Origin of the sequence: Streptomyces cacaoi, from assembly GCF_006539165.1 — a bacterium.
Lineage (GTDB): Bacteria > Actinomycetota > Actinomycetes > Streptomycetales > Streptomycetaceae > Streptomyces > Streptomyces cacaoi.
Map to the genome: position 1 here is coordinate 115344 of NZ_BJMM01000014.1, position 57671 is coordinate 173014.

Annotated in this window: 47 protein-coding genes and 2 tRNA genes (2 of these 49 cut by a window edge); 21 read left to right on the forward strand and 28 right to left on the reverse strand. The window is 71.7% G+C overall.

Translation table 11 applies throughout. The annotated features are described in order from the left end of the window. A protein-coding gene (locus tag SCA03_RS16070; protein ID WP_030886056.1) for a peptidylprolyl isomerase crosses the window boundary here: on the reverse strand, positions 1-91 show its 5' end (the start). Its footprint begins 437 nt before the window's first position; only the first 91 of its 528 coding nucleotides appear in the window; its start codon is at positions 89-91; its stop codon lies beyond the left edge, outside the window. 206 nt (positions 92-297) lie between these two features. On the opposite strand from SCA03_RS16070, the gene SCA03_RS16075 reads away from it, so the two are divergent. Further along, on the forward strand, positions 298-1098 hold the full coding sequence (locus SCA03_RS16075; protein WP_158102355.1) for a DUF5324 family protein: 801 nt from the start codon (positions 298-300) through the stop codon (positions 1096-1098). A 104-nt stretch (positions 1099-1202) separates the two neighbouring features. Here SCA03_RS16075 and SCA03_RS36810 read toward each other — a convergent pair whose 3' ends face one another. Continuing rightward, positions 1203-1949 (reverse strand): STAS domain-containing protein, encoded by a 747-nt coding sequence (locus SCA03_RS36810; RefSeq protein ID WP_268932869.1) that lies wholly within the window; start codon positions 1947-1949, stop codon positions 1203-1205. A 297-nt stretch (positions 1950-2246) separates the two neighbouring features. Here SCA03_RS36810 and SCA03_RS16085 point away from each other — a divergent pair, with 297 nt between their 5' ends. Continuing rightward, entirely contained in the window at positions 2247-3818 is a 1572-nt protein-coding gene (locus SCA03_RS16085) for a hypothetical protein (protein WP_086818032.1), read from the forward strand. 122 nt (positions 3819-3940) lie between these two features. On the opposite strand, the gene SCA03_RS16090 is transcribed toward SCA03_RS16085, so the two are convergent. Next, positions 3941-4013 (reverse strand) — tRNA-Ala (locus SCA03_RS16090). 130 nt (positions 4014-4143) lie between these two features. On the opposite strand from SCA03_RS16090, the gene SCA03_RS16095 reads away from it, so the two are divergent. Both SCA03_RS16095 and SCA03_RS16100 read left to right on the forward strand, forming a co-directional pair. Continuing rightward, the gene (locus SCA03_RS16095; protein ID WP_030886045.1) at positions 4144-4695 is read left to right on the forward strand and encodes a DNA-binding protein; all 552 of its coding nucleotides are present in this window, start codon (positions 4144-4146) and stop codon (positions 4693-4695) included. 237 nt (positions 4696-4932) lie between these two features. Then, on the forward strand, positions 4933-6372 hold the full coding sequence (locus SCA03_RS16100) for a serine/threonine-protein kinase (protein ID WP_086818065.1): 1440 nt from the start codon (positions 4933-4935) through the stop codon (positions 6370-6372). Between the two features lie 12 nt (positions 6373-6384). On the opposite strand, the gene SCA03_RS16105 is transcribed toward SCA03_RS16100, so the two are convergent. The 11 genes from SCA03_RS16105 to dnaA all read right to left on the reverse strand — a co-directional run bounded on the left by SCA03_RS16105 (position 6385) and on the right by dnaA (position 21381). After that, the gene (locus tag SCA03_RS16105; protein ID WP_141275462.1) at positions 6385-7704 is read right to left on the reverse strand and encodes a hypothetical protein; all 1320 of its coding nucleotides are present in this window, start codon (positions 7702-7704) and stop codon (positions 6385-6387) included. A gap of 242 nt (positions 7705-7946) precedes the next feature. Continuing rightward, positions 7947-8081, reverse strand: a complete 135-nt coding sequence (locus SCA03_RS16110; protein WP_019356762.1) for a DLW-39 family protein — start codon at positions 8079-8081, stop codon at positions 7947-7949. A 248-nt stretch (positions 8082-8329) separates the two neighbouring features. Beyond that, positions 8330-8403, reverse strand: a tRNA-Ile gene (locus SCA03_RS16115). Between the two features lie 105 nt (positions 8404-8508). After that, positions 8509-9108, reverse strand: a complete 600-nt coding sequence (locus tag SCA03_RS16120; RefSeq protein ID WP_078873879.1) for a DUF3566 domain-containing protein — start codon at positions 9106-9108, stop codon at positions 8509-8511. An 18-nt stretch (positions 9109-9126) separates the two neighbouring features. Continuing rightward, positions 9127-11760: a DNA gyrase subunit A gene (gene gyrA / locus SCA03_RS16125; protein ID WP_030886032.1), complete on the reverse strand. Its 2634-nt coding sequence runs from the start codon at positions 11758-11760 to the stop codon at positions 9127-9129. Between the two features lie 110 nt (positions 11761-11870). Continuing rightward, on the reverse strand, positions 11871-13988 hold the full coding sequence (gene gyrB, locus SCA03_RS16130; protein WP_030886029.1) for a DNA topoisomerase (ATP-hydrolyzing) subunit B: 2118 nt from the start codon (positions 13986-13988) through the stop codon (positions 11871-11873). A gap of 311 nt (positions 13989-14299) precedes the next feature. Beyond that, entirely contained in the window at positions 14300-14884 is a 585-nt protein-coding gene (locus tag SCA03_RS16135; protein WP_030887968.1) for a DciA family protein, read from the reverse strand. Beyond that, entirely contained in the window at positions 14881-15996 is a 1116-nt protein-coding gene (gene recF, locus SCA03_RS16140) for a DNA replication/repair protein RecF (protein WP_030886024.1), read from the reverse strand. Before recF ends, SCA03_RS16135 begins: the two co-directional genes overlap by 4 nt. A 75-nt stretch (positions 15997-16071) precedes the next feature. Further along, on the reverse strand, positions 16072-16950 hold the full coding sequence (gene gnd / locus SCA03_RS16145) for a phosphogluconate dehydrogenase (NAD(+)-dependent, decarboxylating) (protein ID WP_030887960.1): 879 nt from the start codon (positions 16948-16950) through the stop codon (positions 16072-16074). Positions 16951-17123: 173 nt separating this feature from the next. Further along, the gene (gene dnaN / locus SCA03_RS16150; protein ID WP_030886019.1) at positions 17124-18254 is read right to left on the reverse strand and encodes a DNA polymerase III subunit beta; all 1131 of its coding nucleotides are present in this window, start codon (positions 18252-18254) and stop codon (positions 17124-17126) included. A gap of 1018 nt (positions 18255-19272) precedes the next feature. Further along, entirely contained in the window at positions 19273-21381 is a 2109-nt protein-coding gene (gene dnaA, locus SCA03_RS16160; protein ID WP_141275463.1) for a chromosomal replication initiator protein DnaA, read from the reverse strand. A 492-nt stretch (positions 21382-21873) separates the two neighbouring features. Between dnaA and rpmH the strand changes: the two genes are divergently transcribed. From rpmH to SCA03_RS16205, 9 genes are all read left to right on the forward strand, one after another. Then, entirely contained in the window at positions 21874-22011 is a 138-nt protein-coding gene (gene rpmH, locus SCA03_RS16165; RefSeq protein WP_016906158.1) for a 50S ribosomal protein L34, read from the forward strand. 24 nt (positions 22012-22035) lie between these two features. After that, positions 22036-22464, forward strand: a complete 429-nt coding sequence (gene rnpA / locus SCA03_RS16170; RefSeq protein ID WP_078873878.1) for a ribonuclease P protein component — start codon at positions 22036-22038, stop codon at positions 22462-22464. Beyond that, a complete protein-coding gene (gene yidD / locus SCA03_RS16175; RefSeq protein ID WP_030886010.1) occupies positions 22461-22751 on the forward strand; it encodes a membrane protein insertion efficiency factor YidD in 291 nt (96 codons plus the stop codon). Before rnpA ends, yidD begins: the two co-directional genes overlap by 4 nt. Before the next feature lie 3 nt (positions 22752-22754). After that, complete coding sequence (gene yidC, locus SCA03_RS16180; RefSeq protein ID WP_086815499.1) at positions 22755-23954, forward strand: membrane protein insertase YidC; 1200 nt, start codon at positions 22755-22757, stop codon at positions 23952-23954. A 20-nt stretch (positions 23955-23974) separates the two neighbouring features. Then, positions 23975-24478, forward strand: a complete 504-nt coding sequence (locus SCA03_RS16185) for a Jag family protein (protein WP_030886004.1) — start codon at positions 23975-23977, stop codon at positions 24476-24478. Continuing rightward, the gene (gene rsmG, locus SCA03_RS16190) at positions 24475-25239 is read left to right on the forward strand and encodes a 16S rRNA (guanine(527)-N(7))-methyltransferase RsmG (protein WP_030886000.1); all 765 of its coding nucleotides are present in this window, start codon (positions 24475-24477) and stop codon (positions 25237-25239) included. Before SCA03_RS16185 ends, rsmG begins: the two co-directional genes overlap by 4 nt. Positions 25240-25508: 269 nt before the next feature. Next, positions 25509-26630, forward strand: coding sequence for a ParA family protein (locus SCA03_RS16195; protein WP_078873882.1), 1122 nt, complete (start codon positions 25509-25511; stop codon positions 26628-26630). Continuing rightward, on the forward strand, positions 26627-27814 hold the full coding sequence (locus tag SCA03_RS16200; protein WP_086815498.1) for a ParB/RepB/Spo0J family partition protein: 1188 nt from the start codon (positions 26627-26629) through the stop codon (positions 27812-27814). The genes SCA03_RS16195 and SCA03_RS16200 overlap by 4 nt, the downstream gene beginning before the upstream one ends. A gap of 50 nt (positions 27815-27864) precedes the next feature. Continuing rightward, the gene (locus SCA03_RS16205) at positions 27865-28482 is read left to right on the forward strand and encodes a GNAT family N-acetyltransferase (protein ID WP_030885993.1); all 618 of its coding nucleotides are present in this window, start codon (positions 27865-27867) and stop codon (positions 28480-28482) included. A 112-nt stretch (positions 28483-28594) separates the two neighbouring features. Here SCA03_RS16205 and trxA read toward each other — a convergent pair whose 3' ends face one another. The 7 genes from trxA to SCA03_RS16240 all read right to left on the reverse strand — a co-directional run bounded on the left by trxA (position 28595) and on the right by SCA03_RS16240 (position 40550). Continuing rightward, complete coding sequence (gene trxA / locus SCA03_RS16210) at positions 28595-28924, reverse strand: thioredoxin (RefSeq protein ID WP_030885992.1); 330 nt, start codon at positions 28922-28924, stop codon at positions 28595-28597. Between the two features lie 77 nt (positions 28925-29001). Next, positions 29002-29994: a thioredoxin-disulfide reductase gene (gene trxB / locus SCA03_RS16215; RefSeq protein WP_030885988.1), complete on the reverse strand. Its 993-nt coding sequence runs from the start codon at positions 29992-29994 to the stop codon at positions 29002-29004. Between the two features lie 106 nt (positions 29995-30100). Continuing rightward, on the reverse strand, positions 30101-31267 hold the full coding sequence (locus SCA03_RS16220; protein ID WP_086815497.1) for an anti-sigma factor family protein: 1167 nt from the start codon (positions 31265-31267) through the stop codon (positions 30101-30103). Next, positions 31264-32154, reverse strand: a complete 891-nt coding sequence (sigM, locus tag SCA03_RS16225) for an RNA polymerase sigma factor SigM (RefSeq protein ID WP_086815496.1) — start codon at positions 32152-32154, stop codon at positions 31264-31266. The genes SCA03_RS16220 and sigM overlap by 4 nt, the downstream gene beginning before the upstream one ends. Positions 32155-32201: 47 nt before the next feature. Further along, positions 32202-34178 (reverse strand): protein kinase family protein, encoded by a 1977-nt coding sequence (locus SCA03_RS16230; protein WP_371863951.1) that lies wholly within the window; start codon positions 34176-34178, stop codon positions 32202-32204. A 467-nt stretch (positions 34179-34645) separates the two neighbouring features. Further along, entirely contained in the window at positions 34646-36898 is a 2253-nt protein-coding gene (gene murJ, locus SCA03_RS16235; RefSeq protein ID WP_371863952.1) for a murein biosynthesis integral membrane protein MurJ, read from the reverse strand. Between the two features lie 841 nt (positions 36899-37739). Further along, a complete protein-coding gene (locus SCA03_RS16240; protein WP_174864498.1) occupies positions 37740-40550 on the reverse strand; it encodes a DUF6049 family protein in 2811 nt (936 codons plus the stop codon). 398 nt (positions 40551-40948) lie between these two features. On the opposite strand from SCA03_RS16240, the gene SCA03_RS16245 reads away from it, so the two are divergent. Then, on the forward strand, positions 40949-42421 hold the full coding sequence (locus SCA03_RS16245) for a CCA tRNA nucleotidyltransferase (RefSeq protein ID WP_030880906.1): 1473 nt from the start codon (positions 40949-40951) through the stop codon (positions 42419-42421). Positions 42422-42547: 126 nt separating this feature from the next. Here the strand turns inward: SCA03_RS16245 and SCA03_RS16250 are convergent, their stop codons facing one another. The 3 genes from SCA03_RS16250 to SCA03_RS16260 all read right to left on the reverse strand — a co-directional run bounded on the left by SCA03_RS16250 (position 42548) and on the right by SCA03_RS16260 (position 48423). Next, on the reverse strand, positions 42548-43894 hold the full coding sequence (locus SCA03_RS16250) for an MFS transporter (protein ID WP_051856470.1): 1347 nt from the start codon (positions 43892-43894) through the stop codon (positions 42548-42550). Between the two features lie 126 nt (positions 43895-44020). Then, entirely contained in the window at positions 44021-45568 is a 1548-nt protein-coding gene (locus tag SCA03_RS16255; RefSeq protein ID WP_086817748.1) for a glycosyltransferase family 87 protein, read from the reverse strand. A 194-nt stretch (positions 45569-45762) separates the two neighbouring features. Continuing rightward, positions 45763-48423 (reverse strand): transglycosylase domain-containing protein, encoded by a 2661-nt coding sequence (locus SCA03_RS16260; protein WP_030880899.1) that lies wholly within the window; start codon positions 48421-48423, stop codon positions 45763-45765. 383 nt (positions 48424-48806) lie between these two features. Here SCA03_RS16260 and SCA03_RS16265 point away from each other — a divergent pair, with 383 nt between their 5' ends. Then, complete coding sequence (locus SCA03_RS16265; protein ID WP_030880897.1) at positions 48807-49460, forward strand: PadR family transcriptional regulator; 654 nt, start codon at positions 48807-48809, stop codon at positions 49458-49460. A gap of 49 nt (positions 49461-49509) precedes the next feature. Further along, positions 49510-50592, forward strand: coding sequence for an inositol-3-phosphate synthase (locus SCA03_RS16270; protein ID WP_030880896.1), 1083 nt, complete (start codon positions 49510-49512; stop codon positions 50590-50592). 147 nt (positions 50593-50739) lie between these two features. On the opposite strand, the gene SCA03_RS16275 is transcribed toward SCA03_RS16270, so the two are convergent. From SCA03_RS16275 to SCA03_RS16285, 3 genes are all read right to left on the reverse strand, one after another. Further along, the gene (locus SCA03_RS16275) at positions 50740-51771 is read right to left on the reverse strand and encodes an alanine racemase (RefSeq protein ID WP_030880893.1); all 1032 of its coding nucleotides are present in this window, start codon (positions 51769-51771) and stop codon (positions 50740-50742) included. Between the two features lie 127 nt (positions 51772-51898). Next, positions 51899-53029: a lipid II:glycine glycyltransferase FemX gene (locus tag SCA03_RS16280; protein ID WP_030880890.1), complete on the reverse strand. Its 1131-nt coding sequence runs from the start codon at positions 53027-53029 to the stop codon at positions 51899-51901. A gap of 180 nt (positions 53030-53209) precedes the next feature. Then, a complete protein-coding gene (locus SCA03_RS16285) occupies positions 53210-53518 on the reverse strand; it encodes a hypothetical protein (protein WP_030880888.1) in 309 nt (102 codons plus the stop codon). Positions 53519-53763: 245 nt separating this feature from the next. On the opposite strand from SCA03_RS16285, the gene rpsF reads away from it, so the two are divergent. From rpsF to rplI, 4 genes are all read left to right on the forward strand, one after another. After that, positions 53764-54054 (forward strand): 30S ribosomal protein S6, encoded by a 291-nt coding sequence (rpsF, locus tag SCA03_RS16290; RefSeq protein ID WP_030880886.1) that lies wholly within the window; start codon positions 53764-53766, stop codon positions 54052-54054. Between the two features lie 93 nt (positions 54055-54147). After that, entirely contained in the window at positions 54148-54714 is a 567-nt protein-coding gene (locus SCA03_RS16295; protein ID WP_030880882.1) for a single-stranded DNA-binding protein, read from the forward strand. Between the two features lie 36 nt (positions 54715-54750). Beyond that, the gene (rpsR, locus tag SCA03_RS16300; RefSeq protein ID WP_003978893.1) at positions 54751-54987 is read left to right on the forward strand and encodes a 30S ribosomal protein S18; all 237 of its coding nucleotides are present in this window, start codon (positions 54751-54753) and stop codon (positions 54985-54987) included. An 18-nt stretch (positions 54988-55005) separates the two neighbouring features. Next, entirely contained in the window at positions 55006-55452 is a 447-nt protein-coding gene (gene rplI / locus SCA03_RS16305; RefSeq protein WP_030880880.1) for a 50S ribosomal protein L9, read from the forward strand. A gap of 248 nt (positions 55453-55700) precedes the next feature. Here rplI and SCA03_RS16310 read toward each other — a convergent pair whose 3' ends face one another. Then, complete coding sequence (locus SCA03_RS16310) at positions 55701-57044, reverse strand: MATE family efflux transporter (protein ID WP_086814065.1); 1344 nt, start codon at positions 57042-57044, stop codon at positions 55701-55703. A gap of 512 nt (positions 57045-57556) precedes the next feature. Between SCA03_RS16310 and dnaB the strand changes: the two genes are divergently transcribed. Next, positions 57557-57671 carry the 5' portion of a replicative DNA helicase gene (dnaB, locus tag SCA03_RS16315; RefSeq protein WP_030885961.1) on the forward strand. The gene runs 1400 nt beyond the window's last position, so 115 of the gene's 1515 nt are visible here — the first part of the coding sequence; it begins with the start codon at positions 57557-57559; its stop codon lies beyond the right edge, outside the window.

The following is a 57671-nucleotide window of genomic DNA, read 5'->3' on the forward strand; positions in this document are numbered from 1 at the left end:
TCTTGACCGTCTTCGGCGCGTGGTTGGGGAAGAGCTGAACCAGGATGTCGCCTTGGTTGGTCTTCAGGGTGGCGTAGAGCTGCTCGGCCACGATCTACCTTCCGTCTGTCTGCCTGGACTCCCCCGATCCTCCCACGGACGCAGGAGAAGCCGGGCGGGCCTGTGGATAACCCGGATGAGCACCCTCACATGCCAGGCGGGCCACATCTAGGCATGATCTTCAAATCGGGTGGAAAACGACTTCTGTCCTCCGTTCTCCGGAGAGACGCCCAGGGACCCACCGAGGAGGAGGAACCCGTGACCCGCATGGACAGCGTGCGCGCCGCGACCTGCACAGCGAAGGACAGTGTGCGTCACGCCGCCGAGAAGGCGGCGCCCCACGCGGGCAACGCCAAGGACACGGCAGCGCGTTACGCGCTGGAAGCACAGGCGCGGCTGGGGCCCAAGGTCTCGAAGGCCGCCCGGCAGGCCCGCTGGTCGGCCCGGGAAGGCTACGACCAGTACCTCGGCCCCCGGGTGGAGCGCGCCCGCGAGGCGCTGCCCGCCGAGGTCGACCGCGCCGCCTCCCGCGCGGCCCACGAGGCCCGCCGCGCCGCCGAGCGCGCCGCCGCGTACGCGGGCCCCCGCCTGGAGAGCGCCGTGGAGGACGTCCGAGCCGCGGCCGGGCCCGCCCGCGAGGAGGCCGGGCGGCGCGGTGCGGCCGCCGTCGCGGCGCTGCGCGGCGAGGTGACCGTCGAGGAGATCGAGAAGCTGGCCCGGCGCCGCCGGCGGCGCGCCCGCACCGGCCGCTTCGTGCTGCGGATGGGCCTGGCCGGGCTGCTGGCCGGCGGGGCCTACGCAGCCTGGCGCTGGTGGGACCGGCAGGCGAACCCGGACTGGCTGGTCGAGCCACCGCCCGCCACGGAGGTCGGTGACCCCTCGCGGCTGACCTCCGTCAACGGCTCGGCGGCCGACACCGCAGCGGCCGAGGCCGGACGGCCCGACCCCGCAGCGAACGCGCCGGCGCCCGCCGGCTCCGAGGACGACACCGCCGTCCTCGGCACGGACGCCCACGCCGAGCAGACCGGTGCGGAGGCGGAGAAGCGCCGCGAGAAGTGAGCACGGCGCCGCCGTCCGGCCGGTGAGCGGACGGGCCGGCGCGGAGTGCACGCGCGCCGGATTCCGCGACCGGCGGGAGGCCGTACGTCGAAGGGGCGGGAGACTCAGGTCTCCCGCCCCTTCGACGCGTCCGGCGGGCCCACCGCCGCCGCACCCGGCATGCCGCCCCCACCGCCGCTGCCGACGCGACCCTCCGTGCCGTCCGCCCGGACGTCCACCGGAGCGCTCTCCCGGACGTCCGCGCGGCCTCCGTCGGCACCGGCACCTCCGGCTCCGTCCCCGTCTCCGGCGGCCTGCGTACCGGCGGCGGAGACGGCGTCGGAACCGGAATCGGAATCGGAGTCGGAGTCGGCGCCGTCCTCAGCGGCAGCGTCCTCGATGGCCGCGTCCTCGATGGCCGCGCTCTCGATGGCCGCGTCCTCGGTGGCGGCCTCGTCCTGCACGTCCTCGATGCGGGCGACCGGCGCCAGCACCGTCGCCAGGCCGGTGATGCGCAGCAGCCGCAGGATCCGCCGGTCGTCGCAGACCAGCGTGAACCGGCCGCCGCCCGCCAGCACCCGGTCCCGGACGTCGACGAGCAGGGCCAGGCCGCTGCAATCGATGAACGTGACCTGGCGCAGGTCGGCGACGAGATGACCGCGGGAAGCGCCGCCGGCCGGGCCGGTGAGCGCCCGCAGCCGGGGCTCGGCAGCGACGACCACCGCCAGGTCGATCTCCCCGTGCAGCTCGACGAGCACGCGGCCCCGTTCCGTGCGCGAGCTCACCGTGCCGCCCGGTCCGTGGTCGAGCAGGGGTGTGCTCGGGCACGGCGCGGAGCCGTAGGCGGTGAGGTGGCCTGTCATCGGTGCCATTCGTCTGACCTTGTGTCCCTCGGGGTTCCGGAAGGCCGACGGCGCACGGCCGGTGCCCGTCAGGGGCTGGAGCCCGGGATTCCGCGGGCGGAGCCCGGGATGCGGAAGTCGGCGGTGCCGGCGCGCCCGAAGTCGGCGAGCAGTGCGCTCAGGGGTTCGGAAAGCGGCCCGTAAGCATAGGCAGCGTCAGCGGGGGTGGCGCTGCGCCACCCTTTCCCCGTCATCCGATCGAGTGGAAAGCCAGCCTTTCGCTTGCGCGCAGCGGCCCGTCCGTAACCACAACTCGTTACCGAGACCATGAGCACCGAGTACGACGGAACGACGGCACCGTCCCCGCACGCCGGCGCCGTCGAGCCGGCAGCGGACCCGGGCTGGCCGCTGGTGGATCCCGACCGCGATGTGCGTCTGCTGCCGGACGGGACGGGGCACGGCCGCGACGCGGCGGCGGTGCGCGCCGTGCGGGCGGGGTTCGAGGAGGTCAAGGCCCGGGTCGTCGCCGAAGGCGTGTGGAAGGCGGAACCGGCGCGGGGCCGCGTACGCGAACCCCTCCATGCGCTTCCCGCACTGGCCGCCCTGCACCCGCTGGCGGAACCGGTGCTGCGCTACCGGGTGGAGACCCTCGTCAGCTGTCTGCAAACCCTCGTCCGCCGCTACCCGTACGACGCGGAACTGCGCGACTTCCTGGGCGTTCCCGCCGCCATGGACGCCGTCGTACACGCGTACCGGGAAGCCGCGGCGAGCGCGGGGAAAGCCGAGGGCGCCGCCGCGCACCGGGAAACCACCGCAGCCGACCGGGAGAACACGACAGCTGACGGAGAAAACGCCGCAGCTGACGGAGAAGACGCCGCGGGGCCCGCCGTGGACCTGTGCCGCCTCGATCTGCTCGGCAGCACCCTCGGCACGGTGCGCGTCCTGGAGTTCAACCCCAGCTGTCCCGGCGGACTCCTCTCCGCCGGGATGCTCGGCCGCTTCTGGCGCGAATCCGCCGCGGCACCGGCACTGGAGCACTGGCAGGTGCCCCCGGCCCCGATCGAGTACCCGGCCTGGTTCGCGGACTGGCTGCTCGCGCACGGCCGGCGGCATGGTCTGGAGCCACCGCATCTGCGCAAGGTCGGCCTCTTCCGGCCGCCGGAGGGCACATCGTTCGAGTTCGGGCTGATGGCGGCACAGCTGCGGGCGCGCGGCAGCGAACCCGTCGAGGCCGACCCGGCGGACGCCGCCGCCGTGACCGCGCTCCGCCTCGGCTACCTCAAACATCTGCCCGTCGAGGGCGGGCCCGCCGACACCTGGCACACCTTCCACGCACAGCTGCGCCGGTTCGCCGGACGCCCCCCGGTTCCCGCGCTGGTGGTGCCCAACCTGCCGGCCGAACGCTGGGTCGCCGAGAACAAACTGTGCATGGCCGTCCTCTCCGACCCGCGCTTCCGCCGGCTGTTCCCCGCCGCGTGGCGGTGGTCGCTGGACGCGCTCGTCCCCTGGAGCCGCAAGCTCGGCGACGGGATCACCCCCGCCGAGGCGGTCGCCGAACGCGCCCGGCTGGTGCTCAAAGCGCCCTACAGCTGCCGGGGCCGCGCCGTCGTCATCGGCGCCGACACCCCGGCCGACGAGTGGGAGCGCACCGTGCGGTCCCTCGGGCACCGGGGCTGGCTGGTGCAGGAGCAGGTGAGCGCGGAACGCCTCACCTCGGACGAGGAGCCGTGCCACCGCGATCTCGTGGTGCCCGTCCTGGAGGGGCGCGTCATCGGCTACGGCAGCCGCATGAGCCAGGGCCACCTCCTCAACACCGCACGCGGCGGCGGCACCCCGGTCCTCTACCCGCCCCATCCGCTGCCCTTCCCACCGCACGACGAGGGCCGGGAGAGCGCGTAACAGCACACGGCTGCGGCAGCTGCTCCGCCGCGCACGTCGAGGCCGCCCGTCCGCGTCGGCCGGGCGGACGCAAAGAGCCCCTCCGGGCCGCGTATACGCAGGCCGGAGGGGCTCTGTCGACGTGGAGCCAAGGGGAGTCGAACCCCTGACATCTGCCATGCAAAGACAGCGCTCTACCAACTGAGCTATGGCCCCGTCGCGCACCAGGGTACCGGCTCCCGGAGCGGAATTCCGACCGGGTATCGCCCCGCCCCTGTCGGCCTCCGTAGGATGCTCGGGAAGTTCGCTCAAGCGAAGACCTCCAGGGGAGCCCACGGGAGTCGGGATGGACGCAGCAGCACAGGACGCCACCGCGAAAGCGCGAGAGCTCCAGAGCCAGTGGTACGGCGAGCCGTTGGGGGTTCTCTTCCGTCGGCTGATCGACGATCTGGGACTCAACCAGGCACGCCTCGCGGGCGTGCTCGGACTGTCCGCTCCTATGCTTTCGCAGCTCATGAGCGGGCAGCGCGCAAAGATCGGAAATCCGGCCGTCGTGCAGCGGGTGCAGGCGCTCCAGGAGCTGGCCGCCGAGGTCGCGCGCGGTGATGTCAGCGCGGGCGACGCGACCCAGCGCATGGAGGAGATCCGGCGTTCCGCGGGCGGCAGCGTGCTCAACAACTCGACGCAGACGGTCTCGTCGGGGCTCGCCCAGACCCCGGTCAAGCGCGTCGTCCGCGAGATCCAGGCACTGCTGCGCTCGGTCTCGGACGCTGCCGACATCATCGACGCGTCCAACGCACTGGCTCCCTCGCACCCGGAACTGGCGGAATTCCTCCGGGTGTACGGCGCCGGACGCACCTCGGACGCGGTCAAGCACTACGAGGCCCACCAGAGCTGAACCCGTCCCGCCGCGGCAGGGGCTCAGGAACGCGGCACGCAGGGGCGGACACAGTGAGCACGGCAAGCACAGCAAGCACGGCAAGCGCAGCAAGCACGGCAAGCGCAGCAACTGGGGGCAACAGGGCGTCGGGGGCCCGGGGGCGGCAGGGGCATCAGGGGCGGCAGGGGCGGCAGGGGCGGCAGGGGCGACAAGGGCAGGGACGCGGGGCCGGGACAGGGGGCGGGCTCAGTCAGCATGGGAGAGGTTTTCGCCGGGCGGTACGAGCTGGTCGATCCGATCGGGCGGGGCGGCGTCGGGAGGGTGTGGCGCGCCTGGGACGAGAGGCGGCAGCGCTATGTGGCGGCCAAGGTGCTACAGCAGAGCGATGCGCACACGCTGCTGCGGTTCGTACGGGAACAGGCCCTGCGTATCGATCATCCGCATGTGCTCGCGCCCGCGAGCTGGGCCGCGGACGACGACAAGGTGCTGTTCACCATGGACCTCGTCGCGGGAGGCTCACTCACCCAACTCGTCGCCGACCACGGCCCGTTGCCGCCGCGTCTGGTGTGCACGCTCCTCGATCAGCTGCTGGCCGGGCTCGCCGCCGTGCACGCCGAGGACGTCGTCCACCGGGACGTCAAACCTGCCAACGTCCTTCTGGAGCCCACGGGCCGGGGCCTTCCGCATCTGCGGCTGTCCGACTTCGGCATCGCCGTCCGGCCGGGCGACGCACAGCTGACCGGAACCGACCATGTGATGGGAACGCCGGGCTACTTCGCGCCGGAGCAGATGTTCAGCGGCGAGGCCGACTTCACCACGGACCTCTACGCCGTCGGCCTCGTCGGCCTGTATCTGCTGACCGGCGTCAGGCCCGACTCCCGTGCGGTGCTGGCCCGTTACGAGCACGGCATGCCCGCGGCGCCGGAGGGGGTTCCCGAGCCGCTGTGGCAGGTGCTCGGCGGGCTCCTCCAGCCGGACCGCGGGCTGCGTTTCCGCACCGCGACCGGCACCCGCAAGGCCCTGGCGGGCGCGGCCGAACTGCTCGGCGGCAGCGGGACGGCCGCCTCCGCCGGAGCGGCCGGTGCCGGGCCGGTGGAGATCGTCGACCGGATCGGCCCGCTGCCCGAGGGCTACGGCCCCGGGGGACCGCTCCACCGCCGCTCTCCCGGCCCCGCCGACAGCTCCCTGCCCGGCCACCACGCCCCGGCCCTGCCGACGCCCGTGCACGGGTCCGTGACGCCCTCACACGGCCCCGCGGCACCCCCGCAGACGCCCTCGCCCCGGCAGGCTCCCCCGGTGCCTCCGCCCGGCCCCTCGACGACGGGCAGCTTCCCCCTGGCTCCGCCGCAGCCGCCGCCCTCGCAGCTGCCGCCCTCGCAGCTGTCGCCCTCGCAGCTGTCGACGCCGCCGCGGACGCCACCGACGCCCGTGCCGTCCGTGAGCGCCCCTGCACACCCGGCCGACCACGGTACCCAGGTCACGGTGCCCACCGCACGCCTCGGCGCCGCACCGCCGCCCGGCGGCCCGGGTCCGGTGCCGGGCTCCACTCCGGGCTCCACACCGGCCCCCGCGCCGGAACCCGCCCGGTCACCGGCCCGGCGCGGCGGTCCGCCGGCGAAGGTCGCCGTGCCGCTGCTGGTGTTCGCCCTGCTGTGCCTCGCGCTGGGCGTCTGGGCGCTCACCGCCGCCTCCTGACGCCCGGCGCGCTCACCGCGGCGCCCGGCCACCGGGCGCCGCAGCGGACCGGCGGCGGGCGGCCAGGAACCAGCCCGCCAGGCCGAGAAGCAGCGCGCTTCCCACACCGATGCCGGTCCAACCCAGCGTGCGCAGCCGGGCGTCGGCGCGTACCTGCCCGGCCGTGCGCCCCGTACCGGCGGCCTTCCGGTCGTCCTCGGCGACGCCGATGCCCGCCGCACGCGCGTCGCCCGCGTACGCGGGGCCCTTCCGCGCCCGCCCCCGTACGTCGATCCGCAGGGTGACCGGGACGCCGCCGGGGAACGGCTCGGCCATGGGCGCGGTCACGGTCACGGCGACGTAGTACCAGCCGGCGAGGTGGGTGCGGGACGCGGCGTCCATGGAGCGGTTCTCGTAGCGCACCGGGTTGGAGTACCGGTCGGCCCTGCTGCCGTTCCCCGTCCAGGCGCGGAACTGCTCGCGGTCGAGCGGGGCGCGCGCCGGGTTGTGGACGTTCAGCCGCAGTCCGGCGGCGACGAGCGGGGGCGGGGAGCCGTCCTTCCGCGCGGCGCCGGGCACTTCGGCGTCCGCGTACAGCCGCTGCCCCCAGTCGACCGGGACCCGGTAGTAGCGGGTCTCGCCGGGGACGAACCGGTCCCGCCACACGCCGTCGCGCACGGCCTCGGCGTCGTCGAAGCCCGTCCCGCCGTGCACGGTGCGCGGGCGGCCCGTCGGCGGGGAGGGACGCGCGTTGTTCTGGTCGGTCTGTTCCTCGGCGCCCGGACGCGGCGCCGGCACGCGCCCGCGTACCGGGGGTTCCTTCAGATAGGAGACCTCGACGGGCCAGGCGTCCGAACGGGCCCCGCCCTCGCGCCGGGTGACGTGCAGCAGATACCGGCCCTCGGCGCGGCACTGCCGGGTGGTGCCGGGGCCGACGATCCGGGAGGTGGCCACGGTGAGCGGGTAGGCGGCCTGCCCGGCCGCGCTCGCCTGGTCCATGTCGCACAGCAGGCCCGAGACGGTGCGCAGTTCGGCCTGGACGCCGTCGGTGGGCGCCGGCCTGCTGCCCGGCTCCGGCACGGCCGTGACGGCGAGGTGCGCGGAGGAGGCGGCGTCCAGGGTGACGGCGTAGAACTTCTCCTCACCGGGCCGGATGCGGTCCGCCGCCAGGCCGGGGCGGAGGGCCGGCGCGTCCGTCTCCTCGGCGGTGCCGCGGACCTCGGCCGCCTCGTCGGAGAGGGCGTACGGGCGGGGCTGCGGCGGCCGGGCCGCGCTCGCGCCGGGTGCCGCCGCCAGGGTCAGCAGGGCCACGACGGCGCAGACCGCCCGCGCACCGCCGCGCCGCCTCGTCACGTCCCCCACCCCGCCCCTCCCGCGGATCGGCCGCCCCAGCGCCGCACGGGCTCCGGGCCCCGCCGAAGGCACCGCGCCCCACAGAGTTTTGCGGCCGCAAGCCGCCGGGGCGGGCGGTGTTACCCAACCGCAACGGCGCGCCCGGCCGGGCGGGACACAGGGAGCCGGGAGGGCCCGGAGACGACACAGACCCCGACCGCTCTCGGCGATCGGGGCCTATGGAGTTCGCTGTTCGCTGCGCTTCACACACCCGAACCTGCGGGCACGGAGTCGGTCGCCTCCGTCCACAGATCCTGCTCGGCGCGGTCCGCCTGGATCTGGCGGTACACGAGGAGGCCGCCGATGGCGGCCAGGGCGACCAGGAAAAGCTTCTTCACCGCGCTACCTCGTCCTTCTTAGACGTTGGGACCTCTCTGGCAGCCGATGATACCGAACGCCCTTCGCAGTCAACGCGGTCGGCCAGCCGGAGATCCGCACCGGACCTGCGCCGATCGCGGCACCCGGAGCACCCGAGCGCCCCCGCCGGCCCGTGCGGGCCCGGGCGGGGCACGGCGGAGCCCGTACAACGAAGAGCGCCCGACCCCTCCGAGGAGGGATCGGGCGCCGGGCCTGTCGGCCTGTGCGGTGCGGCTACCTGGACTTGAACCAGGGGCCTCTTCCTTATCAGGGAAGCGCTCTAACCGTCTGAGCTATAGCCGCGCGCTGCACCGAAAGATTAGCGCACTTCAGCCCGTCTCCCAAAATCGGATCCGGGCCGGGCCCGGAAGGGGAGCCCGCGGGCTGCCCCACCGGGCCCGAAGGCCGCTACTCGTCCTCGGCGAGGGTCAGCTCCACGCCGCCGACGAAGGAGGCGGACAGGTTGTAGATGAAGGCACCGAGCGTCGCCAGCGCCGTCGCCAGGACGACGTTGATCACCGCGATCAGCGAGGTGAACATCAGCACCCGCGGCAGCGACAGGAACGACTCCAGGTCGAAGCCGCCGCCGCCCTCGGCGCTGGTCGCCTCGCTCACGGTGCCGCCCAGGGTGGAGAAGACGCCCATGGCGTCCATCACCATCCACAGCACCGCGACCGCCACGATCGTGCACAGCCCCAGCGCCACCGCCAGCAGGAAGCCGACCTTCATCACCGACCACGGGTCGGCCTTGGCCACCCGCAGCCGGGCCTTGCGGGTCCGCGGGATCGTCCGGGCGCCCGTGCGCGGCTTGCGCACCGCGCCCTGCCCGCCGCTCCCGGCGGAACCGGACGGATCCCCCTCCGGTCCGCCGGCTCCCTTGGCGCCGCCCGTGCCCGACGAGGGAGCCGGGTACGCCTGCGGCGGCCGGTGCGGCTGCCGCTCGGGCTGGGGCTGGGATGCGGGTGGGGACTGGGGCTGCGTCGATGGCTGAGGCTGCGCACCACTCACGCCCTGCTCCTCGTCGTCCTAGTCGGTCTCCTGGGCGGCCGGGTCGGCCTGACCGGAGTCGTCCTGCTGGTCGTCGCCGGGGGCGGGCTCGTCCCCGGTGCCGGGCTGAGCGGCGGCCTCCACTTCCTCGGCCTCGCGGCCGGCTTCCGCGTTGCGGGCGACGCCCACGACCGCATCCTTCTTGCCCAGGTTGATCAGTTGGACGCCCATGGTGTCACGGCCGGTCTCGCGCACCTCGTCGACCCGCGTGCGGATCACACCGCCGCTGAGGGTGATGGCGAGGATCTCGTCCGTCGACTCCACCACCAGGGCTCCGACCAGCGAACCCCGGTCCTCCACGATCTTCGCGGCCTTGATGCCCAGACCGCCGCGGCCCTGCACCCGGTACTCGTCCACCGGCGTCCGCTTCGCGTACCCGCCGTCGGTCGCCGTGAACACATAGGTGCCGGCCCTGACCACGTTCATCGACAGCAGCTCGTCGCCCTCGCGGAAGCTCATGCCCTTCACACCGGAGGTGGCACGGCCCATCGGGCGCAGCGAGTCGTCGGTCGCCGTGAACCGGATCGACTGGGCCTTCTTGCTGACCAGCAGCAGATCGTCCTCGGGGGAGACCAGCTCGGCGCCGATCAGCTCGTCGTCGCGGCCGTCCGGCATCTCCCGCAGGTTGATGGCGATGACGCCGCCGGAGCGGGGCGAGTCGTAGTCCTTCAGCGGTGTCTTCTTCACCAGGCCGGACTTGGTGGCCAGCACCAGGTACGGGACCGCCTCGTAGTCGCGGATCGCGAGGATCTCGGCGATCTGCTCGTCCGGCTGGAAGGCCAGCAGATTGGCCACGTGCTGGCCGCGCGCATCGCGGCCGGCGTCGGGGAGTTCGTACGCCTTGGCCCGGTAGACGCGGCCCTTGTTGGTGAAGAACAGCAGCCAATGGTGCGTGGTGGAGACGAAGAAGTGGTCGACGATGTCGTCCTCCTTCAGCTTCGTCCCGCGCACCCCCTTGCCGCCGCGCTTCTGGGCCCGGTAGTCGTCCGTCTTGGTGCGCTTGACGTAGCCGCCACGCGTGATCGTGACGACGATGTCCTCCTCGGCGATCAGGTCCTCGATGGACATGTCGCCCTCGAAGGGCACCAGCATGGTGCGGCGGTCGTCGCCGTACTTGTCGACGAGGGCCGTCAGCTCCTGGCCGATGATCTCCCGCTGCCGGGCCGGCGAGGCGAGGATCGCGTTGTACTCGTCGATCTTCGCCTGGAGATCGTCGTGCTCCGCGGTGATCTTCTGCCGCTCCAGGGCGGCCAGCCGGCGCAGCTGCATCTCCAGGATCGCGTTCGCCTGGATGTCGTCGATGTCCAGCAGGCCCCGCAGGCCCTCGCGCGCCACGTCGACCGTCTCACTGCGCCGGATCAGCGCGATGACCTCGTCGATCGCGTCCAGCGCCTTGAGCAGACCGCGCAGGATGTGCGCCCGCTCCTCCGCCTTGCGCAGCCGGTAGCGGGTGCGGCGGACGACGACGTCGATCTGGTGGGACACCCAGTGCCGGATGAAGGCGTCCAGCGACAGGGTGCGCGGCACACCCTCCACCAGGGCCAGCATGTTGGCGCCGAAGTTGGTCTGCAAATCGGTGTGCTTGTACAGGTTGTTGAGCACGACCTTGGCGACGGCGTCCCGCTTCAGGACGATCACCAGGCGCTGGCCGGTGCGCGAGGAGGTCTCGTCGCGGACGTCGGCGATCCCGCCGATCCGGCCCTCCTTGACCAGGTCGGCGATCTTCAGCGCGAGGTTGTCCGGGTTGACCTGGTAGGGCAGCTCGGTGACGACCAGGCACTGGCGGCCCTGGATCTCCTCGACCTCGACGACCGCGCGCATCGTGATCGAGCCGCGCCCGGTGCGGTACGCCTCCTCGATGCCCTTGCGGCCCACCACCAGTGCGCCGGTGGGGAAGTCGGGGCCCTTGATCCGCTCGATCAGGGCCTCCAGCAGCTCCTCGTTGGAGGCTTCGGGGTGGTCGAGGAACCACTGGGCGCCGGCGGCGACCTCGCGCAGATTGTGCGGCGGGATGTTGGTCGCCATGCCGACCGCGATCCCCGCCGAGCCGTTGACCAGCAGGTTCGGGAAGCGGGACGGCAGGACCGTGGGCTCCTGGTTCCGGCCGTCGTAGTTGTCCTGGAAGTCGACGGTCTCCTCGTCGATGTCCCGGAGCATCTCCATGGCCAGCGGCGCCATCTTGCACTCGGTGTACCGCATGGCCGCCGCCGGGTCGTTGCCCGGCGAGCCGAAGTTGCCGTTGGAGTCGACCAGCGGCATCCGCATCGACCAGGTCTGCGCGAGGCGGACCAGGGCGTCGTAGATGGAGGTGTCACCGTGCGGGTGGTAGGTGCCCATCACGTCGCCGACGACGCGGGCGCACTTGTAGAAACCCTTCTCGGGCCGGTAGCCGCCGTCGTACATCGCGTAGAGCACCCGGCGGTGCACCGGCTTGAGCCCGTCGCGGATGTCGGGCAGCGCACGGCTCACGATCACGCTCATCGCGTAGTCGAGATACGAGCGCTGCATCTCGGTCTCCAGGCTCACCGGCTCCACGCGCATGCCGGCGGAGGTGTCCACCAGCTCGCTGTCGGCAGCCGGCTGATCCGGGGGTGTGGGGGTCTCATCAGCCATGGTTGAAGATCAAGTCCTTAGTCCCACGCCGGACTTCGTTTCGAGAAGCCCAGCATCTGGGGTGGTGGGTGGGGCGACGGGCGGGCGGGCGGGAAGGAGGAGGACGAGGCTCAGATGTCCAGGAAGCGCACGTCCTTGGCGTTGCGCTGGATGAACGAGCGGCGGGCCTCGACGTCCTCGCCCATGAGGATCGAGAACAGGTCGTCGGCCGCGGCGGCGTCGTCCAGCGTCACCTGGCGCAGCACCCGGTGCTCGACGTCCATCGTGGTCACGCGCAGCTCGTCGGCGTTCATCTCGCCCAGACCCTTGAACCGCTGCACCGAGTCGTCCTTGATGCGCTTGCCCTGCTCCCGGCCGAGCTGGATCAGGCTGTCGCGCTCGGGATCCGAGTAGGCGTACTGCCACTCGTCCCGGCTCCACTTGATCTTGTACAGCGGCGGCTGGGACAGGAAGACGTGCCCGGCCTCGACCAGCGGACGCATGAAGCGGAAGAGCAGCGTCAGCAGGAGGGTGTTGATGTGCTGGCCGTCGACATCGGCGTCCGCCATCAAGATGATCTTGTGGTACCGGAGCTTCTCGATGTCGAAGTCCTCGTGCACACCGGTGCCGAAGGCCGAGATCAGCGCCTGCACCTCGGCGTTCTGCAACACCTTGTCGATGCGTGCCTTCTCGACGTTCAGGATCTTGCCGCGGATCGGCAGGATCGCCTGGTACTCCGGATTCCGGCCGGACTTGGCGGAGCCGCCCGCGGAGTCGCCCTCGACGATGAAGATCTCGCACTTGGCCGGGTCGTTGGACTGGCAGTCCGAGAGCTTGCCCGGCAGGGAAGCCGTCTCCAGCAGGCCCTTGCGCCGCGTCAGGTCCCGCGCCTTGCGCGCCGCGACCCGGGCGGTGGCCGCCTGGATCCCCTTGCGGATGATGTCGGCCGCCTCGTTGGGGTTCCGGTCCAGCCAGTCGGCGAAGTACTCGTGGACGATCTTCTGGACGAAGGTCTTGGCCTCGGTGTTGCCCAGCTTCGTCTTCGTCTGGCCCTCGAACTGCGGCTCGCCCAGCTTGACGGAGATGATCGCGGTGAGGCCCTCGCGGATGTCCTCGCCCGTGAGGTTGTCGTCCTTGTCGCGCAGCAGCTTGCGTTCGCGCGCGTAGCGGTTGATCAGGCCGGTCAGCGCCGCGCGGAAGCCCTCTTCGTGGGTGCCGCCCTCGTGCGTGTGGATCGTGTTCGCGAAGGAGTAGACGCCCTCGCTGAACTGGTTGTTCCACTGCATGGCGACCTCGACGGACAGCAGGCGCTCGGTGTCCTCCGCCTCGAAGTCGATCACCGTGGGGTGAACCAGCTCACCCTTGCGGGAGTTGAGGTAGCGCACGAAGTCGGAGATGCCGCCCTCGTAGTGGTAGCGGACCGAGGTCTGCTTGCCCTCCTCGTCGACGTGGCCCTCGCGCTCGTCGGTCAGCGCGATGGTCAGCCCCTTGTTGAGGAAGGCCATCTCCTGGAAGCGGCGGGCGAGCGTCTCGAACGAGTAGTCCGTCGTCTCGAAGATGTCCGGATCCGCCCAGAAAGTAACGGAAGTTCCGGTTTCCTCCGTCGCCTCGTTCTTCTGCAACGGGGCCGTCGGCGCCCCGAGCTTGTAGTCCTGCGTCCAGCGGTGGCCGTCGGTCTTGACCTCGACGACCAGCTTGGTGGACAGCGCGTTCACGACGGAGACGCCCACACCGTGCAGACCACCGGAGACGGCGTACCCGCCGCCGCCGAACTTGCCGCCCGCGTGCAGCACGGTCAGCACGACCTCCACGGCCGGCTTCCCCTCGGACGGAATGATCCCCACGGGAATACCGCGCCCGTTGTCGTCCACCCGCACACCGCCGTCGGCCAGCAGCGTCACCTCGATGGTGTCCGCGTGCCCGGCCATGGCCTCGTCCACGGAGTTGTCGACCACCTCCTGCACGAGGTGATGAAGGCCACGCTCTCCCGTCGACCCGATGTACATACCGGGCCGCTTACGGACCGCGTCCAGCCCCTCCAGGACCGTGATCGCGCTGGCGTCATACGACGGTTCCTCGGCCGGCGCGCGCCCCGCGACCGGCTCCGGCACCTCCGCCGCCGCCATCCCGTCGGGGCGGGGCGCCGCGTCGGGCACGGACGGATCGCCGTACTGGGAGACGTTGTTGTCGTTCTCGTTCTCGGTGAGATCGCCGGAATCGGCCACGAAGCGCCCTTTCTGGCACAGCACAGGCCGCCTCCTGGGCAATGCGGAGCGGCTGCGTCGTTCGACATGTTCCGCAACAGTGCGGTGGGCCCTACCTCGCGGAGCAACCGCGGTCGCTCCGCCGGACAGGCTCTAGCCCCCCAGTGTACCGGTGGCGGCGATGTGAATGGGGGTTTGGCGGTACCTGAGTCCGCATGTGCCGCCCTCAATCTCCGTGAGCCGACTCCCCATATGCGGTATGGGGTGCCGAGAGGCTCACGACGGCGCTGAGCGCTTCGAGAGGACCCGATGCTCCACGCACTGCGACGACCTCTCACGCACCGCGCGCACCCACCTCACCCGTAGGTGTCACCCGGCCCCTTGCTCCCCGGCGCACGCAGCGGTCCCTGCCCCCTGCGCGGCGCCTCCGGACCCCGCACTTTGATCAACTTCACGGTGCCCTGGCCCAGATCCTCGTTCAGCCGGGCCACCAGCCGCGGCGCCAGCAACCGCAGCTGCGTCGCCCACGCTGTCGAATCGCACCGCACCAGGAGCGTGCGCTCCTCCTCGTCGTACCGCTGCGGCTCGCAGTGCTGCGCGACCTGCGGACCCACCAACTGCGGCCAGCGGCCCATCACCCCGCCCACCGCGGCCGGCGTCTCCCAGCCACGCTCCGCGATCAGCCGGTGCACCGCGGCGCCCAGCGCCATCGGATCCCGCCCGTCCCGGCGCGCACCCGACCGCAACCCGCCGCCGCTGCGCGCCTGCCGCCGCTGCTGCGCCTCGGCACCGCGCGCCCGCGCCTGCTCCCGCGCCGCCCGCAGCGCCACCCGCGCGAGATCCACCCCGCTCGGCTCCGGCACCGGACGCGGCTGCGGCCCCGCCTCACCGGCCTCGCCTGCCTCACCGGGCCCCTGCTCCGCGGGCTGCTCCGCGCTCACCGCTGCGCGACCTCCCCGTCGCCGACGACGAACCGCGCACCGGACAGCGCCGCCGGCACGTCCTCCTCCACGGCGGCCGTCACCAGCACCTGCTCGGCCGGAGCCACCAGTTCCGCCAGCCGCTCGCGGCGCCGCACGTCCAGCTCGGCGAAGACGTCGTCGAGCACCAGCACCGGCTCGTGCCCCTCGCTGCCCAGCAGCTCATAGGCCGCCAGCCGCAGCGCCAGCGCATACGACCACGACTCGCCGTGGCTCGCGTACCCCTTCGCGGGCAACTCGCCCAGCCTGAGCAGCACATCGTCACGGTGCGGGCCCACCAGCGTCACCCCGCGCTCGATCTCCTGCTTGCGCGCCTCACCGAGCGCCCCCAGCAGCCCGGTGTACAGCTCCTCCGGTGACGCACCCGTCACCGGGCCGCGGTACTCCAGGGCCAGCGGGCCGCCGCCCGGCGCCAACTGCTCGTACGCCTTGTCCGCCAACGGCTCCAGCACCGCCAGCAGATCGAGCCGCTGCGCCAGCAACTCGGCACCCACCCGGGCCAGATGCTGGTCCCACACGTCCAGCGTGGACAGATCGACCCCCCGGCCGCCGTGCCGACGGGCCATCGCCGCCGACTTCAGCAGCGAGTTGCGCTGCTTGAGCACCCGCTCGTAGTCCGAGCGGACCCCCGCCATCCGCGGCGCGCGCGCCACCACCAGCTCGTCCACGAACCGGCGCCGCTCACCCGGATCGCCCTTCACCAGCGCCAGATCCTCCGGCGCGAACAGCACACTGCGCACGATGCCGAGCACATCGCGCGGCCTCACCTGCGAAGAACGGTTGATCCGCGCCCGGTTCGCCCGGCCCGGGTTCAGCTCCAGCTCGACGAGCTGCTGCCGGTCGCCCTGCCGCACCTGCGCCCGCACGATCGCGCGCTGGGCGCCGCTGCGTACCAACGGGGCATCCGACGACACCCGGTGACTGCCCAGCGTCGCCAAGTAGCCGACGGCCTCCACCAGGTTCGTCTTGCCCTGGCCGTTGGGCCCGAGGAACGCGGTGACGCCCGGGCCGAGCGGCACCTCGGCCCGGGCGTACGACCGGAAGTCGGCCAGCGAGAGATGGGACACATGCACGACGGCGTGGGCCTCCCCCGGTGCTGTCTGCGGGCCCCCTCACACGGGGCCCGGCGCGGATACGAGCCCTCGACTCTACTTCGCGCCCTCCACGGCGTGGCCGCCGAACTGGTTGCGCAGCGCGGCGATCATCTTCATCTGCGGCGAGTCCTCCTGCTGCGAGGAGAACCGCGCGAAGAGCGAGGCGGTGATCGCGGGCAGCGGCACACCGTTGTCGATCGCGGCCTCCACCGTCCACCGGCCCTCGCCGGAGTCCTTGGCGATGCCGCGCAGCTTGTCCAGGTGCTCGTCGTCGTCCAGCGCCTTGACGGCCAGATCCAGCAGCCAGGAACGGATGACGGTGCCCTCCTGCCAGGAGCGGAAGACCTCGCGGACGTCGGTGACCGCGTCGGCGGCCTCCAGCAGCTCCCAGCCCTCGGCGAAGGCCTGCATCATGGCGTACTCGACGCCGTTGTGGACCATCTTCGCGAAGTGCCCGGCGCCGACCTTGCCCGCGTGCACCGCGCCGAACGTGCCCTCGGGCTTCAGCGCGTCGAACACCGGCTGCACCATGGCCACGTGCTCGGTGTCACCGCCGTACATCAGCGCGTAGCCGTTCTCCAGGCCCCACACGCCGCCGGAGACACCGCAGTCGACGAAGCCGATGCCCTTGGAGGCCAGCTCGCCGGCGTGCTTCTCGTCCTCGTTCCAGCGGGAGTTGCCGCCGTCCACCACGAGATCACCGGGCGAGAGCAGCTCGCCGAGCTCGTCGATCGTCTGCTGCGTGGCCTCGCCCGCCGGGACCATGACCCAGACCACACGGGGGCCGCTCAGCCGGCCGACCAGCTCCTCCAGGCTCGCGACGTCGGAGACCTCCGGGTTCCGGTCGTAGCCGATGACCGTGTGGCCGCCGCGGCGGATGCGTTCCCGCATGTTGCCGCCCATCTTGCCGAGACCGACCAGACCGAGCTCCATCACTGCCCCTTACGGTTTTCCGTTTCCTGCGTTTGGTACTGATTCGACCCTACGCCCGGCGCTGGGCAGAGGTTCTGCGGGCCCGGCGGGGCCCCGGAGACACCGGTGACCCCGCCCGAAGACCCGACCGGTCCGGATCAGCCCGGATCACCGGATCAGCCCGGATCACCGGATCAGCCCGAGAGCCGCACCGGCATGATCAGGTACTTGTACGCGTCGTCCGCCTCGGCGTCCTTCGCCGGACGGCCGCTCAGCAGCGCAGGCTTCGTCGACGTCGTGAAGGAGAGCTGGGCCACGGGGGAGTCGATGGCGCTCAGCCCCTCCAGCAGGAAGTTCGGGTTGAAGGCGATCGAGATGTCGTCCCCGTCCAGATCGGCGTCCACCCGCTCCACAGCCTGTGCGTCGTCGCTGGAGCCCGCCTCCAGCGTCAGCACGCCCTGCTCGAAGCTCAGCCGGACCGGGGTGTTCCGCTCCGCGACCAGGGCCACACGCTTGACGGCCTCGACGAACGGCGCCGTCTCGATCACGGCGACGGAGTTGAACTCGGTCGGGAACAGCGTGCGGTACTTGGGCAGATCGCCCTCCAGCAGCCGCGTCGTGGTGCGCCGGCCGGCACCCTCGAAACCGATCAGGCCCTCGCCCGAGCCGGAGCCCGACAGCGCCAGCGTGACGCTGTCCCCGCTCGCCAGCGACTTGGCCGTGTCCAGCAGCGTCTTGGCCGGCACCAGCGCGACGGAGGACGCCTCGGGCGTCTCCGGCTTCCACAGGAACTCGCGGACCGCGAAGCGGTAGCGGTCCGTCGACGCGAGCGTGACGGTGTCGCCCTCGATCTCGATACGCACACCGGTCAGCACCGGCAGCGTGTCGTCCCGGCCGGCCGCGATGGCCACCTGGGAGACGGCGGAGGCGAACACCTCGCCCGGCACCGTGCCCGTGGCCGTCGGCATCTCCGGCAGCGCCGGGTACTCCTCCACAGGCAGTGTGTGGAGCGTGAACCGGGAGGAACCGCAGACGACGGTGACCCGCACCCCGTCCGTGGAGATCTCCACCGGGCGGTTCGGCAGCGCACGGCAGATGTCGGCCAGCAGCCGGCCGGAGACGAGGACCGTGCCCTCCTCCTCCGTCTCGGCCTCCACCGAGACGCGGGCCGAGACCTCGTAGTCGAAGCCGGAAAGGCTCAGGGCTCCGTCCTCGGCCTTCAGCAGCAGGCCCGCGAGGACGGGCACCGGCGGACGGGCGGGGAGGCTCTTGGCCGCCCAGGCCACCGCCTCCGCGAGGACGTCGCGTTCTACCCGGATCTTCACCTTCAGCCGCCTCCTGCTGCCGCCTTCACACGTGCTGTTGCCGGACCCAGTCTGACGCACGGCGCTGACAGCAGGTGCGGGTGCGGGTCAACTCGGTGCCGGAGCGATCGATGCCCGAGGCGACAAGTTGTGCACAGCCCCCACTTCCAAACGATTCCCGGGCTCTCTATGTGTCGTCGTAGTAGTAGGGCCTGTGGAAACCGTGGAAAAGCTCGTTTCCGCAGCTCAGAGCCGGAATTTTGTCCACCGGGGCTGTGGGCGGAGCGGTGGAGGAACCGGGGGCTTCTGTGGACGCCCGGAAGTTCTGCACAGTGCGCCCACAGGCCGGGGCGACTTCTGCACAGCGGCGCCCACAGTTTTACCCACGTTTCCCACAGCCCAACCCACCGGCTTCGTGTGACCGCTTTCACTCGCTCCGGTGAGAAGGCGCGTTGCGTTGCCGAACAGTGGACAGCTCTGTGGAGAAGCAGGTGAACACTGGGGAAAAGAGCCCTCTTCCTGTGGGCGGGACGTGGACAACCGCGAACACCCGCCCGCTGCCCGGTTCTTCCTCCACAACGTGTGGAGAACCGTCGCCCACAAATACACAGCATCCTGACCTCGGCAAACCCACCCGCCTCCGGGCCAGTTGTGGACGCGCTCGGGACAACTTCCCCGGTCCCCAGGATGTGGACGCGGCGAACGGCCCCGATCTGTGGATCCCGGCCCGGTACGGCACCGTAATCGAACAGCGCGGAGCGCCGCGGCAGTTGTCCCGGCCGCTGTTCCCGCCCGTCGTCCCCGGCGGCCGGCCCCTGTCGGGAGGTGCGCCGGGAGGCGGAAGGGAAGGGGAAGGGAAGGGAAGGGGAAGCGAGGCGGACAGGAGGCGGACAGGCAGCGGCCGGGAAGCGGAAGAGTGGGGGCGGGCAGGAGCCGTTGCCCGGTGCCGGGAGGGCGTGTCAGGGCAGCAGAACGCCCCTCCCACCGGCGGCGGTTGGAGGGGCGTCGTGGGCGTCCGGCGCGGGGCCGGAGAAGCGGGTCAGGCGTTCTTGATGCGGTTGGTCAGCTCGGTGACCTGGTTGTAGATGGAGCGCCGCTCGGCCATCAGCGCACGGATCTTGCGGTCGGCGTGCATGACGGTCGTGTGGTCGCGGCCGCCGAACTGCCCGCCGATCTTCGGCAGTGACAGATCCGTCAGCTCCCGGCACAGATACATCGCGATCTGCCGGGCCGTCACCAGCACGCGGCTGCGGGACGAGCCGCACAGATCGTCCACCGTCAGACCGAAGTAGTCGGCCGTGGCCGCCATGATGTCCGGCGCGGTGATCTCCGGGGTGGCGTCCTCCCCGCCGGGGATGAGGTCCTTGAGCACGATCTCCGTCAGACCGAGGTCCACGGGCTGCCGGTTCAGGCTGGCGAAGGCCGTCACCCGGATCAGTGCGCCCTCCAGCTCGCGGATGTTGCGCGAGATCCGGGAGGCGATGAACTCCAGTACCTCCGGCGGAGCGTTGAGCTGCTCCTGCACCGCCTTCTTGCGCAGGATCGCGATCCGCGTCTCCAGCTCCGGGGGCTGCACATCGGTGATCAGGCCCCACTCGAAGCGGTTGCGCAGCCGGTCCTCCAGCGTCTCCAGCGCCTTGGGCGGCCGGTCGCTGGACAGCACGATCTGCTTGTTCGCGTTGTGCAGCGTGTTGAAGGTGTGGAAGAACTCCTCCTGCGTCGACTCCTTGTCCGCCAGGAACTGGACGTCGTCGACGAGCAGGATGTCCATGTCGCGGTAGCGCTTGCGGAACGCGTCCGCCTTGCCGTCGCGGATGGAGTTGATGAACTCGTTGGTGAACTCCTCCGAGCTGACGTACCGCACCCTGGTACCGGGGTAGAGGCTGCGTGCGTAGTGACCGATCGCGTGCAGCAGGTGCGTCTTGCCGAGCCCCGACTCCCCGTAGATGAACAGGGGGTTGTACGCCTTCGCCGGCGCCTCGGCGACCGCGACCGCCGCGGCATGGGCGAAGCGGTTCGAGGCGCCGATCACGAACGTGTCGAACAGGTACTTGGGGTTCAGCCGCGCCGTCGGCTCCCCGGGCCCGGTCGCCGGAGCGGGCTGCGCCGCCAGCGGGCCCGGGGCCCCACTGGGCGCGGGCAGCTGCTGGGAGGGCCCGTCGTAGGGCGCCCCGGCGGGACGCCCCTGCTGCGGCACGTGCGGACGCTGCTGCGGAGCCCGCCGCTGCTGCTCGTAGTGCTCGAACGACTGCTGTTCGTACCCGGACTGCTCATAGCCGGGCTGCTGCTGGCCCTGGTCGTACGGCTGCTGCTCGTAGCCGCGTTGCTGGCTCTCGTAGTGCTGGCCGTCGTAGTGCGGGGGCGAGTACGCCTCGCGGGGCTGCCAGGGGCCGGGCGCCTGGCCCGGTCCGGGCGGCGGGTGCCCCTGGCCCGGGGCGGGCGGAGCGGAGTAGTCCGTGTACTCGGCGTACTCGGCGTATCCCTGGTACTCGGGGTGCTCGGCGTACGCGGACGTCGAGCGGGAGGCGGGCAACTCCCGGGAGTCGTACTGCTCACGGGGTTCGTACTGCTCGTAGCCGCCCGGCTGCTGGCCCTGGCCCTGGTTCTGGCGCGGCTGCTGAGGGTGCGGGGGGCCGGAGTGCTGCCCCGGGCGGCCGCGCTGGTCGTACCCCTCGTACGGCTCCTGCTGTGCCCGCTGCTCGTAGCCCTCGTAGCCCTCGTAGCTCTCCCGGGGGCGCGGCGGCTGCGGCCGCTCCTGCTGCTCGCCGGGATGGCTGGAGCTGGTGGGACCCGCGGGGGCCGTGGGGCCCTGGTGGGGTGCCGGGGCGGAGGGGCCGGGTGCGGTCTGCGGTGGCACCGCCGGGGTGGGGGGCTCGGGTGTGGGGCCGGTCACGGTCACCGCGAGGCGGATCGGCTGCTGGCACTCGCGGCTGAGGGCCTCGCTGATCATCGGCGCGAGCCGGCCCTCCAGCACGCCCTTCGCGTACTCGTTGGGCACGCCCAGCAGCGCCGTGCCCGAGACGAGGACGAGGGGCTGGCAGTCCTGCAACCAGCGCTGGTCCTTGGCTTCCACTCCCTGGCCCTCGCTCAGGAGCTGTTCCAGCACCCGTGGCCACACTGCGGCAAGATCGGCAGGTAGGTCAGCCACGGGGCACGCTCTCTCACTCGCTGGTGAACGAATTCGTTCGAGGAGACCGCCGGCTCACACGAATGTGTGGTTCTGGGGGCGGTCGGGAAGGAAAGGAAGTTCGGCCACGGTAGTCACGCGGCCGTGCACCATTCAAGTCGTTGTCCACAGGCTGTGCACGAGTGCAGTAGCAGGGCAGGACAACCCCGGGGCAGCCCCGGACGACCCCGCCGCGGCGCGGTCCGGGCCGCCCGCTTCCGTGCGCTCGTCCCCGGTTTGACCGATGGCCTGGGCCGCGCGTACTGTGCTGAGGTCGAGTTGTCGACGGCTGCTGCCGCCTGCCTCCGATGGGCAAATCGGCCGGTCACCCGGCCATCAAGTGCCCGGTGATCGAGAAAGCGGTGCACACTCGGGCGTTGCGAGCTACTCGTGGGCGCACGGTGACAGCCGGTCGACTCCCCACAGCCTGTCCCACGGTGAGCGCGGGACACGAAGTACCCATGGAGCCCCGGAGTGAGCAAGCGCACCTTCCAGCCGAACAACCGCCGCCGCGCGAAGACCCACGGCTTCCGGCTGCGCATGCGGACCCGCGCCGGCCGCGCGATCGTCGCGAACCGCCGCAGCAAGGGTCGCGCCCGCCTGTCGGCCTGAGCAGCCTGACCACAGGTCCATGACGTGCTGCCTACCGAGAACCGGCTGAGGCGGCGCGAGGACTTTGCGACCGCGGTACGCCGAGGACGCAGGGCCGGACGCCCGCTCCTCGTCGTCCATCTCCGCAGTCGAAGGGACCCGCACGCGTCGGGGGGAGAGGTTCCCCCTACGCGTGCGGGTTTCGTCGTGAGCAAGGCCGTGGGCAACGCGGTCGTCCGTAACCACGTGAAGCGTCGGCTGCGGCATCTTCTGCGCGAACGTCTGAACCAGCTGCCCCCCGGTAGCCTGGTTGTCGTACGTGCGCTCCCCGGAGCGGGCGAAGCGGACCACGGTGAGCTGGCCCGTGATCTGGACGCCGCGCTGCGGAGGCTGCTCGGAGGGTCCCCCCGCTGTGCTGCCCCGGGGGAGGGCCCCCGGACCCCCGGCGGAGAACCGGGAGGGAGAGCTCAGTGAAGTACCCGCTGCTGTGGTTGATCAAGCTGTACCAGTGGACCATCAGCCCGATGCTCGGGCCGGTGTGCCGGTACTACCCGTCGTGCTCGCACTACGGGTACACGGCCATCCACCGGCACGGTGCCGTGAAGGGAACGGCCCTGACGGCCTGGCGCATTCTGCGCTGCAATCCGTGGTCGCCCGGTGGCGTCGACCATGTCCCCGCCCGGAAGCACCCGGTATGGCACCAGCGGATCCGCTCCCGCTGGCAGCAGCACCGGACCCCGTCCAACGCCCAAGGAGCCTGATTCGTGGACACGATCCTGAGTCCTCTCTATACCGCTGTCTCCTGGATCATTGTCCAGTTCCATTCGCTGTTCAGCCTGGTCTTCGATGAGGACAGCGGTTGGGCCTGGGGTCTGTCCATCTTCTTCCTGGTGGTGCTGATCCGGATCTGCCTGATCCCGCTCTTCGTGAAGCAGATCAAGTCGACCCGGAACATGCAGGCGCTCCAGCCGAAGATGAAGGCGATCCAGGAGCGCTACAAGAGCGACAAGCAGCGCCAGAGCGAAGAGATGATGAAGCTCTACAAGGAGACGGGCACCAACCCGCTCTCCAGCTGCCTGCCGATCCTGGCGCAGTCGCCCTTCTTCATCGCCCTCTTCCGGGTGCTCAGCCACATCGCGAGCAACAAGCCGGTGGGTGTGCTCAGCGCCGACCAGGTCGACAGCGCGCGGAACGCGAAGATCTTCGGTGCCCCGATCGCGGCGAAGTTCATGGACAGCGCCGACAAGGTGCAGGAGCTGGCCGCTTCCCTCACCGATGTGCGCGTCGTCACCGTCATCATGATCGTGCTGATGTCGGCCTCGCAGTTCTACACGCAGCGCCAGCTGATGACGAAGAACGTCGACCTCACGGTGAAGACGCCGTTCATGCAGCAGCAGAAGATGCTGATGTACGTCTTCCCCATCATGTTCGCCGTCTTCGGCATCAACTTCCCCGTCGGTGTCCTCGTCTACTGGCTGACCACCAACGTGTGGACGATGGGCCAGCAGATGTACGTGATCAAGCGGAACCCGACGCCCGGCTCGCGTGCCTACAAGGAGCGTCAGGAGAAGCTGCGTGCCCAGGGCAAGCTGAAGGAGGACCCGAAGGAGGTCGAGGCGCGCGAGGCCGCCGAGGCGGCCCGGGCCCGCCGTCAGCAGCCCAAGCGTCAGTCGAAGTCCCAGCGGCAGGGCGGTGGCCCGGTGGCCCAGGGCGCCAAGGCCCAGCAGTCCGCCGCGGACGAGACGGAGCCCGCGGACGAGACCTCGGCGGACGAGGCGAAGCCGAAGCAGTCCGGTGGCCCGCGTAAGCAGTCCGGCCAGAAGTCCGGCGGCCCGCAGAAGAGCGGCCAGAAGTCCGGTCAGAAGTCGGGCCAGCAGCGCTCCGGGCAGCAGAAGTCCGGCCAGAAGAAGTCCGGGCAGCAGCGCAAGGGCCCGCAGCGTCCCAAGCACCCCTCCAAGAAGTGAGCACCGAAGGAGTCCCCGCCGTGACGGACACCACTGCCCCGGAAGAGGGCACCGATACGCTGACCCGCCTGGAACAGGAGGGCGAGATCGCGGCCGACTACCTCGAAGGACTTCTCGACATCGCCGACCTGGACGGCGACATCGACATGGACGTCGAGGCGGACCGCGCCGCGGTCTCGGTGATCAGCGAAGGCTCCTCGCGCGATCTGCAGAAGCTGATCGGCAAGGACGGTGAGGTCCTGGAGGCGCTCCAGGAGCTGACGCGTCTCGCGGTCCACCGGGAGACGGGCGACCGCAGCCGGCTGATGCTGGACATCGGCGGGTTCCGGGCCCGGAAGCGCGCGGAGCTGGCGGAGCTGGGCGACAAGGCGGCGCAGGAGGCCCGGAGCACCGGTGAGCCGGTGAAGCTGCGGCCGATGACGCCGTTCGAGCGCAAGGTCGTGCACGACGCGGTCAAGGCCGCCGGGCTGCGCAGCGAGTCCGAGGGCGAGGAGCCGCAGCGCCGCGTGGTCGTTCTCCCGTGACGTCACAGGAGCGGAGGCCGGAGGGGCAGGCGCAGCACGAGCTGCCGCCTGCCCCTCCGGCTGCGCGCAAGGCGTTCGGTGACAGCCTGCCGGCGGTGGAGCGGTACGCGGAGCTGCTGGCGGACGCGGGTGTGCGCCGCGGTCTGCTGGGCCCGCGGGAGGTGCCGCGGCTGTGGGAGCGGCACCTGCTGAACTGTGTCGTCCTCTCCGAGGCGGTGCCCGAGGACGTGACGGTCTGTGATGTGGGCTCGGGGGCCGGGCTGCCGGGTATCCCGCTGGCGCTGGTCCGCCCGGACTTGAAGATCACGCTGCTGGAGCCGCTGCTGCGGCGGACGACCTTCCTGGGGGAGGTCGTCGAGCTGCTGGGCCTGGACCATGTGACGGTGATGCGCGGCCGTGCCGAGGAGGTGCTGGGCGCTCTGCCGCCGGTGCATGTGGTGACGGCGCGCGCGGTGGCGCCGCTGGACCGGCTGGCCGGCTGGGGCGTTCCGCTGCTGCGGCCGTACGGCGAGATGGTGGCGCTCAAGGGCGACACCGCGCAGGAAGAGGTCAAGGGAGCCCGGGACGCGCTGCACAAGCTGGGGGTCGTGGAGACCACGGTGGAGCAGATCGGCCACGGCGTCGTCGACCCGCCCTCGACCATCGTGCGCGCTCGTGTGGGTGAGAGTCCGGGAGGCGTGCGGTTCGCCGCGCGGCGTGCCAAGGCGGCCAAGGCCGCCCGGCCCTCGGGGCGGAACAGGGGCGGGCGCAGGCGCCGGTGACGGTCACTCAGGTGCCGCACCGGAGGCCGGAGTTGTGCCGCTCGCCTACTCCATAAAAGCCCTTAAAACTACACATACGGAGTGTCGCTGCGTGCGTGGGCGGGTGCGTATGCATCGTGTTTCACGTGAAACGCCGCTCACTCTTGCACGGAATCATCAGCAGGGGCCGCGCTGCTGCCGGTATGCGCGGCCTGACCGCACCCGAGCCCCGCGAGGACGTGGATTCATCCACAACTGAGCGGGGCTCGCTGGTTCGCAGTACCGAAAGCATGGGAGGCTCTGCACATAGCGAGCCTGATGTTGAGGAGAGTGAACCGTTGCGGTCCGACGCCAACATCGCGGGACCGATGGCCGATCCGGTCCCCGGCCCCCGAACCGAATCAGGGGATGCCGGCACGGGCGGGGGCGCGCCCCGCGCCGACGTAGCACGTGAAATGCCGCCGCCCATGGACGACACGCCCATCGGCCGGGCCGCCCAGCAGGCGGTCGAGGCCATGCACCGCGCCGGCGAGGGGCTGCCCCGGCCCGCCGAGACGCGCGTGATGGTCGTCGCCAACCAGAAGGGCGGGGTGGGCAAGACCACGACGACGGTGAACCTCGCCGCCTCGCTGGCCCTGCACGGCTCCCGCGTCCTTGTCGTCGACCTGGACCCGCAGGGCAACGCCTCCACGGCGCTGGGAATCGACCACCACTCCGAGGTGCCCTCGATCTATGACGTCCTGGTGGAGAGCAGGCCGCTCTCCGAGGTCGTCCAGCCGGTGCCGGATGTGGAAGGGCTGTTCTGTGCGCCCGCGACCATCGATCTCGCCGGTGCGGAGATCGAGTTGGTCTCCCTGGTGGCGCGGGAGAGCCGTCTCCAGCGGGCGATCGAGGCGTACGACCAGCCGCTGGACTACATCCTCATCGACTGCCCCCCGTCGCTGGGGCTGCTGACGGTGAATGCGCTGGTCGCCGGAGCCGAGGTGCTCATCCCGATCCAGTGCGAGTACTACGCGCTGGAGGGCCTCGGCCAACTGCTGCGCAACGTCGACCTCGTGCGGGGGCACCTCAACCCCAAGCTGCACATCTCGACGATCATCCTGACCATGTACGACGGCCGGACCCGGCTGGCCTCCCAGGTGGCCGAGGAGGTGCGCGGGCACTTCGGCAACGAGGTACTGCGCACGAACATCCCCCGCTCCGTGAGGATTTCCGAGGCGCCCAGTTACGGTCAGACCGTGCTCACCTATGACCCCGGCTCCAGCGGCTCGCTGTCGTATCTGGAAGCCGCCCGAGAGATCGCTCTGCGGGACCCGCATGTGCAGGCCCAGCAGACTCAGCTTCACCAGCAACAACCATCACAGCAGCAGCAGTTGCCGCAGCACAGCACCATGGCGGAGGGGACGCAGTGAGCGAACGGCGCAGGGGGCTCGGACGGGGGCTGGGGGCGCTGATCCCGGCCGCACCGACCGGAGCGGAGGCGGAGACCTCCGGAGCTTCCTCGAACCAGTCCCCGGAGACCAGCCCGGTCCCCGGCTCCACCTCACCCACCGCCGTGCCCGTGCTGACCCCGGAGCGCAGCTCGCGGGGCATCGCGGCCGCCAAGGTCGCCGGCCTGTCCCCCCGTACCGAGCAGCCGAACGGGGTTTCACGTGAAACGCCTCCGGCCGCCGCGGACGAGGTCCCAGAGGCCGGAGCCGAGGAGAGCGCGGCGGAGGCCGGCGTGGGCGGGGAGGTCGCGGGCGCGCACTTCGCCGAGGTGCCGCTGGAGGCCGTCTCGCCGAACCCGCGGCAGCCCCGTGAGGTCTTCGACGAGGACGCCCTCGCCGAACTGGTCACCTCCATCAAGGAGGTCGGCCTCCTCCAGCCCGTCGTCGTCCGGCAGACGGGGCCGGAGCGCTACGAGCTGATCATGGGCGAGCGCCGCCTGCGGGCCTGCAAGGACGCGGGCCTGGAGCGGATCCCCGCCATCGTGCGCGCGACCGAGGACGAGAAGCTGCTCCTTGACGCGCTGTTGGAGAACCTGCACCGGGCACAGCTGAACCCGCTCGAAGAGGCGGCGGCCTACGACCAGTTGCTGAAGGACTTCAACTGCACCCACGACCAGCTCGCCGACCGGATCGGCCGGTCGCGTCCCCAGGTGTCCAACACCCTGCGGCTGCTGCGGCTCTCCCCCGCGGTGCAGCGGCGGGTGGCGGCCGGGGTGCTGTCCGCGGGGCACGCGCGGGCGCTGCTGTCGGTGGAGGACGCCGACGAGCAGGACCGGCTGGCGCACCGGATCGTCGCGGAGGGGCTCTCGGTGCGGGCGGTCGAGGAGATCGTCACGCTGATGGGAGACAAGCCCAAGAAGGGACCCAAGCCGCGGCCACGGGCCGGCACCCGGGTCTCGCCGGCGCTCGATCATCTGGCCGGGCGGCTGTCGGACCGGTTCGAGACGCGGGTGAAGGTCGACCTCGGGCAGAAGAAGGGGAAGATCGTCGTCGAGTTCGCCTCCATGGAGGATCTGGAGCGGATTCTCGGCCAGTTCGCTCCGGGTGAGGGGCCGGTGCTCCAGCAGCAGCTCGCGGACGGGGATGCCGCGGAGCAGGAGGAGTAGCCGACCGAAAGCCGCCGACGTGCTGTCGCCCCATGGATACGATGGTGTCCATGGGGCGACAGCTCGTTCCGCTCACCCTGGACAATCTCGCCGACCTCCCCACGCCGTGCCGGTCGTGCGTGTTCTGGGAGCTGGACCCGGTCAGCGGTGAGGAAGCGACCCGGGCGGGGCAGCCGGAGGCGGAGAAGGAGTCCTGGATCTCGGGCGTCCTGCTGGAGTGGGGCTCGTGCGGGCGGATCGTCCGCGTCGACGACGAGCCCGTCGGCTTCGTGCTCTATGCCCCGCCGGCCTATGTGCCCCGCTCGTTCGCGTTCCCGACGAGCCCCGTCTCTCCGGACGCCGTGCTGCTGATGACGGCCTTCCTGGATCCGGGCTTCCAGGGACAGGGCCTGGGGCGGGTGATCGTGCAGACCGTGGCGAAGGATCTGCTGCGGCGGGGGTTCAAGGCGATCGAGGTCTTCGGCGATACGCGCTGGACGGGTCCGAGCTGTGTGCTGCCCGCCGACTATCTGCTGGCCGTCGGCTTCAAGACGGTCCGTCCGCACCAGCGGTTTCCGCGGCTCCGGCTGGAGCTGCGGTCCACGGTCTCGTGGCGGCAGGACGTGGAGCGGGCGCTCGATCAGTTGCTGGGCGCCGTGCAGAAGGAGCCCGCGCTCCGGCCGCTGTAGACGCGGGCCGAGGGGGGAGCCGGAAGGGCGTAGGGGAAAGGGTCCCGGCACGCACGTGGGGCGCGGTTCCACGTGAAACCGCGCCCCACGAGAGGTGAGCTTCCGTCGGTGTTCAGCCGATGAAGTCCGCCAGGTCCTTTTCCAGGGCGGCCTTCGCCTTGGCACCGACGATGGTCTTGACGACCTCGCCGCCCTGGTAGACGTTCATCGTCGGGATGGACATGATGCCGTACTTCGCGGCCACGCCCGGGTTCTCGTCGATGTTGAGCTTGACGACGGTCAGCTTGTCCGCGTTCTCGGAGGCGATGGCCTCCAGGGACGGGGCGATCTGACGGCAGGGGCCGCACCAGGCCGCCCAGAAGTCGACGAGCACGGGCTTGTCGCTCTTGAGGACGACGTCTTCGAAGTCGGCATCGGTCGCGGTCACGGTGGCACCGGCCATGGTGGGTTCTCCTTGATTCTGCGGTGTGCGGGGGCTGGGGCTGTGGGCGTTCGGCGGCGGAGCGCCGCCGAGGTCTGTCAGACGGTGGCGGCCGTCTTCTCCTTCTCCGGCTCGGGCTTGTGCTCGGCGTCCGTCTCGACGAGCGACGCGAGGTAGCGCTCGGCGTCCAGCGCGGCGGAGCAGCCCGTACCGGCGGCGGTGATGGCCTGACGGTAGGTGTGGTCGACGACGTCGCCTGCGGCGAAGACGCCGGGGATGTTGGTGCGGGTGCTGGGAGCGTCCACCTTGAGGTAGCCGTCGGCGTCCAGCTCCAGGGCGCCGTCGAAGAGCTCGACGCGGGGGTCGTGGCCGATGGCGACGAAGAGACCCGTCGCGTCCAGCTCGCGGATCTCACCGGTCTCGGTGTCCCGCAGGCTGAGCCCGGAGAGCTTGTTCTCCTTGCTGTGGATCTCGGCGACCTCGCTGTTCCAGGCGAAGGAGATCTTCGGGTCGGCGAACGCCCGCTCCTGCATCGCCTTGGAGGCCCGCAGCGCGTCCCGGCGGTGCACGATGGTGACCGACTCGGCGAAGCGGGAGAGGAAGGTCGCCTCCTCCATGGCGGTGTCGCCGCCGCCGACGACGGCGATGTGCTGCCCGCGGAAGAAGAAGCCGTCGCAGGTGGCGCAGTAGGAGACGCCGCGGCCGGAGAGCTCGTCCTCCTGGGGGAGGCCGAGCTTGCGGTGCTGGGACCCGGTGGCGACGATCACCGTCTTGGCGCTGTGCACCGTGCCCGTCGAGTCCGTGACGGTCTTGACCGGGCCGGACAGATCGACGGCGGAGACGTCGTCCGGCACCAGCTCGGCGCCGAAGCGCTCGGCCTGGGCCCGCATGCTGTCCATCAGCTCGGGGCCCATGATGCCGTCCTGGAAACCGGGGAAGTTCTCGACATCGGTGGTGTTCATCAGCGCGCCACCCGCCGTCACGGATCCCTCGAAGACCAGCGGCTTCAGCGACGCGCGGGCGGTGTAGAGCGCGGCCGTGTATCCGGCCGGACCTGAGCCGATGATGATGACGTTGCGGACGTCGCTCACGGGAGTCTTCCTTGTCTGCCGACGGTGTACCGGATCGTGTGGGGAGGCTTGCACCCCCTCCAACGGATCCTACGGGGGAGACATTCCCGCCCCGGGATGCCCGGGGTCACCCACGGGGGTACGTGCGCTTCACGAGGACCGTGCCCGGGCCCGAGCGGTCGGTGTCCACGCAGGAGGAGTCGACGATGTAGGCGTCCACACGTGCGGGGTCGCCGCCGGCGTTCGGCAGGACGACGAGGTAGCCGGGCTGCTTCCGGTAGGCGGCGGCGGAGTCCACGGCCAGGGGGGTCTCCGAGCGGCCGAGGCCCTTGCGTACGCAGGAGGGGAGCGTGGTGTCGCCGGTACCGGAACCCGTGGTGCGCTCGTCGCGGAGCGTGGTGCCGTCCTCGTGCTCGGGGCTCTGCCGGGTGTCGATCTCCGGAGACCCCGTGGGAGAGCCTGTGGGAGAGCCACCGGGGGCGCCCGGGATGCTGCGGTTGCCGGGGGATCCGCTGCCCTGCCGGGCGAGCAGATCGTGGACCTTCCGCTTCAGGGCCGCGTCACCGCTGCCGCCGGTGGCGGAGTCCGTACCGGAGGTGCTGCCCGCGGACCCGTCCTTGGCGGGCCCGGTGCCCGGGTCGGCGCTCACATCGGTGGCCCGTGGCGCGCTCCAGGTCAGATACGCGGCCGTCGCGCCGCCGAGACCGAGTACGGCGACGGAGGCGGCGGCCAGCAGCAGCGTGCGGCGTCGTCGTGTCCCCCGGGTTCTCCGGGTCCCCTGGGTCCGTCCGGGGGCGCCGGGGCGGGCGGGTCCGGAGGCGTGACCGGCGGGCCGGTCCGGGCCGGTGCGGCGTGGGCGTGCGGACCCGGTTTCACGTGAAACGCGTGCGGGGGTCCCGGGGTCGCCCGGCTCGGAGGGCGGCGTCGTTGTTCCACGTGAAACCGCGGCGTCGTCCCGTGGGGCGGCTGCCGTCCCCCCGGACTCCGACGCGGCCCGGCCGGCGGCGCCGTGCGGGGGTTCGGCGTCCAGCAGCGCCTCGGCCGCGAGGGCCGCGTCGATACGGCCGGCGATGTCCTCCGGCATACGGGCCGGACCGGGCAGGGTGCCGAGGGCGTCCCGGATCTCCCGCAGCGAGTCGAGGACCTCCGCGCACAGCGGGCAGTCCGCCAGATGGTCCCGGACCGCGGTGTCCCGCTCGGGCGGCAGCAGGCCCTCGTCCAGCGCGGAGAGCTCGTCGACGTCCGGGTGCGCATCCGGGCCGGAATCCTCGGACGGGAAAGAAGTGGATGTCATGCCTGTCCCCCTCCTCCCTTCACAGCCCCGGATCCCTTCCCTCTGGTGCTCCCCGGCGCCGGTCTCGCTGCTGGGACGGAGGCCCCCTGCGCCTGGTTCCGTCCGCCCGGTGCCGGCTGGGCGCCGGGCGGCTCCGTGGGCCTGTCCGGCTGCGCGGGTGCTCCCGGCCCGCCGGGCTTCCCCGGCTTCCCGGTCTTCCCCGCGGCGCCGCGCCGGTCGGGCTCGACCGGGCCGGATCCCCCGGGCTCGCCGGGCTCGCCGGGCTCGACCGCCGGTGAGCCGTCGGCGCGCAGATGGGAGAGGAGCGGCAGGAGGCGGGCGCGGCCGCGGGCGCAGCGGCTCTTGACCGTGCCGACGGCCACCTCCAGCACCTCGGCCGCCTCCGCCACGGGATAGCCCTGCATGTCGACGAGGACGAGCGCCGCCCGCTGTTCCTCCGGGAGATGGCGCAGGGCCGAGATCAGCTGCCGGTGGAGGTCCTGGCGTTCGGCGGGGACGGCGGCCGACTCGTGCGGCTCCAGCAGGTGTTCCAGCCGCTCGGTGTCGTCGGTGAGGGCCGCCCGGCGCGAGGCGGCCTTGCGGGCCCGGTCGAGGCAGGCGTTGACGGTGATGCGGTGCAGCCACGTCGTCACGGCGGAGCGGCCCTGGAAGGTGTGGGCCGAGCGGTAGGCGGAGATCAGCGCGTCCTGTACGGCGTCGGCGGCCTCCTCGCGGTCGCCGAGGGTGCGGATCGCGACGGCCCACAGGCGGTCGCGGTGCCGGCGGACGAGTTCGCCGAAGGCGTCCGGGTCACCCGCGACGTGCCGGCGGAGCAGTTCGCGATCGTCCCACCCGGCGGTGTCCGTGCCCGGTGGCCGGGGCTCCGCACCGCCCGTGCCTGTCGCCATCAGCCCCTCCCCTCGCCCCCGCGCCGGCCCGGGCAGCGCCCGCGGTCTCAGCCGACGACCTGGACCTGCGTGACGCGACCACGGTAGTTGCCGTCGTCGGAGAGCGGGAGCTTGGTGAGCCACAGGAGTACGAAGCGGGTCTTGATGGGCTTCTTCGCCTTGAGGTTCAGATGCTCGCCGGAGCCGCTGGTGACCTTGCTGAAGCTGTTCAGCGAGCTGGGCATGCTCGTCACGTCCGACGGCGCCGCCAGGAAGCCGGCCGAGGTCTTGCCCATGAAGTCGACCTTCATCCGGCTGACCTGCTGCACCTCGCCGAGATCCAGGATGAGGCCGACGCCGGACTTGAGGTTGCCGAAGTCGGGGTGGCCGAAGTACTTGTCCGTCAGCCAGTAGGTGTTGGGGTTGCCGTCGATGGCGTCGCCGACCCTGTCGGGCTTCTCCCGGCCGTCCCCGCTCTCGGGGTCGAAGTCCTTCGCCTTGACGATCTTGATCGGCTTGCCGGTGGACTTCGCCGGGGCGTGCGCCTGGGTCGGTGCGGGCTTCTCCGGCGGCGGCGGATCGCCCTCCAGCAGCGCGTCCGCCACCTGCCAGCTGCCCAGACCCAGCGCGGCGATCAGCAGCGCGGAGACACCCCACTTGAGGGCCTTGCCCGTCTTGCCCGGCAGCGTCGGCGGCGCGGGCGGCTCGGCACCCGGCGCCGGGCGGGCCGCCGGGCCGCTGCCCGGGCCCTGCGGTGAAGCGGGCCGCTGGTAGGCGGGCGGGGCGGTGAAGGAGTGCTCCGGCGGACGGATCCGGGGCAGCGCCGCGACGGCCTTGGCCAGCTCGTCCGGCGTGGCGCACGGCTGCTCCTGGCGGGACGCGGTGGCCCCGTCGTTGACGAGCGCGCGCATGGCCAGGGTGGATAGGCCGCGGTGCACGCCGGCCCGTACCTGGTCCGGCGCGACGAGCGTGCCCTTGGCGAGGGCGCCGACGCCGGGCAGCCCGTGCGCGTCCTCCTCGTAGGGCCAGCGCTGGGTGAGGGCCGCGTACAGCAGGGCGCCGATCGCCTCGGTGTCCTCGCGCGGGGCGCGCTCGCTGGTGACCCCGCGCAGCGCGGCGTTCACCGCCAGCCCGCGGATCCGGTACTGGCCCATGCCGGTGCGCAGCACACACGCCGGGGTCAGCCGCAGATGGGCGAGGCCCTCGCGGTGCGCCGCGGCCAGCGCCTGGGCGAGCTGGCTGACGAGCTGGTACGCCTCGTGCGGCTCCAGCGGGCCGTTGGCGAGCAGCCCGTCGAGCGGGGTGGCGTCCGGCAGCCACTCGTGGACGACGTAGACGAGCGTGTCCTCCTCGACGGCGTCGAGGACCTGCACGAAGCGGGGGTCGCCGAGGAGCGCGGCGGAGCGGGCGGCGGCCAGCACATGGCGGGCGCGGGGGTGGCCTGCCGGCAGGATGTGGACGCCGACGGCGCGGCGGAGCTTCTCGTCGACCGCGCGCCAGCTGCTGAAGCCGTCGAGGCGGGTGACGCACTCCTCCAGCCGGTAGCGGCGGGCGAGCTTGTGACCGCTGTGCAGCTCGGGCGGCTCGGCGACCTCCGGCTCGGCCTCCTCGGCCTTTGCCTCCTCAGCCTTTGCCTCTTCTGCCTTTGTCTCGTCAGCCTTTGTCTCTTCGGGCGCTGCCGCTTCCGGTGCCGCCTTTCCGGCGGCGGGGGCGGAGGCTTCGGGGGTCTTGCCGGCGCCCGTCCTCGAGCCGGATTTCGCCTTCGAGTTGGAGGGTGAGGCGTCGTCGGCGTCCGGGGTGGAGGCGTTCTCGGCGTCGGCGTCCTGGTCGGCGCCGGACTCGGCTTCGGCTGCCGTTGCGGCGTCGGCCTTGCCCTCGGCTCCCGACTCGGGCTCGGCCCGGGGCTTGGACTCGGGCTCCGAGGTGGAGGGGGTGGCGCTCTCGGCGGCGTCGGCCGGGCTCTGCGTCGCCGCCTTCCCGGAGCCGGGCGCCGTTCTCTTCGCGCTCGGGCGGGCAGTGTGCGCGCCGCCGTGCTCATCGGCCACACCGTCCGCTTCGGCGGCGCCGCCCTCGCCGTTCTCCGCCCCGTCGTCGGCGCTCCGGGCGTCGTCGTCGGTGGTCTCGGCGGGCTCAGTGGTCTCGGCGTCGTCGTCGGCCGCGGCGTTCTCGGGTGCCCGGGAGGAGGGGGCTTCCGGGGGCGCGGAGCCGTCCGGGGACTGTGCCGACCCGCCGGAGGAGGCCGGGGCGGGTGCGGTGCCGCGGCTGCGTGCGTCCGTCGCGTCCGTCGCACCGTCGTCCGTGGCCCCGTTCCGAGCGGTCAGCGGCTCGCCGTCGTTCCCGCTGGTCTCGGCCACGCCGACAGCGGCTGTGCTCCGTTCCGCCACCGTCGTTCCTGCCTCCCCATCCGTAGCGGCTGTCGACCGAAGTTGCCTCGGCACAGCCAAAAACATTGTGCCTACAGTCCGCCGCTATGCACGACACGCAGCGGCGAATGATGGTTGTATGCGCCGGTTCACCGCCCGAGTCTGGCGCGAACCATGCCGAGCATGGCCGTCATCTCCTCGACGCGCATCCGCTTCGCCGTGAAGACGAAGACGACGCCCAGCACGATCCCTCCGCCGACCAGGGCCACGATGGAGCCGAAGGTGCCGCTGCCCACGCCCTGGGTGATGCCGTAGGCGGCGGCGCCGGCCAGCAGGGTCGCGGGGATGCTCGCGCCCGCCAGCCGTACATAGGTACGCAGTACCCGCTTGCCGTCCAGGTCTCCACCGAGCTGGCGGCGCAGCCTGCGCCAGGCGACGCCGACGCCGATCGCGTAGGCGAGCCCGTAGGAGGCGGCCATCCCGACGACGGCCCACTTCGTCGGCAGGACCAGGTAGCACAGCGCGCACGCGGCCGCGTTGACGGCGGCGACGATGACGGTGTTGAAGAACGGCGTCCGGGTGTCCTCGTAGGCGTAGAAGGCACGCAGGACGACGTACTGCACGGAGTAGGGGATCAGCCCGACGCCGAAGGCCATCAGCATGTAGCCGACCGAGCGGGCCGAGTCGACGCCGGAGGAGCCGTAGATCAGCGTGCACATCGGGATGCCCAGGGCGAGGAAGCCGAAGGCGATCGGCACGATGGCGACGGCGGAGTTCCGCAGCCCCTGGGAGATGTCGTCGCGGACGGTGCCCGAGTCGGAGTCGGCGGCGGCCCGGGACAGCCGCGGCAGCAGGGCCGCCATCACCGAGACGGTGATGATCGACTGCGGCATCGACCAGATCAGCTGCGCGTTGCTGTAGGCCAGATAGGAGCCCGAGTCCCCGCCCTTGGCGCCCACAGCGGTGGACAGGTTGGAGACGACGACCACGCCCGCCTGGTTGGCGAGCACGAACAGGATCGTCCACTTGGCCAGCCGGGCCGACTTGCCCAGGCCGTGCCCGCGCCAGTCGAAGCGCGGCCGGACGCGGAAGCCGACGGCACGCAGATACGGGATCATCGCCAGCGCCTGGACGATCAGGCCCAGCAGGGTGCTCACACCGAGCAGCCGGACGCCCTCCGGCGGGATCGTGGAGACGGTCAGGTGCGAGGTGCCCGAGACGCCGTAGACGCCGATGAACATGCCGATGCCGGCGATGATGACGACGTTGTTGAGGACCGGGGTCCACATCATGGCGCCGAACCGGCCGCGTGCGTTGAGGATCTGGCCCATCACCACATGGATGCCCATGAAGAAGATGGACGGGATGCAGTAGCGGACGAAGGCGACCGCCACCGTGTTGGCCTGCGGGTCGCTCGCGATGGGGCTGGACATTATCCGCACCAGCAGGGGCGCGGCGAACACGGCGAGGGCCGCGAGCCCGCCGAGGATCAGCGCGACCAGCGTCAGCAACCGGTTGCCGAACCCCTCGCCCCCGTCGCCGTCCTCCTTCATCGCGCGGACGAGCTGCGGGACGAAGACGGAGTTGAGGCCGCCGCCGACGGTGAGGATGTAGATCATCGTCGGCAGGGTGATGGCGACCTGGTAGGAGTCGCCGAGCAGGCCGACACCGCCGAGCGCGGCGACGATCATCGCCGAGCGGATGAAGCCGGTGACCTTGGAGACCATGGTGCCGGCGGCCATGATCGCGCTCGACTTGAGCAGTCCGCCGCCCTTGGATCCGCCCTTCTCCTCGGCGGGTTCCGCCGGAGCGGGGCGCTCGGGGGCCACCGTCCCCAGGTTCACCGTCGGCGACGAGGGCTCCTCGGCCGTGCCGGGCGCTCCCGGCTCGGGCGGGAACGACAGGCCGGGCGGACCGGCCTGCCCCGGCGCACCGGGCTGCACGGGGGCGCCGGGCTGCCCCGGAGCCCCCGGCGGTACCTGCGCACCCGGGTGTCCGGGCCCGCCCTGCCGGCCGCCTGGCTGCGGGCCGTACTGGTGCGGGTTGCCGTGCTGCGGGGTGCCCTGCTGCGGGCCGCCCTGGTTCGGGCCGGGCCGGGGGGCCGCTCCGTACTGCTGGGGGGCCGACCCGTGCGGGGAGGCGGAGCCGTGCTGCTGGGCGCCGTACCGGCCCGGTGTGTGCGGGGCGTCGCCGTACGGCGCACCGGCGGGCGGGCCGTCGTAGCGGGCGCCGTCCGGGTACGGGTCGCGCGGGGGCGCCGGGTTCTGCCGGGCCTGCGGGGTCGGGGCGCCCGGAGCCTGCGGGGTGTGGCCCTGCGCCGCGCCCGGCTGCCCGGGGTACGGGGGCTGGGACGGCTGCTGCTGGGGCGAGGGGCCGGGCGGCGGCTGGGTGCCGCGGGGCACGTCGTGGCCCTGGTCGCGGTACAGGTGCGCGAAGGCGTCGCCCTGGCCGGGGGACTGCTGCGCGGACCGCGGGTCGGGCTGCGGGGCGGCGGGCGGAGCCTGCTGTCCGCCGGGACGGCGTGCCGACTGCTGCCGGGCGGCGGACTGCTGCCCCTGGGGGCCGTACGTCTCGGGCGCCTGACCGTAGCCGGGCCCGGCCGGGTGCTGCCCCTGCCCGGCCTGCGGTGCCTGTCCGGTCTGCGGTGCCTGTCCGGCCTGCGGGTTCTGCGGCTGGGCGGGTTGCGGCTGGGCGGGCTGTTGCTGCGCCTGCTGCGCCTGCTGCGCCTGGTGCGGGTGCGGGGCGGCGGGTGCCTGCGGGGGCTGTTGCGGCTGCTGGGCTCCGGGGTGTGCCGGGCCGGGGCGGCCGTCGGGCTGCTGCGGGTACGGCTGCTGCTGTCCGGGGGCCCGGCGGGGATCCCGGTACGGGTCGGCCGGGTCGGCGTCGTACCGGTCCGGGCCGTAGGAGCCGGGGCCGTACGGGTCGGGGCGCTGTCCGTCCGCGCCGCCGAACTGGACCGTCGCGTCATCCGTGTGCGAGCCCTGCGGGGAGGGCCAGGCGCGGGGGCCGGGGTGCGGCTGCCGGGGACCGGCGTCCGGTCCCGCGGCCGGGTCCTGCGGGGACCGGGTGCCGGGGCCGGGGGCGGACCGCTGTCCCGTCTCGTCGTACGGGTCGCGGCCGTATTCGTCCCGCGCGTACGGGTCCTCCGGCCGGCCGGAGCCGTCACCGGGGGTCCGGCCCCGGTCGCCGCCATACGGCGCGTTCATCGTCGCTACCTACCCCTGCCCCTGGTCGCCGGCTGACTCAACGCTCCACTTTCTCACCCGTGCCCAGAGGGCTGTCGGTTTGCCGTCCGGTGTCGGTCCCGGCCCGCCCGGCGGCGCTTCCGCCGTCGGTGGCGGCGTCGCTGCTCGCCCGCCGGTCCTCGTCCGGGCCCTTCTCCTTCTCCGGCTCCTGCCGCTGCTCCTGCTTCTCCTGCTCTGCCGTGTCTTCCTTCTCGCCCCGGTTCTCGTCCTTCTTCCCGCCCTGCTTCTCGTCGCTCTTCTCGTCCTGCTGCGGCTGCTGCCCCTGTGAGGCGGGCCCGGGCTTCCCGGTTCCGTCCTCGTCGTGGGGGCCGTCCTCGTCCCGGGGGCCGGCTCCGCCGCTCTTGCCGTCGTCCGCGGAGCCGTCGCCGTCGTCGGGGCCGGGCTCCAGCAGGGCGTCCGGGTCCGGCGGCGGGCCGCGGCGCTTGCGCTGGGTGTACATGCGGACGCCGGCCAGCACCATCAGCAGGACGCCGACGGCGATCACGATGAGCACGGTGGACGTGATGGAGGTCACGTTCACCCGGAACTTCATGACCTCGCCGTAGGGCTTGTGGTCCGCGGTGTACAGCTGGGCGTAGACGATCGCCCGGCCGTTGTTCTTGGCGGTCGTGTCGAACTTGATGGACTGGCTGTGCCCGCCGTCGACCTTGACCTGCTGGGCGTCGCCGACGTCCAGGCCGATCCGGCTGGAGCTGAGTTCCAGTTCGAGGCCGTCGACGCGCTGGAAGAGGTTGTTCTGGACGGTGACCGGGATGGTGGCCTCCCGGCCGGAGAGCGTGATGTCCGACTTCTTGATCAGGCGGACCTTGCGCTTGAGGTCCAGCAGATCCTTCTGCACCGCGTCCCGGAAGGTGACGGCGCCCTTCACGTCGCCGCGCCAGGTGTTGGAGATCTCGCGGTCTATGGCGTTGCCGAAGGGAGGGACGACGCGGTCGGCGCGGCTGAGGATCACCTTGAAGTCGTCCAGGGTGTCCTTGGTGTCCCGCACCTGCTCGAACGCGGCCTTCGGCAGCTCCGTCCTGCGCAGGGCCGCCGGGTAGTGGGCGGCGCCCGGCACCCGGCGGTCGGCGCCCGGGTCGGGCCTGGCATCGGCGGCGTCGGACAGCCGCTGTGCCTCGGCCCAGTTGCTGCCGTGCACGGCGCGGATCCCGGCGGCCATCGCCTGGGCCTGCGAGGTGGTCGGCCGGCGCTGCGGCGCGACGACGACGCTCCGCTGCCGGGTGGGCATCTGCCGGGCCAGCGAGAGGGACTGGGAGACGAACTCCTGCACGGCCAGCGAGGCGGTGCCGGCCCGCGTCATGTCGCCCTCGAACTCCTTCGACAGCCGCGCGTCGGCGACGAGCGCCGTCGTGCCGCCGCCGATGGGGCGCGCCGAGGTGGGGGTGTAGGGCAGCCGGGAGTCCCGGATGCTGTCGCTGCGGGCGATGATGTTGCGCGCACCGGCCGAGGTGGCGACATCGACGATGGAGGGGTCGACGGCGCCCTCGTACGGCCAGGCGAAGTCGGTGCTGGGCTTGGTGTGCAGGGCCACCTCGATGGCCTTGCGGCCCAGGGCGGTGGCCGAGCCGAGGGAGCTGAGGGCGCCGGGCACGTCCTTGCCGCGGTGGGCGAGGGAGGCCAGATCGGGGTCGGCGAACGGGAGCGCGACGACCTCCTTGCCCTGCACGGCCTTCTCCAGCTCGTCCAGCCACTGCCGGGCGTACTCCTGGCCCTTGCCGGCGGTGGTGCCGCCGTCCTCCCGCGCGACACGGTAGCGGCGCGACATCATGTCGGCGGTCGCGATGAGGTCCGGGTCGAGCACCCAGGTCACCGGGAGGTCCTTGCCCAGCTCGACCATTTCCTGGAGGCGTCCGCCGGGCTTCAGCTCGTCGATCAGGGACTCGTCCTGGAAGACGGGCGTCTGCTGGTCGTCCGGCTCGGTGCGGGCCGTCAGATGCGGCGTGGACATCAGCGGCCACAGGTAGGTGAACTTCGTCTTCTGCCCGGGGCTGCCCTGCTGGCGGGGCACGAAGGTCCGGCCGATGCCGAGGACCTGGTCGTAGCCGCGGCCGCGGGCGCGGCCGGTGAGGGAGACGGCGATCTGGTGCACGCCGTCCGCGTCCAGATGCAGGGCGCTGACGGGGACCTTGATGCTGAAGGGGCGGGTGACGCCGGGGGCGATACCGCCGATCTCGCGGCTGTACTTCCGGGCGACGGCGGTGCCGTCGGCGCCGGAGAGATAGCCCTTGCGGGCGCCCGCCTGCTCGATGGCGCTGCGGCTGTCCAGCTTCGGGCCGCTGCGCACATCGAGCCGGGCGCGGCCGACGGCCGTCCGGCTGGTGTTGGTGAGGGTGCCGCTGAGTGTGAGGGTGTCGCCGTCGGTGGGGACGCTCGGCGTGACCTGGTTCAAGGACACCTCGACGCTGCGCGAGCCGGTCCCGGCCGTGCGCAGCTGCGGGTGCGTGGCGGCCTGCTGTGCGGACGCCTGCTGCTGTGCGGACGCCTGCCGGGCCTGGTGCGCGAGGGACTGCCCGGCGGCGGGCGCGGCGTGCGGCGCCGCACCGGACGCCCGGGAGGGCTGCGCCGCGGCCCCCGCGGGGAGGGCCGAGCCGGCGAGGACGGGCAGCGCGGCGAGCAGGACGGTGGCCGCGCGGCGTCGCCAGCGGCGGCGGGCGGCCGGCGCCGGGAGCCGGACGCGTCTGCGCCCGGGCGGGGCGGGGGCTCCCGCGGGGCCGCCCGCGGTCGCGGTGCTCTCTCCACCGGTGGAGCCGGAGGTGCCGTACCTGACCCCGGGGCCAGGGGGAGCCTGGCTGTCAGCCGCCTCGGCCACGCGCTCGTCCGTCCCGTCGTCTGTCGCCGTCGATTGCTCTGGTGCTGTGTGGTGCTCTGCTGCTGGGTGCTGCTGGGTGCTGCTGAGTGGTGCTGGATGCTGCTGTGCGGTGCTGGTGGTGCTGTCGTGCTCGGTCGCTCTGCTGGTGTGCGGGCCCGGTGCTGTGCTGCTCCGGGAGGGTGCCTGCTGCGGTGGTGCCGCCCGGCAGCCCGGCCCGCCCGGTCGTCCGGCCGTCCGGGCGCATCGGAGGCCGGCACGGGGGTGCCGCTCCCGTTCCGGTGCCCTGATGGTAACGAGGTGCGGACGGGGGAAGTGCCGTGGCCGTCCCACATGATCATCTTGCGGGGCGGCGGGCGCGGGAAGCCCCCCGCGGGGGTGGCAACGTACCCTGTGCTGTTGTGCCGAACGCCAACAGTGACAGCCAGAACCAGCAGACCGCCTCGCCCGCAGCCGAGCAGCTCAGCGCGGTGCAGCGCCGTGCCGTCGGCGAACTGTTGCGGGTGTCACCGGTGGCCGACGATCTCGCCCGGAGGTTCCGGGAGGCGGGCTTCCGGCTCGCGCTCGTCGGCGGCTCGGTGCGGGACGCGCTGCTGGGCCGGCTCGGCAACGATCTCGACTTCACCACCGATGCCCGCCCCGAGGACGTGCTGGCGCTGGTGCGGCCGTGGGCCGACGCCGTCTGGGAGGTCGGCATCGCGTTCGGCACCGTCGGACTGAAGAAGTCGGACTTCGTGCTGGAAATCACGACGTACCGGTCGGAGATCTACGACCGGTACTCGCGCAAGCCGGAGGTCACCTACGGCGACAGCATCGAGGAGGACCTCGTCCGCCGGGACTTCACGGTGAACGCCATGGCGGTCGCGCTGCCCGAGAAGACCTTCATCGACCCGCACGGCGGGCTGGAGGACCTCGCCTCGCGGACGCTGCGCACCCCCGGCACCCCGCAGTCCTCCTTCTCGGACGATCCGCTGCGGATGCTGCGGGCCGCCCGGTTCTCCGCGCAGCTCGGCTTCGCCGTCGCCCCCGAGGTGGAGCAGGCGATGACGGAGATGGCCGGGCGGATCGACATCATCTCCGCCGAGCGGGTCCGGGACGAGCTGAACAAGCTGCTGCTCTCCCCCCGTCCGCGCCGCGGGCTGACGCTGCTGGTGGAGACGGGGCTCGCCGACCGGGTGCTGCCGGAGCTGCCGGCGCTGCGCCTGGAGCGGGACGAGCACCACCGGCACAAGGACGTCTACGAGCACTCGCTCACGGTCCTCGACCAGGCCATGGACCTGGAGGAGGACGGCCCCGATCTGACACTGCGGCTGGCCGCGCTGCTGCACGACATCGGCAAGCCGAAGACCCGCAGGTTCGAGAAGGACGGCCGGGTCTCCTTCCACCACCACGAGGTCGTCGGCGCCAAGATGGCCAAGAAGCGGATGACGGCGCTGAAGTACCCCAACGAGATGATCAAGGACGTCTCGCGCCTGGTCGAGCTGCATCTGCGCTTCCACGGCTACGGCACCGGGGAGTGGACGGACTCCGCCGTGCGCCGCTACGTCCGGGACGCCGGGCCGCTGCTGAACCGGCTGCACAAGCTGACCCGCTCGGACTGCACCACCCGCAACAAGCGGAAGGCCAACGCGCTCTCCCGCGCGTACGACGGCCTGGAGGAGCGCATCGCCCGGCTCCAGGAGCAGGAGGAGCTGGACGCCATCCGGCCCGATCTGAACGGCAACGAGATCATGGCGGAGCTGGGGCTGCGGCCGGGCCCCGAGGTGGGGCAGGCGTACAAGCATCTGCTGGAGCTGCGGCTGGAGCACGGCCCGATGGAGCGGGACGAGGCGGTGCGTGCCCTCAAGGAGTGGTGGGCCGCCCGCCAGGGCTGAGGGCCGCCCGGACCGAGGAGCGCTCGGGGTCGAGGAGACTCCGGGCCGTCGGGTCGGGGCCGTCGGAGCGGAGTTGTCGAGGAGGGGCCCGCGGGGCCGGGCCGGTGCTGTCGGCCCGGCCCCGTTTCACGTGAAACGGGACGGCGGGGCCGCTGCGGAGGGCGGACGTGCGGCGGCGGCCGTGGCCGGGCCAAGCCGCCGGTGGGCGCGTACCAGTACACAGGCCAGCGCAGCGTAGAGCACGGCGACGGACAGCAGCAGCGCGGCCGAACGGCCGTCCGGCGGGAGCATCGCGGCGGCGGCACCGGCGGCGCCCACGAAGGCGACGTTGTAGAGCATGTCGTAGAGCGAGAAGAGCCGGCCGCGGTAGGCGTCGTCCGCCGAGGTCTGCACGGCGGTGTCCGTCGCGATCTTCGCGGACTGGGTGACGAGCCCCAGCACGAACGCCGCGAGCAGTATGGGCGCGGGCCGGAACGGCAGCCCCAGGGCCGGCTCCAGCACGGCCGCGGCGCCGGAGCACAGCGCCATCCAGCCGAAGACCCCGGTACGCCGCACCGCCGAGGGGGAGATCAGCGCGGCGGCGAAGAAGCCCGCGCCCGAGGCCCCGACGGCCAGGCCCAGCAGGCCGAGCCCGTTGTCCCCGCCGGGCTCCTCCTGGTCGCTCCACGCGTACCGGCACAGCATGAGCACGGTGACGGTGAGCGCTCCGTAGCAGAACCGCATGAGGGCGGCGGCGCCCAGCGCGTAGGCGGCGGCCCGGCGCTCGGTCAGATGCCGCAGCCCGGCGAGCAGTCCGCGCACCGTGCCGACCAGCGCCGTACGCATCCTCGGCTGGACGACGTCCGGGTCGGGGCCGAGCGTTTCCTTGCGCATCCGCAGGGACATCAGCGCGCCCAGCAGATAGAGCCCGGCCGCGGTGACGAGGACGAGGGCGTCCGCCTGGCGGCCGGTCTCGGGAGCGAGCAGCCGTACGGCGAAGGCGACCCCGCCGCCGAGGGTCGCGGCGAGCGTCCCGGCCGTGGGGGACAGGGAGTTGGCGATGACGAGGCGCTCCTCGTCGACGACGCGGGGCAGCGCGGCGGAGAGCCCGGCGAGGACGAAGCGGTTGACGGCGGTCACGCACAGGGCGGCGCCGTAGACCAGCCAGTCCGGGACGGACAGCAGGATGAGGACGGCGGTGGCCGTGGCCATCAGCGTGCGCACCAGGTTGCCGAAGAAGAGGACCTGGCGCCGCCGCCAGCGGTCCAGCAGCACGCCCGCGAAGGGGCCGAGCAGCGAGTACGGCAGCAGCAGGACGGCCATCGCGGAGGCGATGGCGGCGGGCGAGGTCTCCTTCTCCGGGGAGAAGACGACGTAGGCGGCGAGCGCCACCTGGAACACGCCGTCCGCCAGCTGCGACAGCAGCCGCACCGACAGCAGTCTCCGGAAGCCGGGGAAGTGGAGCAGGGTGCGCAGGTCGCGGGCCACGGACATGGAGACAGCCTCACAGGAGAGTGCGGGGGTTTCACGTGAAACGGAGGCATTTCCCGGGTTTTCCACAGGACCGCGGCCGGGGCGGTCCCGCCCCGCGGCGGGAGGACGGCGCGCCGGGCCCGCTGCTCACTCGGTGGCGGTGCCCCAGCGCACGACCGTCTCCCGGGGGCCGGGGCGGTGCGTGGCGCGGCGGTACGCGGGGGTCTCCCGGCCGGCCGTGCGGGCGGCCGGGCCGAGGACGAAGACATCGGGAGCCCGGTCGAGGACACCGCCGCCGGGGTCGTCCGAACCGTCGTCCCGGCGTACCGGGTCGCACTCGGGCAGCAGGGCGTCCCGGACGATGACCGCGCACAGATACAGCGTGCCCAGCAGATGCGCGAGGATCACCACCTGATAGCCCTCGGTGGGGAGCCCCTGGTGTTTGTCCCCGCTGCCGGTGTAGGCCAGGTACATCCAGATGCCCAGGAAGTACAGGCACTCGCAGGACTGCCAGATCAGCATGGACCGCCACCGCGGCCGGGCCAGCACGGCGAGCGGGATCAGCCACAGCACGTACTGCGGCGAGTAGACCTTGTTCGTCAGCACGAACAACGCGACGACCAGGAAGGCGAGTTGGGCCAGCCGCGGCCTGCGGGGCGCGCACAGGCCGAGCGCCGCGATGCCCGCACAGCCGAGCGCCATCAGGATCATGGCGTAGGTGTTGGCGTTCTCCAGGGTGGCGCCCGTCCGCTGCTGGACGATCAGCCACACGGAGCCGAAGTCGACGGGGCGCTCCTGGCTGAAGGTGTAGAACTTCGCCCAGCCGGCCGGTGCGAGCAGCATCACGGGAACGTTCACCACGGCCCAGGACAGCGCCGTGCCGCCCGCCGCGAACCCGAACGCCCGCCAGCGGCCCGCCCGCCAGCACAGCACCAGCAGCGGTCCGAGCAGCAGCGCCGGGTAGAGCTTGGCGGCGGTGGCCAGGCCGATGAGGATCCCGGCGGCCAGCGGGCGCGAGCGGGACCACAGCAGCATGCCGGCGGCGGTCAGGGCGACGGCGAGCAGATCCCAGTTGATGGTGGCGGTGAGCGCCAGCGCGGGCGCGAGGGCGACCATCAGCGCGTCCCAGGGCCGGTTGCGGTGGGTGCGCAGCACACACAGCACGAGGACGACGGCGCACACCAGCAGCAGCCCGGAGTTGACCATCCAGTAGAGCTGCTGCTCCTCCTGCATCCCGTCGACGCCGAGCGTCAGCCAGTCGGCGAGCTGCATGAACGCCCCGGTGAGCACCGGGTATTCGAGGTACTCCATGCCGCCGGAGAGCTGGTCGGGCAGCCGGTCGAGGTAGGGGACGAACCCGTCGGCGAAGCCGCGGCCGGTGTACAGATGCGGGATGTCGGAGTAGCAGGCGTGCACGTACTGCGCGGTCTGGCCGCTGAACCAGCCGCCGTCGTAGCAGGGCAGCTTCTGCACCATGCCCAGCGCGAACATGCCGATCAGGACGAGGACGGCCACCTGGGCCGCGGTCTGCCACGGGGGGCGGCGCGCGGTGCGCCGTCCGGCGGGGCCGCCCAGCAACTCGGCGGCCGCGAGGGCCGTTTCGTCGTGCGCGGTGGGGCGGACGACGGGGGCCGGACGGTCGGGGTGTGCGGCGGTCCGGTCGTCGGAGTGCTCGGTCGGGTGCGCGCGCGTCATGGGGCTCATCCTGCCGCACCGGCTCCGGCCGCCGAAGAAGACCGGTGCGGTGCGTGGGAATACGGGAAATGCGTGGAAGTGCGTGAGAAAAGGGTGCGGGCCCGCCTGTTCGGCGGGCCCGCACCCTGGGGAAGCCGTCCCCGTCACCGGGGGCCGCTCCGGTCCGTGGCGGCCACGGACCGGAGCGGGCGGCGTCATTCGTCCGGCTTGTTGCCGGTGCCGGCGAACAGGCCGCCGCCGTCGTCGTTGCCGCCCTGGCCGCCGTCCCCGCCGTCCGCGCCGCCGTGTCCGGCGCCGCCGTCCGGCCAGCCGGGACCGGAGTCGTCACCTCCGGGGCCCTGGTTGGCGCCGCCGTCGTCGGTCTGGCCCTCGTCGTCGCCGGGCTTGCCGCTCTCGTCGCACTTCGGGTCGTGCGCGCTGCAACTGTCGGACGGGTCGGGGGAGTCGCTGGGCGAGTCGGACGGGCTGTCCGAGGGCTCCTCCGGCTCCTCGCTCTCGGTCTCCGTCTGCGTCGGCGTCGGCGTCGGGCTCATGCCGGGCCCGAACACCTTCTCGCCGAGGGGCTGCGCGGCCGGGAACTTCTCCACGCTGGTGCCCTTGAGCGCGTCGATCATGTAGTCGGTCCAGATCTGGGCCGGGAACGACGCACCGTGGATCTTCTTCTGCCCACCGGTGCCGTACATCTCCAGGAACTTGCGGTTCTTGGCGGTGGCGTCGTCGTTGATCCGCCACATGCCGATCGCCGTCGACAGCTGCGGCGTGTACCCCACGAACCAGGCGGACTTGTTGCCGTCCGTCGTACCGGTCTTGCCGGCCGCCGGCCGGTTCAGCGCCCGGGCGGGGCTGCCGGTGCCCTTCTCGTCCTGCACGACGTCCGTGAGCACGTCGGTGACGTTGTTGGCCACGTCCGGGCTGAACAGCTGCTCGCTGTGGCGCTGGGGCATGGGCAGCTTCTTGCCGTCCTGGTCGATGACCTGGGTGACGGAGTACAGATCGGTGCGCTTGCCCTGGGTGGCGAAGGTGCCGTACGCGCCGGCCATCCGGATCGCGCTGGGCGTGGAGATACCCAGCGAGAACGAGGGGACGTTGGATTTGTTCAGGCTGGAGCTGAGCAGACCCGCGTCCTCGGCCGCCTTGCGGACGGTGGGGATGCCCACGTCCATGCCGAGCTGCACATAGGGCGAGTTCGCCGAGCGGACCATCGCCTCGCGCAGCGAGATGTCGCCGTAGCTGTAGCCGCCGTCGTTGGTCTGGCGCCAGATCTTGCCTTCCTCGTTCTTCCAGACCGTCCCGTCGTAGTTGTGGATCAGCAGCTTGTTGTCGCCGTCGTAGCGGCTGGTGTCCGGGTTGACGACGGTGCGCTGCCCCGCCGACTGCTCCTTGGCGCCGTCGCGGTCCCTGATGCCGTCGCGCATGGCGGCGGCGAGGACGAACGGCTTGAACGTCGAACCGACGGGCACACCCGTCTCGTCGGCGTTGTTGGTGAAGTGCTTGACGTAGTCCTTGCCGCCGTAGAGGGCCACGATCTTCCCGTCGCGCGGGTCGACGGACGCGCCGCCGAACTGCACATGGGTGTCCAGATCGGGCCGCTTCTTCGGGTCGATGTTCTTGTCGTAGATCTCGTTGACCGAGTCCCGCATCGCGAACGTCTTCTTCTTGTCGAAGGTCGTCCGGATCTGGTACCCGCCGCGGTTGAGCTGCTCGCGCGTGAGGACGTTGTTGTTGATCAGGTACCGGTTGGCCAGATCGATCAGGTAGCCCTTCTGGCCCTTCTTGTCCATGGCCTTCTTGGGCGGCTTGATGTCCGGCAGGCCCTTGCGGATCAGCTCGGTGGCCTTCGCGTTCGACAGCTTGCCGACCTCGGCCTCCCGGCGGAGGACGGAGCTCCACTTCTTCTGGGAGCGGGCCTCGTTGGCCTTCTGGTCGCCCTCGTAGGGGTCGTAGAGCGCGGCGCCGTTCAGCAGCGTCGTCAGATAGGCGCCCTCGGAGGCGTCGATCTTGGCGACGTCCTTGCCGAAGTACGCCTGCGAGGCCGCCTGGACACCGAAGGCCCCGCGCCCGAAGTACGCGGTGTTGAGGTACTGCTCCAGGATGTCCCGCTTGTCCATCGTGGCGCCGGCCTTGATGGAGATGAGCAGCTCGGTGACCTTGCGCTTGATCGTCTGATCCTGCGACAGGTAGTTGTTCTTGACGAACTGCTGGGTGATCGTCGAGCCGCCCTGGGTGTCGCCGCCCGTCGCCATGTTGAAGGCGGCACGGGCGATACCCATCGGGTCGACGCCGGAGTCCTCCCAGAACGAGGCGTTCTCCGAGGCGATCACCGCGTTCTGCAACGACTTGGGCATCTGCGACAGCGAGACGTTCTGCCGGTTCTTCTCGCCCTCCGCGCCCGCCACCGCGAGCCGGTCACCGTTCGCCCAGTAGTAGACGTTGGTCTGCGAGCGGGCCTCCGCCTTCGCCTGGTCGGGGACGTCCACCATCCACAGTGCTATGGCGAAGGCCACGATCAGCAGCCCGATGAACCCGAAGCAGGAACCCAGCACCTGTTTCCACGACGGCACCCAGCGCCGTGCGCCCTGCTTGTCGGAGCGCGGGTAGTCGATGAACCGCTTCTTGCGCACCTGCGCGGCGCGGCCACGCCCCCGGCCGTGCCCCGCTCCCGCTCCCGAAGCCGAGGCCGCCGCCGCACGCCGACGACCGCCGCCGGACGACTGCGCCGCCCTCCGTGATTCCGCGCGGCTGCCATGGGAGCCGGGGCCTGTGCCGCGTGACGTCGCGGCACGGCGGCCGGACGGTGGCGGCTGCGCTGCGCGTCGGCCGCGCCCCTGCGGCGGCTTACGACGGTGCTCGCTCATTGGTACAGCTACTCCTCGGGCAGGCGGCAGAGCGCCTGAAGGTGGCAGTTGATGTCTGGTCCCCCCGAGTGCGCGAGGACGGCCAGGCCGGACCCGAGCGCACTGCACCCGGGACGAGGACGCTCACAGGCGCCGCACGGTTCCCAGTGGTGGTCTGCACAGCGGACAGACTACGCAGCTCCAAAACGCCCGTTGACCGGCATTCACCTCAATCAGCGCATACCACCGGCAGGGAATCGATGATGTGAGCCCCTTCACCGGACCCCCGCTTGTCGCTCCCGAGCGGGCGTTCTATCGTCGGGATGTATCGAGCCGATACATCGGAGCGAGACAACGGAAGAACGGCAACAGCTCCGACCGGAGGAGCAGAGGGGAGGCGCAGGATGAGCAGACGCTCCGGCATCCTCGAATTCGCCGTCCTCGGCCTGCTCCGCGAATCCCCGATGCACGGCTATGAGCTGCGCAAGCGGCTCAACACCTCGCTCGGGGTCTTCCGGGCCTTCAGCTACGGCTCGCTCTACCCCTGCCTCAAGACGCTGGTCCAGCGCGGCTGGCTGGTGGAGGAGACGAGCGGGCAGCCGGAGGCGGAGTCCGGGACGGCGCAGCCGGCGCCGCTCGGCGGCCGCCGAGCGCGGATCGTCTACCGGCTGACGGCCGAGGGCAAGGAACACTTCGAGGACCTGCTCTCCCAGACGGGCCCCGATGCCTGGGAGGACGAGCACTTCGGCATCCGGTTCGCGTTCTTCGGCCAGACCTCGCGCGATGTGCGGATGCGGGTCCTCGAAGGGCGCCGCAGCCGGCTTGAGGAGAGGCTCGCCAGAATGCGCGCCTCCCTGGCCCGCACCCGCGAGCGCCTCGACGACTACACCCTCGAACTCCAGCGCCACGGGATGGAATCCGTGGAGCGCGAGGTGAGGTGGCTGAGCGAACTCATCGAGAGCGAGCGGTCGGGCGGCCGCCGGAGCCGGCCAACAGAGCACGAGTCCGCGGACCCCGCACACGGTGCGCCGGGTCCGTCCGAGGACACCGACAAGTGAGGCCCCGCGTCCGCGGGGCCTCGTCGAGAACACACAGGGAGCAACCGGAATGGGTTCGGTTCGCGTAGCCATCGCCGGCGTGGGCAACTGCGCCGCATCGCTGGTCCAGGGCGTCGAGTACTACAAGGACGCCGACCCGGACAGCAAGGTCCCGGGTCTGATGCATGTCCAGTTCGGCGACTACCACGTGCGCGACATCGAGTTCGTCGCCGCCTTCGACGTCGACGGCAAGAAGGTCGGCCTCGACCTGGCGGACGCCATCGGCGCCAGCGAGAACAACACCATCAAGATCTGCGACGTGCCGCCGGCCGGCGTCTCGGTGCAGCGCGGCCACACCTACGACGGTCTGGGCAAGTACTACCGCGAGACCATCGAGGAGTCCGACGCCCAGCCGGTCGACGTCGTCCAGGCGCTCAAGGACGCCGAGGCCGACGTCCTGGTGTGCTACCTGCCGGTCGGCTCCCAGGAGGCCGTCGAGTTCTACGCCCAGTGCGCCATCGACGCGGGCGTGGCCTTCGTCAACGCGCTGCCGGTGTTCATCGCCGGCACCAAGGAGTGGGCCGACAAGTTCACCGCCGCCGGGGTGCCGATCGTCGGCGACGACATCAAGTCCCAGGTCGGCGCCACCATCACGCACCGCGTGCTGGCCAAGCTGTTCGAGGACCGCGGCGTCATCCTGGACCGCACCATGCAGCTGAACGTCGGCGGCAACATGGACTTCAAGAACATGCTGGAGCGGGAGCGACTGGAGTCCAAGAAGATCTCCAAGACGCAGGCCGTCACCTCCCAGATCCCCGACCGCGATCTGGGCGCCGACAACGTCCACATCGGCCCCTCCGACTTCGTCGCCTGGCTCGACGACCGCAAGTGGGCCTATGTGCGCCTGGAGGGCCGCGCCTTCGGTGACGTCCCGCTGAACCTGGAGTACAAGCTGGAGGTCTGGGACTCCCCCAACTCCGCCGGCGTCATCATCGACGCGCTCCGCGCCGCGAAGATCGCCAAGGACCGCGGCATCGGCGGCCCGATCCTCTCGGCGTCCTCGTACTTCATGAAGTCCCCGCCGGTCCAGTACTTCGACGACCAGGCCCGGCAGAACGTCCAGGACTTCATCGACGGCAAGGCCGACCGCTGATCCGGACACCCGCACGGCACCACCACCGACGGCCGCGTCCCGGCGAACTCCCTCGCCGGGGGCGGCCGTCGGCGCGTTCGCAGCCGTGAGTTCTGCTCGTCCCGCTCGTCGGCCGTCGACCCGTACCGTCGGGCCGGCGGGCCGGGCTCAGCGGTCCATCGTGCGGTCGACCATCGTCGTCGTGTGGCGGAGGATCGCCGTGAGTTCCTCGCCCACGTGGGGCTCGGGGGCGTCGGACGGGATGAAGAGGATCGAGACCTGCATGTGCGGGGGTTCGGCGAACCAGCGCTGCTTGCCCGCCCAGACGAAGGGCGACAGGTTGCGGTTGACGGTGGCCAGGCCCGCGCGGGCCACGCCCTTGGCGCGGGAGGTCATGCCGTGCAGAGCCTTCGGTGCCTCCAGGCCGACGCCGTGCGAGGTGCCGCCGGCGACGACCACCAGCCAGCCGTCGCCCGAGGCCCTCGCCTGCCGGTAGCCGAACCGCTCGCCCTTGGCCACGCGGGTGACGTCCAGGATCGCGCCGCGGTACTCGGTGGCCTGGTGGTCGCCGAGCCACAGCCGGGTGCCGATGCGGGCGCGGAAGCGGGTCTGCGGGAACTGCTGCTGGAGGACGGCGAATTCGTTCGGCTTGAGGTGGCTGACGAACATGGTGTCGAGCGGCAGCCGTGCGGCGCGCAGCCTGTCCATCCAGCCGATGACCTCCTCCACCGCGTCGGATCCGTCGGTGCGGTCCAGCGGCAGATGGATGGCGAAGCCCTCCAGCCGTACCTCGTCGATCGCGGCGTGCAGCTTCGGCAGGTCGGCCTCGGTGACGCCGTGCCGCTTCATGCTGCTCATGACCTCGATGACGACGCGTGCCCCGCGCATCAGGGCCACACCCTCCACGGAGGAGACGGAGCGGATCGCCCGGTCGGGCAGCGGCACCGGCTCCTCGTCCTTGCGGAACGGGGTGAGCACCAGCAGATCGCCGCCGAACAGGTCCTTCGTGCGGGCCGCCTCGTAAGTGGTGCCGACCGCGAGGATGTCGGCGCCGAACTTCGTCGCCTCGTCGGCCAGCCGTTCGTGCCCGAAGCCGTAGCCGTTGCCCTTGCAGACGGGGACGATCCCGGGGAACTGCTGGATCACCGACTGCTGGTGCGCCCGCCAGCGATCGGTGTCGACGTAGAGGGTGAGCGCCATGACGGGTACGGCACCTTTCTCGATCGGACTGATCGGACTGCTCGGACGGGAAGGACGGTCGGCCGGTTCCGCCGGGAAAGGGCGGAGCGGCCCGGAGACGGGGTACGCAGGGTAGGGCAGCGGCCGGTCAGCGCCGGGACATGTACATGTCCAGAGCCTTGTGCAGCAGCTTGTTGAGGGGGAAGTCCCACTCGCCGAGGTACTCGGCGGCCTCGCCGCCCGTACCCACCTTGAACTGGATGAGGCCGAACAGATGGTCGTTCTCGTCCAGCGAGTCGCTGATGCCCCGCAGGTCGTACACGCTCGCGCCCAGCGCGTACGCGTCCTGGAGCATCCGCCACTGCATCGCGTTCGACGGCCGCACCTCGCGCTTGTGGTTGGCGGAGGCGCCGTAGGAGTACCAGACGTGGCCGCCGACGATCAGCATCGTCGCCGCGGAGATGCGCTCGCCCTCGTGCTCGGCGAAGTACAGCCGCATCCGCTGCGGGTCCTCGGAGTTGAGGACGTGCCACATGCGCTGGAAGTACGCCTTGGGGCGGGGCCGGAACCGGTCGCGCTCGGCGGTGATCTCGTACAGCCGCTGCCACTCGTCCAGGTCGTAGGGGTTGGCCATGTTGCCCTGGACGACCTGCACACCGGCCTTGTCGGCCTTCTTGATGTTGCGGCGCCACAGCTGGTTGAAGCCCTTGTGGACCTCCTCCAGCGAGCGGCCCTCCAGCGGCACCTGGAAGACGTAGCGGGGCTGGACGTCACCGAAGCCGGCGCCGCCGTCCTCGCCCTGCTGCCAGCCCATCCGCCGCAGCTGGTCGGCGACTTCGAAGGCACGCGGCTCGATGTGCGTGGCCTCGATGTCCCGCAGCCGCTTGACGTCCTGGTCCTGGATGCCCTTCTTGATCGCCGGGGCGTCCCAGCGGCGGATCACCACGGGCGGGCCCATCTTGACCGAGAACGCGCCCTGCCGCTTCAGGTGCGCCAGCATCGGGCGCAGCCACTCCTCCAGGTTGGGCGCGTACCAGTTGATGACCGGCCCCTCCGGCAGATACGCCAGGTACCGCTTGACCTTCGGCAGCTGCCGGTAGAGCACCAGCCCGGCGCCCACCATCTGGCCGGTCCGCTCGTCGAACCAGCCCAGGTTCTCCGCGCGCCATTCGCTCTTGACGTCCGCCCACGCGGGGACCTGACAGTGACTGGCCGACGAAAGGCTCTGGATATACGCCAGATGCTGCTCTCGGCTGATGGTCCTCAGGGTCAGACTCATGGCGGGACGCTCCTCCGGCGAACTGAGTGATGCTCGCGGGAAGCCTACTGTGCCCCTGGGCGCCCCGTTCGGCCCAGGGGAGGGCGCCTGCACGTTCCCGCACACGCGTACGGCCCCCGGCTCCGCCGCGCGGGGAGAGGAGCGGGCCCCGCGCGGCGTACGGAGCCGGGGACCGGGTCGTCAGGTCGGCAGGAAGCCGCCGTGCGCCACGCCCAGATAGAAGCCGATCGCGGCGGCGCCCATGCCGATGACCGCCACGAACCGCTCGCCCGTCGTCGCCGAGATCATCTGTGCCCAGGCGCCGGTCAGGACGCCGACCACCCCGGTGTAGGAGCTGATCAGATGCAGCCCGTGCCAGATGGCGGTGAGCGCCGCGACGGCGCCCAGCACCAGCGTGACCGTGGCCAGGGAGTTCTCGACGGGATGCGGTCTGCCGTCGGTGTTGAGGTAGGTGAAGGGAGAGAGTCTGCGGCCCACTGCGTGTGCCATGGCGCACCTCCTGACTGTGAGGGCGGCGCACTGTAACGCCGGTCACACCCGAGATGTCCAGAGTGCGGCGGGACACCCCGGGATTTCAACCGGACGGCACGGTCCGGGTACGCTGGTCCGTCTGCGTCGCCGCCGTCCGGCACCGGAAAAATCCACCGCTACCGACGGCGAGGACGTGGACACGCATAGACCCTCCTGCCACGGAACGACCGTGGCCGCTGAGTCCAGAGGAGGTGGGTTCTCACATGCGTCACTACGAGGTGATGGTGATCCTCGACCCCGATCTGGAGGAGCGCGCTGTCTCCCCCCTGATCGAGAGCTTCCTTTCCGTTGTCCGTGAGGCCAGCGGCAAGGTCGAGAAGGTCGACACCTGGGGCCGTCGTCGTCTCTCCTACGAGATCAACAAGAAGCCCGAGGGCATCTACTCGGTCATCGACCTGCAGGCCGAGCCTGCCGTGGTCAAGGAGCTCGACCGCCAGATGAACCTGAACGAGTCCGTCCTGCGGACCAAGGTTCTGCGTCCCTCGACCCACTGAGGCACGGTCCTCAGCTACGTCCTGGGAACCGAGTAGCACCACCCCCCACCCAGCACCACAGCAGCCAGCAGCACCCCGCCGAGAGGTTCACCCATGGCAGGCGAGACCGTCATCACGGTCGTCGGCAATCTCGTCGACGACCCCGAGCTGCGCTTCACCCCTTCCGGTGCGGCGGTCGCGAAGTTCCGCGTCGCGTCCACGCCCCGCACCTTCGACCGGCAGACCAATGAGTGGAAGGACGGCGAGAGCCTGTTCCTGACCTGCTCGGTCTGGCGGCAGGCGGCGGAGAACGTCGCCGAGTCCCTCACCAAGGGCACCCGCGTCATCGTCCAGGGCCGCCTCAAGCAGCGCTCGTACGAGGACCGCGAGGGCATCAAGCGCACGGTCTACGAGCTGGACGTCGACGAGGTCGGCGCCAGCCTCCGCAACGCCACGGCCAAGGTCACCAAGACCACCGGCCGCGGTGGCCAGGGTGGCGGTTTCGGCGGTGGCGGCCAGGGCGGTGGCGGCTGGGGCGGCGGCTCCGGCGGCCCGCAGGGCGGCGCCCCCGCGGGCGACCCCTGGGCCACGGGCGCTCCGGCCGGTGGCGGCCAGGGTGGCGGCGGCTGGGGCGGCGGCCCCGGCGGCGGTGGCGGCTACTCGGACGAGCCTCCCTTCTAGGAATCTCGAACTTTTCGGAAACAACGGAGAGAGACAATGGCGAAGCCGCCTGCTCGCAAGCCGAAGAAGAAGGTTTGCGTGTTCTGCAAGGAGAAGATCTCCTACGTCGACTACAAGGACACGAACCTGCTGCGGAAGTTCATTTCCGACCGCGGCAAGATCCGTGCCCGCCGGGTGACCGGCAACTGCACCCAGCACCAGCGCGACGTCGCCACGGCCGTCAAGAACAGCCGTGAGATGGCGCTGCTGCCCTACACCTCGACCGCGCGCTAAGGAAAGGGTGACCGAATCATGAAGATCATCCTGACCAACGAGGTCTCCGGCCTCGGTGCCGCCGGCGACGTCGTCGAGGTGCGGGACGGCTACGCCCGCAACTACCTGGTCCCGCGCGGTTTCGCGATCCGCTGGACCAAGGGTGGCGAGAAGGACGTCGAGCAGATCCGCCGCGCCCGCAAGATCCGCGAGATCGCGACGATCGAGCAGGCCAACGAGATCAAGGCGCAGCTGGAGGGGCTCTCCGTGGGCCTCACCGTGCGCGCCGGCGACCAGGGCCGGCTGTTCGGCTCGGTGACCCCGGCGGACATCGCCGAGGGCATCAAGGCCGCCGGCGGTCCCGACGTGGACAAGCGGCGCATCGAGGTCGGTGCGCCGATCAAGTCGCTCGGCGCCCACAAGGTGTCCGTGCGGCTGCACGCCGACGTCTCCGCCCAGCTGGACGTGGACGTCGCCGCGGCGTGACGCTCGGCGCTGTGGCCTGAGTCCACGGTTTTCGCTGTGGCTCGGCTCGGCCGCGAGTGAGGGCCGCACCCGGGATCTCCCGGGTGCGGCCCTGCTCTTTTTCTCCCCGTCCCCGCCCCTTCCCGCTTTCTGTGGGGCCCCGGCGCGATGCGGGAACCGCAACGGGAAGCACGCCGGGAGCCCCGACGAGAAGCGCCGGGGGCACAGCCGGGGAGCCGGCCGAGACAGCCGGAAGGACACGGAACCGCTCAGGCACGCACCGCACCGGGCACGGCCCAGCGGCCCGAGCGCGCGCGGAGGGCGAGGGTGATCAGCCGGGTGGTCATCATGAGCCCGGCGACCGTCCACCACAGGGCGGTGAGCCCCCCGCCCAGCGTGGGCACGAGCAGCGCGACGGGCGCGAACACCGCGAGGGTCACCAGCATCGCCCCGGCCAGATACGTCCCGTCCCCGGCGCCCATCAGCACACCGTCGAGGACGAACACGGCACCGGCGACGGGCTGGGTGACGGCCACGACGAGCAGGACGGGCGTGAGCTGGTCGATCACGGCCTGGTCGGTGGTGAACAGCGGCATGAACAGCGGCCGGACCAGCAGGACCAGCGCGCCGAGCACGACGCCGGAGCCGACCCCCCACTGCACCATGCGCCGGCAGACGGCCCGTGCGCCGGCCTCGTCCTCGGCGCCGAGGTAGCGGCCGATGATGGCCTGCCCCGCGATGGCGATGGCGTCCAGCGCGAAGGCCAGCAGCGACCAGAGCGTGAGGGTGATCTGGTGTGCGGCGACATCGGCGTCGCCGAGGCGGGCGGCGACGGCGGTCGCGATCATCATGACGGCGCGCAGCGAGAGCGTGCGGATCAGCAGCGGTACGCCGGCCCTGCCGCTGGCGCGGATGCCGGCCAGGTCGGGCCGCAGCGGGGCCCCGTGCCGGCGGGCGCCGCGTACGACGACGGTGAGATAGACGGCGGCCATCGTCCACTGCGCGATCACGGTGCCCCAGGCGGAGCCGGCGATGCCCAGCCCGGCCGGGTAGACGAGCAGCAGGTTGAGGACGCCGTTGAGGACGAACCCGCCGACGGCGACGTACAGCGGGGTCCGGGTGTCCTGGAGCCCGCGCAGCACACCGGTGGCGGCCAGCACGATGAGCATGGCGGGGATGCCCAGGGCGCTGACGCGCAGATAGGTGGTGCCGTAGGGGGCTGCCGTCGCGGAGGCGCCGAAGGCGTCGAGGAGCGCCGGGGCCGTGGGCAGGGCGACGGCGACGACGAGCAGGCCGAGCAGCAGGGCGAGCCAGATGCCGTCGACGCCCTGGCGCAGCGCTGCGGACCGGTCCCCGGCGCCGAGCCGGCGGGCGACGGCGGCGGTGGTGGCGTAGGCGAGGAAGACGAAGACGTTGACGCAGGTCTGGAGGAGGGCCGAGGCGACACCGAGGCCGGCGAGCTGCGCGGTGCCGAGGTGGCCGACGATGGCGGAGTCGGCCATCAGGAAGAGGGGCTCCGCCACCAGTGCGCCGAAGGCCGGCAGCGCGAGACCGAGGATCTCCCGGTCGTGCCGGCGCAGCGCCGCACGGCCGGATGGGGGGACGGAGTTCATGGGTTCGATCCAAACATCCACAAGTAATGAGCGCAACTGTGATGTGACGCTTACCGATAGGCGGGTGGCAGCGCTGTGGACACCCTCGGTGACGCTCTTGGGGGCAACCTGCCGGAGTTTTTTCCCCGCACAGGGCGTGGATGACGAAGCAGCAGGTCAGACCGGGTGCGGCGGGAGGCCGCCGGAGTAATCCACAGCGCTGTCCCCCGGGTCGTGCACAGCTTTGGCCGACTTCTCCACAGGACGGGGCCCACTGTCCACAGCCCCCTGTGGATTACGTGATTGGCTGAACCGTCCCGCCCCCCTACCGTGGACCAGCCGACCGCCTCCCGTTTCTCGCTTCTTCACCGTCGCACCGTGACGCCGTAACCGTTGAACGGGCCCGGGTGGCCCTGGCTCCCGGTGGTTCCGGCGCTCCCGGCGTTCCCGGTGGCCCGGGCGTCCCCGGCCGCGTCGGCGATCTGTCAGAGGACTGTCGTAGACCGGCCCGTGGGACGGGAGGAGGTGGCGGGATGACGCAGCAGCCCGAACACGTCGAGGATGCCTGGGCGTCCGGCTTCCCGGAGGAGAGCTTTCCCGCCGCACGGCACCGCTCCGAGGGCAACGGGCAGTCCCGCGGCCCCCGTT

What these genes read in the sequence shown, in the direction of transcription:
- SCA03_RS16285 (WP_030880888.1), bottom strand. Translation starts at nt 53,518, where the DNA reads ATGGCACACGCAGTGGGCCGCAGACTCTCTCCCTTCACCTACCTCAAC.
- SCA03_RS16275 (WP_030880893.1), bottom strand. Translation starts at nt 51,771, where the DNA reads ATGGCGCTCACCCTCTACGTCGACACCGATCGCTGGCGGGCGCACCAG.
- SCA03_RS16095 (WP_030886045.1), top strand. Translation starts at nt 4,144, where the DNA reads ATGGACGCAGCAGCACAGGACGCCACCGCGAAAGCGCGAGAGCTCCAG.
- SCA03_RS16205 (WP_030885993.1), top strand. Translation starts at nt 27,865, where the DNA reads ATGGGGCGACAGCTCGTTCCGCTCACCCTGGACAATCTCGCCGACCTC.
- SCA03_RS16265 (WP_030880897.1), top strand. Translation starts at nt 48,807, where the DNA reads ATGAGCAGACGCTCCGGCATCCTCGAATTCGCCGTCCTCGGCCTGCTC.
- SCA03_RS36810 (WP_268932869.1), bottom strand. Translation starts at nt 1,949, where the DNA reads ATGGCACCGATGACAGGCCACCTCACCGCCTACGGCTCCGCGCCGTGC.
- SCA03_RS16250 (WP_051856470.1), bottom strand. Translation starts at nt 43,894, where the DNA reads ATGTCCGTGGCCCGCGACCTGCGCACCCTGCTCCACTTCCCCGGCTTC.
- SCA03_RS16270 (WP_030880896.1), top strand. Translation starts at nt 49,510, where the DNA reads ATGGGTTCGGTTCGCGTAGCCATCGCCGGCGTGGGCAACTGCGCCGCA.
- SCA03_RS16295 (WP_030880882.1), top strand. Translation starts at nt 54,148, where the DNA reads ATGGCAGGCGAGACCGTCATCACGGTCGTCGGCAATCTCGTCGACGAC.
- SCA03_RS16220 (WP_086815497.1), bottom strand. Translation starts at nt 31,267, where the DNA reads ATGACATCCACTTCTTTCCCGTCCGAGGATTCCGGCCCGGATGCGCAC.
- gyrA (WP_030886032.1), bottom strand. Translation starts at nt 11,760, where the DNA reads ATGGCTGATGAGACCCCCACACCCCCGGATCAGCCGGCTGCCGACAGC.
- trxA (WP_030885992.1), bottom strand. Translation starts at nt 28,924, where the DNA reads ATGGCCGGTGCCACCGTGACCGCGACCGATGCCGACTTCGAAGACGTC.
- gnd (WP_030887960.1), bottom strand. Translation starts at nt 16,950, where the DNA reads ATGGAGCTCGGTCTGGTCGGTCTCGGCAAGATGGGCGGCAACATGCGG.
- SCA03_RS16195 (WP_078873882.1), top strand. Translation starts at nt 25,509, where the DNA reads ATGGGAGGCTCTGCACATAGCGAGCCTGATGTTGAGGAGAGTGAACCG.
- rpsF (WP_030880886.1), top strand. Translation starts at nt 53,764, where the DNA reads ATGCGTCACTACGAGGTGATGGTGATCCTCGACCCCGATCTGGAGGAG.
- SCA03_RS16085 (WP_086818032.1), top strand. Translation starts at nt 2,247, where the DNA reads ATGAGCACCGAGTACGACGGAACGACGGCACCGTCCCCGCACGCCGGC.
- rpsR (WP_003978893.1), top strand. Translation starts at nt 54,751, where the DNA reads ATGGCGAAGCCGCCTGCTCGCAAGCCGAAGAAGAAGGTTTGCGTGTTC.
- SCA03_RS16255 (WP_086817748.1), bottom strand. Translation starts at nt 45,568, where the DNA reads ATGACGCGCGCGCACCCGACCGAGCACTCCGACGACCGGACCGCCGCA.
- SCA03_RS16310 (WP_086814065.1), bottom strand. Translation starts at nt 57,044, where the DNA reads ATGAACTCCGTCCCCCCATCCGGCCGTGCGGCGCTGCGCCGGCACGAC.
- SCA03_RS16100 (WP_086818065.1), top strand. Translation starts at nt 4,933, where the DNA reads ATGGGAGAGGTTTTCGCCGGGCGGTACGAGCTGGTCGATCCGATCGGG.
- rplI (WP_030880880.1), top strand. Translation starts at nt 55,006, where the DNA reads ATGAAGATCATCCTGACCAACGAGGTCTCCGGCCTCGGTGCCGCCGGC.
- SCA03_RS16260 (WP_030880899.1), bottom strand. Translation starts at nt 48,423, where the DNA reads ATGAGCGAGCACCGTCGTAAGCCGCCGCAGGGGCGCGGCCGACGCGCA.
- SCA03_RS16280 (WP_030880890.1), bottom strand. Translation starts at nt 53,029, where the DNA reads ATGAGTCTGACCCTGAGGACCATCAGCCGAGAGCAGCATCTGGCGTAT.
- sigM (WP_086815496.1), bottom strand. Translation starts at nt 32,154, where the DNA reads ATGGCGACAGGCACGGGCGGTGCGGAGCCCCGGCCACCGGGCACGGAC.